54 protein-coding genes and 1 pseudogene (2 of these 55 cut by a window edge) are annotated in these 56,492 nt (G+C 69.8%); 36 read left to right on the plus strand and 19 right to left on the minus strand.

Annotated features, from left to right (window positions below; all coding sequences use genetic code 11):
• The 4 genes in view from ASH01_RS16855 to aqpZ are tightly spaced (at most 51 nt apart) and all read right to left on the minus strand, a layout consistent with a single transcriptional unit that may run on beyond the window.
• Positions 1-855, minus strand: partial view of a rhamnan synthesis F family protein gene (locus tag ASH01_RS16855; RefSeq protein ID WP_082619928.1) — the 5' portion only. Its footprint begins 171 nt before the window's first position; 855 of the gene's 1,026 nt are visible here — the first part of the coding sequence; it begins with the start codon at positions 853-855; its stop codon lies off the left edge, out of view.
• Between the two features lie 41 nt (positions 856-896).
• Positions 897-1,739 (minus strand): hypothetical protein, encoded by an 843-nt coding sequence (locus ASH01_RS16860; protein WP_056778427.1) that lies wholly within the window; start codon positions 1,737-1,739, stop codon positions 897-899.
• On the minus strand, positions 1,736-2,356 hold the full coding sequence (locus ASH01_RS16865) for a SatD family protein (RefSeq protein ID WP_056778430.1): 621 nt from the start codon (positions 2,354-2,356) through the stop codon (positions 1,736-1,738). The genes ASH01_RS16860 and ASH01_RS16865 overlap by 4 nt, the downstream gene beginning before the upstream one ends.
• A 51-nt stretch (positions 2,357-2,407) precedes the next feature.
• Entirely contained in the window at positions 2,408-3,250 is an 843-nt protein-coding gene (gene aqpZ / locus ASH01_RS16870; protein ID WP_056778433.1) for an aquaporin Z, read from the minus strand.
• A gap of 312 nt (positions 3,251-3,562) precedes the next feature.
• Here aqpZ and ASH01_RS16875 point away from each other — a divergent pair, with 312 nt between their 5' ends.
• From ASH01_RS16875 to ASH01_RS16905, 8 genes are all read left to right on the plus strand, one after another.
• Entirely contained in the window at positions 3,563-5,386 is a 1,824-nt protein-coding gene (locus ASH01_RS16875; protein WP_235509642.1) for a polysaccharide biosynthesis protein, read from the plus strand.
• A complete protein-coding gene (locus ASH01_RS16880) occupies positions 5,383-6,516 on the plus strand; it encodes a DegT/DnrJ/EryC1/StrS family aminotransferase (RefSeq protein ID WP_056778435.1) in 1,134 nt (377 codons plus the stop codon). The genes ASH01_RS16875 and ASH01_RS16880 overlap by 4 nt, the downstream gene beginning before the upstream one ends.
• Positions 6,513-7,142, plus strand: a complete 630-nt coding sequence (locus tag ASH01_RS16885; RefSeq protein WP_056778438.1) for a sugar transferase — start codon at positions 6,513-6,515, stop codon at positions 7,140-7,142. The genes ASH01_RS16880 and ASH01_RS16885 overlap by 4 nt, the downstream gene beginning before the upstream one ends.
• Positions 7,139-8,299, plus strand: coding sequence for a glycosyltransferase (locus ASH01_RS16890; RefSeq protein ID WP_056778442.1), 1,161 nt, complete (start codon positions 7,139-7,141; stop codon positions 8,297-8,299). The genes ASH01_RS16885 and ASH01_RS16890 overlap by 4 nt, the downstream gene beginning before the upstream one ends.
• Positions 8,300-8,505: 206 nt before the next feature.
• Positions 8,506-9,333: a glycosyltransferase gene (locus ASH01_RS22635; RefSeq protein ID WP_082619929.1), complete on the plus strand. Its 828-nt coding sequence runs from the start codon at positions 8,506-8,508 to the stop codon at positions 9,331-9,333.
• Positions 9,334-9,338: 5 nt separating this feature from the next.
• Positions 9,339-10,592: a lipopolysaccharide biosynthesis protein gene (locus ASH01_RS16895; protein ID WP_156415632.1), complete on the plus strand. Its 1,254-nt coding sequence runs from the start codon at positions 9,339-9,341 to the stop codon at positions 10,590-10,592.
• Positions 10,593-10,655: 63 nt separating this feature from the next.
• Complete coding sequence (locus tag ASH01_RS16900) at positions 10,656-12,002, plus strand: hypothetical protein (RefSeq protein WP_056778448.1); 1,347 nt, start codon at positions 10,656-10,658, stop codon at positions 12,000-12,002.
• A gap of 833 nt (positions 12,003-12,835) precedes the next feature.
• Positions 12,836-13,423, plus strand: a complete 588-nt coding sequence (locus tag ASH01_RS16905) for a methyltransferase domain-containing protein (RefSeq protein ID WP_056778451.1) — start codon at positions 12,836-12,838, stop codon at positions 13,421-13,423.
• 200 nt (positions 13,424-13,623) lie between these two features.
• Here the strand turns inward: ASH01_RS16905 and ASH01_RS16910 are convergent, their stop codons facing one another.
• The 4 genes from ASH01_RS16910 to rfbB form a co-directional block, all read right to left on the minus strand.
• The gene (locus ASH01_RS16910; RefSeq protein ID WP_056778454.1) at positions 13,624-14,892 is read right to left on the minus strand and encodes a nucleotide sugar dehydrogenase; all 1,269 of its coding nucleotides are present in this window, start codon (positions 14,890-14,892) and stop codon (positions 13,624-13,626) included.
• A complete protein-coding gene (locus ASH01_RS16915; RefSeq protein ID WP_056778458.1) occupies positions 14,889-15,815 on the minus strand; it encodes an NAD-dependent epimerase/dehydratase family protein in 927 nt (308 codons plus the stop codon). The genes ASH01_RS16910 and ASH01_RS16915 overlap by 4 nt, the downstream gene beginning before the upstream one ends.
• 64 nt (positions 15,816-15,879) lie before the next feature.
• Complete coding sequence (gene rfbD / locus ASH01_RS16920; RefSeq protein WP_056778460.1) at positions 15,880-16,749, minus strand: dTDP-4-dehydrorhamnose reductase; 870 nt, start codon at positions 16,747-16,749, stop codon at positions 15,880-15,882.
• A complete protein-coding gene (gene rfbB, locus ASH01_RS16925) occupies positions 16,746-17,759 on the minus strand; it encodes a dTDP-glucose 4,6-dehydratase (RefSeq protein ID WP_056778463.1) in 1,014 nt (337 codons plus the stop codon). Before rfbB ends, rfbD begins: the two co-directional genes overlap by 4 nt.
• 74 nt (positions 17,760-17,833) lie before the next feature.
• Between rfbB and ASH01_RS16930 the strand changes: the two genes are divergently transcribed.
• Both ASH01_RS16930 and ASH01_RS16935 read left to right on the plus strand, forming a co-directional pair.
• Positions 17,834-19,177, plus strand: a complete 1,344-nt coding sequence (locus ASH01_RS16930; RefSeq protein ID WP_056778465.1) for a UDP-glucose dehydrogenase family protein — start codon at positions 17,834-17,836, stop codon at positions 19,175-19,177.
• A 142-nt stretch (positions 19,178-19,319) separates the two neighbouring features.
• The gene (locus tag ASH01_RS16935) at positions 19,320-19,925 is read left to right on the plus strand and encodes an arsenate reductase/protein-tyrosine-phosphatase family protein (RefSeq protein WP_235509647.1); all 606 of its coding nucleotides are present in this window, start codon (positions 19,320-19,322) and stop codon (positions 19,923-19,925) included.
• A gap of 74 nt (positions 19,926-19,999) precedes the next feature.
• Here the strand turns inward: ASH01_RS16935 and ASH01_RS16940 are convergent, their stop codons facing one another.
• Positions 20,000-21,619 carry a polysaccharide biosynthesis tyrosine autokinase gene (locus ASH01_RS16940; protein WP_235509643.1) on the minus strand — a complete coding sequence of 540 codons (1,620 nt, stop codon included), beginning with the start codon at positions 21,617-21,619 and terminating at the stop codon, positions 20,000-20,002.
• 143 nt (positions 21,620-21,762) lie between these two features.
• Between ASH01_RS16940 and ASH01_RS16945 the strand changes: the two genes are divergently transcribed.
• A complete protein-coding gene (locus ASH01_RS16945) occupies positions 21,763-22,686 on the plus strand; it encodes a hypothetical protein (RefSeq protein WP_156415633.1) in 924 nt (307 codons plus the stop codon).
• Positions 22,687-22,725: 39 nt separating this feature from the next.
• Here ASH01_RS16945 and ASH01_RS16950 read toward each other — a convergent pair whose 3' ends face one another.
• Both ASH01_RS16950 and ASH01_RS16955 read right to left on the minus strand, forming a co-directional pair.
• The gene (locus ASH01_RS16950; protein ID WP_056778475.1) at positions 22,726-23,742 is read right to left on the minus strand and encodes a glycosyltransferase family 2 protein; all 1,017 of its coding nucleotides are present in this window, start codon (positions 23,740-23,742) and stop codon (positions 22,726-22,728) included.
• Between the two features lie 8 nt (positions 23,743-23,750).
• Positions 23,751-24,821, minus strand: coding sequence for a glycosyltransferase family 4 protein (locus ASH01_RS16955; protein ID WP_056778478.1), 1,071 nt, complete (start codon positions 24,819-24,821; stop codon positions 23,751-23,753).
• 270 nt (positions 24,822-25,091) lie between these two features.
• Between ASH01_RS16955 and rfbA the strand changes: the two genes are divergently transcribed.
• The 4 genes from rfbA to ASH01_RS16975 all read left to right on the plus strand — a co-directional run bounded on the left by rfbA (position 25,092) and on the right by ASH01_RS16975 (position 28,240).
• Entirely contained in the window at positions 25,092-25,970 is an 879-nt protein-coding gene (gene rfbA / locus ASH01_RS16960) for a glucose-1-phosphate thymidylyltransferase RfbA (RefSeq protein ID WP_056778482.1), read from the plus strand.
• A gap of 13 nt (positions 25,971-25,983) precedes the next feature.
• Positions 25,984-26,589: a dTDP-4-dehydrorhamnose 3,5-epimerase family protein gene (locus ASH01_RS16965; RefSeq protein WP_082619932.1), complete on the plus strand. Its 606-nt coding sequence runs from the start codon at positions 25,984-25,986 to the stop codon at positions 26,587-26,589.
• Positions 26,586-27,179, plus strand: coding sequence for an arsenate reductase/protein-tyrosine-phosphatase family protein (locus tag ASH01_RS16970; protein ID WP_082619933.1), 594 nt, complete (start codon positions 26,586-26,588; stop codon positions 27,177-27,179). Before ASH01_RS16965 ends, ASH01_RS16970 begins: the two co-directional genes overlap by 4 nt.
• 107 nt (positions 27,180-27,286) lie before the next feature.
• Positions 27,287-28,240 carry a hypothetical protein gene (locus ASH01_RS16975; RefSeq protein ID WP_056778488.1) on the plus strand — a complete coding sequence of 318 codons (954 nt, stop codon included), beginning with the start codon at positions 27,287-27,289 and terminating at the stop codon, positions 28,238-28,240.
• A gap of 30 nt (positions 28,241-28,270) precedes the next feature.
• On the opposite strand, the gene ASH01_RS16980 is transcribed toward ASH01_RS16975, so the two are convergent.
• Positions 28,271-29,374: an LCP family protein gene (locus tag ASH01_RS16980; protein ID WP_056778491.1), complete on the minus strand. Its 1,104-nt coding sequence runs from the start codon at positions 29,372-29,374 to the stop codon at positions 28,271-28,273.
• A gap of 53 nt (positions 29,375-29,427) precedes the next feature.
• Here ASH01_RS16980 and ASH01_RS16985 point away from each other — a divergent pair, with 53 nt between their 5' ends.
• The gene (locus ASH01_RS16985; protein ID WP_235508736.1) at positions 29,428-30,021 is read left to right on the plus strand and encodes a hypothetical protein; all 594 of its coding nucleotides are present in this window, start codon (positions 29,428-29,430) and stop codon (positions 30,019-30,021) included.
• On the opposite strand, the gene ASH01_RS16990 is transcribed toward ASH01_RS16985, so the two are convergent.
• The 3 genes from ASH01_RS16990 to ASH01_RS17000 form a co-directional block, all read right to left on the minus strand.
• Positions 30,014-31,147 (minus strand): glycosyltransferase, encoded by a 1,134-nt coding sequence (locus tag ASH01_RS16990; protein ID WP_082619934.1) that lies wholly within the window; start codon positions 31,145-31,147, stop codon positions 30,014-30,016. The two genes, ASH01_RS16985 and ASH01_RS16990, sit on opposite strands and share 8 nt — an antisense overlap.
• Positions 31,144-32,328 carry a glycosyltransferase family 4 protein gene (locus ASH01_RS16995; protein ID WP_082619935.1) on the minus strand — a complete coding sequence of 395 codons (1,185 nt, stop codon included), beginning with the start codon at positions 32,326-32,328 and terminating at the stop codon, positions 31,144-31,146. Before ASH01_RS16995 ends, ASH01_RS16990 begins: the two co-directional genes overlap by 4 nt.
• Positions 32,329-32,455: 127 nt before the next feature.
• Positions 32,456-33,085 (minus strand): phosphatase PAP2 family protein, encoded by a 630-nt coding sequence (locus tag ASH01_RS17000; protein ID WP_056778500.1) that lies wholly within the window; start codon positions 33,083-33,085, stop codon positions 32,456-32,458.
• 68 nt (positions 33,086-33,153) lie between these two features.
• Between ASH01_RS17000 and ASH01_RS17005 the strand changes: the two genes are divergently transcribed.
• Positions 33,154-34,047 carry a nucleotidyltransferase family protein gene (locus ASH01_RS17005; protein ID WP_162263895.1) on the plus strand — a complete coding sequence of 298 codons (894 nt, stop codon included), beginning with the start codon at positions 33,154-33,156 and terminating at the stop codon, positions 34,045-34,047.
• A complete protein-coding gene (locus tag ASH01_RS17010; RefSeq protein ID WP_056778506.1) occupies positions 34,044-34,349 on the plus strand; it encodes a PqqD family protein in 306 nt (101 codons plus the stop codon). The genes ASH01_RS17005 and ASH01_RS17010 overlap by 4 nt, the downstream gene beginning before the upstream one ends.
• A 21-nt stretch (positions 34,350-34,370) precedes the next feature.
• Here the strand turns inward: ASH01_RS17010 and ASH01_RS17015 are convergent, their stop codons facing one another.
• Positions 34,371-35,780: a polysaccharide biosynthesis tyrosine autokinase gene (locus ASH01_RS17015; RefSeq protein WP_056778510.1), complete on the minus strand. Its 1,410-nt coding sequence runs from the start codon at positions 35,778-35,780 to the stop codon at positions 34,371-34,373.
• Between the two features lie 114 nt (positions 35,781-35,894).
• Between ASH01_RS17015 and ASH01_RS17020 the strand changes: the two genes are divergently transcribed.
• The 8 genes from ASH01_RS17020 to ASH01_RS17055 all read left to right on the plus strand — a co-directional run bounded on the left by ASH01_RS17020 (position 35,895) and on the right by ASH01_RS17055 (position 44,445).
• Entirely contained in the window at positions 35,895-37,910 is a 2,016-nt protein-coding gene (locus tag ASH01_RS17020; RefSeq protein WP_235509645.1) for a glycosyltransferase, read from the plus strand.
• A 7-nt stretch (positions 37,911-37,917) separates the two neighbouring features.
• The gene (locus tag ASH01_RS17025; RefSeq protein ID WP_082619947.1) at positions 37,918-39,288 is read left to right on the plus strand and encodes an O-antigen ligase family protein; all 1,371 of its coding nucleotides are present in this window, start codon (positions 37,918-37,920) and stop codon (positions 39,286-39,288) included.
• Entirely contained in the window at positions 39,285-40,427 is a 1,143-nt protein-coding gene (locus ASH01_RS17030) for a glycosyltransferase family 4 protein (RefSeq protein ID WP_056778515.1), read from the plus strand. The genes ASH01_RS17025 and ASH01_RS17030 overlap by 4 nt, the downstream gene beginning before the upstream one ends.
• Positions 40,424-41,443 (plus strand): glycosyltransferase family 4 protein, encoded by a 1,020-nt coding sequence (locus tag ASH01_RS17035; RefSeq protein WP_056778518.1) that lies wholly within the window; start codon positions 40,424-40,426, stop codon positions 41,441-41,443. The genes ASH01_RS17030 and ASH01_RS17035 overlap by 4 nt, the downstream gene beginning before the upstream one ends.
• Positions 41,443-42,594 (plus strand): glycosyltransferase, encoded by a 1,152-nt coding sequence (locus ASH01_RS17040; RefSeq protein WP_056778520.1) that lies wholly within the window; start codon positions 41,443-41,445, stop codon positions 42,592-42,594. Before ASH01_RS17035 ends, ASH01_RS17040 begins: the two co-directional genes overlap by 1 nt.
• Positions 42,591-43,364: a hypothetical protein gene (locus ASH01_RS17045; RefSeq protein WP_056778522.1), complete on the plus strand. Its 774-nt coding sequence runs from the start codon at positions 42,591-42,593 to the stop codon at positions 43,362-43,364. The genes ASH01_RS17040 and ASH01_RS17045 overlap by 4 nt, the downstream gene beginning before the upstream one ends.
• A complete protein-coding gene (locus ASH01_RS17050; protein ID WP_056778526.1) occupies positions 43,361-43,711 on the plus strand; it encodes a hypothetical protein in 351 nt (116 codons plus the stop codon). Before ASH01_RS17045 ends, ASH01_RS17050 begins: the two co-directional genes overlap by 4 nt.
• Positions 43,712-43,821: 110 nt before the next feature.
• A complete protein-coding gene (locus ASH01_RS17055) occupies positions 43,822-44,445 on the plus strand; it encodes a hypothetical protein (RefSeq protein ID WP_056778528.1) in 624 nt (207 codons plus the stop codon).
• Positions 44,446-44,533: 88 nt separating this feature from the next.
• On the opposite strand, the gene ASH01_RS17060 is transcribed toward ASH01_RS17055, so the two are convergent.
• Positions 44,534-45,535: a MauE/DoxX family redox-associated membrane protein gene (locus tag ASH01_RS17060; RefSeq protein WP_056778530.1), complete on the minus strand. Its 1,002-nt coding sequence runs from the start codon at positions 45,533-45,535 to the stop codon at positions 44,534-44,536.
• Positions 45,536-45,635: 100 nt separating this feature from the next.
• Here ASH01_RS17060 and ASH01_RS22640 point away from each other — a divergent pair.
• The 7 genes and pseudogenes from ASH01_RS22640 to ASH01_RS17085 form a co-directional block, all read left to right on the plus strand.
• Positions 45,636-46,136: pseudogene (locus ASH01_RS22640) on the plus strand (exodeoxyribonuclease III); the annotation flags it as partial.
• 53 nt (positions 46,137-46,189) lie between these two features.
• Positions 46,190-46,444 (plus strand): exodeoxyribonuclease III, encoded by a 255-nt coding sequence (locus ASH01_RS24065; protein WP_443081176.1) that lies wholly within the window; start codon positions 46,190-46,192, stop codon positions 46,442-46,444.
• A gap of 55 nt (positions 46,445-46,499) precedes the next feature.
• Positions 46,500-47,555: a tryptophan--tRNA ligase gene (trpS, locus tag ASH01_RS17065; RefSeq protein WP_056778720.1), complete on the plus strand. Its 1,056-nt coding sequence runs from the start codon at positions 46,500-46,502 to the stop codon at positions 47,553-47,555.
• A gap of 37 nt (positions 47,556-47,592) precedes the next feature.
• A complete protein-coding gene (locus ASH01_RS17070; RefSeq protein ID WP_056778533.1) occupies positions 47,593-48,681 on the plus strand; it encodes a glycosyltransferase WbsX family protein in 1,089 nt (362 codons plus the stop codon).
• A complete protein-coding gene (locus ASH01_RS17075; RefSeq protein ID WP_056778535.1) occupies positions 48,678-49,709 on the plus strand; it encodes a glycosyltransferase family 4 protein in 1,032 nt (343 codons plus the stop codon). The genes ASH01_RS17070 and ASH01_RS17075 overlap by 4 nt, the downstream gene beginning before the upstream one ends.
• A gap of 130 nt (positions 49,710-49,839) precedes the next feature.
• Entirely contained in the window at positions 49,840-51,054 is a 1,215-nt protein-coding gene (locus tag ASH01_RS17080) for an ABC transporter ATP-binding protein (protein WP_056778538.1), read from the plus strand.
• A complete protein-coding gene (locus ASH01_RS17085; RefSeq protein ID WP_056778540.1) occupies positions 51,051-51,869 on the plus strand; it encodes an ABC transporter permease in 819 nt (272 codons plus the stop codon). Before ASH01_RS17080 ends, ASH01_RS17085 begins: the two co-directional genes overlap by 4 nt.
• A gap of 280 nt (positions 51,870-52,149) precedes the next feature.
• On the opposite strand, the gene ASH01_RS17090 is transcribed toward ASH01_RS17085, so the two are convergent.
• The gene (locus ASH01_RS17090; RefSeq protein WP_056778543.1) at positions 52,150-53,025 is read right to left on the minus strand and encodes a hypothetical protein; all 876 of its coding nucleotides are present in this window, start codon (positions 53,023-53,025) and stop codon (positions 52,150-52,152) included.
• A gap of 12 nt (positions 53,026-53,037) precedes the next feature.
• On the minus strand, positions 53,038-54,006 hold the full coding sequence (locus ASH01_RS17095) for a glycosyltransferase family 2 protein (protein ID WP_162263896.1): 969 nt from the start codon (positions 54,004-54,006) through the stop codon (positions 53,038-53,040).
• A gap of 189 nt (positions 54,007-54,195) precedes the next feature.
• Here ASH01_RS17095 and ASH01_RS24070 point away from each other — a divergent pair, with 189 nt between their 5' ends.
• The 3 genes from ASH01_RS24070 to ASH01_RS17110 form a co-directional block, all read left to right on the plus strand.
• Positions 54,196-54,807: an acyltransferase gene (locus ASH01_RS24070; RefSeq protein ID WP_162263897.1), complete on the plus strand. Its 612-nt coding sequence runs from the start codon at positions 54,196-54,198 to the stop codon at positions 54,805-54,807.
• A 92-nt stretch (positions 54,808-54,899) separates the two neighbouring features.
• Positions 54,900-55,430, plus strand: coding sequence for a 2'-5' RNA ligase family protein (locus ASH01_RS17105; protein ID WP_056778550.1), 531 nt, complete (start codon positions 54,900-54,902; stop codon positions 55,428-55,430).
• A gap of 24 nt (positions 55,431-55,454) precedes the next feature.
• Positions 55,455-56,492, plus strand: the 5' portion of a protein-coding gene (locus tag ASH01_RS17110) for a YihY/virulence factor BrkB family protein (RefSeq protein WP_056778554.1). 57 nt of this gene lie beyond the right edge of the window; 1,038 of the gene's 1,095 nt are visible here — the first part of the coding sequence; the start codon lies at positions 55,455-55,457; its stop codon lies beyond the right edge, outside the window.

A 56,492-nucleotide genomic window follows, 5' to 3' on the forward strand; every position in this document is an offset into this window, starting at 1 on the left:
ACCCAGCAGCTCGGGCAGCACGGTCATCGCGCGCTCGAGGGCGTGGGCGAGCGTGCCGTCCTTCGGGGTCGGCTCGCGGACGAAGCCGAGGGTGTCCTGGCGCAGCAGCGGACGGATCGCGTCGAGGCGGGTCCAGAACATCGTCCCGGCGAAGAAGCCGAGCTCCCTCGGGTCGTCGAGCCGGGACAACGCCTCGGGCGTCACAGCCGGCTCGACGAGGCGGCGGACGGTGTCGGCGTTTCCGGCCCAGTAGGTGGAGAGGGCGAAGTAGCTGCCTCGGGGGCCGATGACCCCGGTGTCGGGGCGGTGCAGCACCTCGACGAGCTCGGCCAGGATCGCCGGGTCGGTGGGGACGAGCTGCTCGATCATCTGGTCGCGCCAGACGTCGCCGGCGCCGAAGTGGAGCGACTTCTTGGCGTGGATCTTGAGGGCTGCGACGTAGCCGCGGTCGGCGAGGTGCTCGGCCACCACGAGGAAGGGCAGGACGTCGCGGCCCCGGTTGGGCACGGTGACGCACCGTGTGCCCGGCAGGGCTGCCTCGACCTCGGGCGCGAGGTGGGCGTGCTGTCGGGGGAGCGTGACGTAGAGGTCGACTCCCGCGGCGGCGAGGCGCTCGAGTGACGGCACGAGGGCGGGCCACACATCGGCGTAGTAGAGGTGCAGGACGGCGGCCGTGTCGCCGGTCCGGGGTCGGCCCCGGGGGCCGCGACGGTCGAGGCGGTCGAGGCGATCGAGGTGACGACGGGCGGCGCGCACCGCCAGCACGTCCCGCAGGTCGGTGCGCTGCTCGCGGAGGCGAGCGCGCACCGGACGGAGGCGTCGACGGATCCGACGGCCGAGAGTGGGGCGTGGCATGTCTCTCCTGCGCAGGCGTGGTGGGAGGGCGGCGGGACGGCTCAGACGGTGAGGGCGAGCGACCCGAGGGCGATGAGCCAGCTGACGAAGCTGCCGACGAGAAAATACTCGGTGACGTCGTCGATGCCGGCCGGGCCGCCCGGGTAGGAGCCCGTCCCGGTGGGGTCGCCGCTCGCCGAGCGGGCGGCCGCCTGGATCTCGGGGAAACGGAGCAGTCCCTTGGCGGCGATGACGAGACCGGCAGCGCCGAACTCGCCGGCCACGCCGAGGCCGAGGATGACGAGGCGCTCCATGGGCCCGAGCAGGCGCCCGCCCTTGAGGCGGTCGGCGGGCTGGCCGCTGGTCGGCGGAGCAGCACGCCCCGTGAGGGAGGCGGCGGCCGCGGCGGCTGCGTTGGCGTTGGTGACGTCGGACGGGCGCAGGGCCCCGATGGTGAGCAGGACGAGGCGCACGATGACGTTGGCCGTCGCGACGTTGAAGAGGACGAGCCCGGTGAGGAGCAGGACCCGCCCGACAGGGAGCGGACCGGTGCCCGGGAGGTCGGCCCAGCCGAGCCAGGTCTCGAGCGCGCCGCCCGCGGGCGACGCTGCCCCGGAGAAGGCGAGGAGACCGACGACGAGGGCCGCGAAGACGGCCAGCGGCGCGAGGGCGCCCCGACCCGTCATCTGGGTGCGACGCGACAGCTCGGCCCATCCGGCCCCGGCAATGGCGGCGAGGGCGAGGGCGAGCAGGTCAGCCCAACCGTGCATCCCGGCCACGAGCGCGAGGCCGAGGATGACGACCGGGGCGGCCACGTGCCCGACGGCCCGGCCGGGTCGCCATGACGTCGACCGGACGATGTCGCCGACGCCGATGCCGGCGAGGACGATCGACAGCCACGTCACGGCAGGTCGCCGAGCGTCGTCATCGCCTCGAGCGCGACCCCGATGCCGTCACGGCGCACGCGCTGCGAGACCGCGGACGGGCTGATGCCGACCCGGTCGGCGACGTCGTGCTGCGCGTGGCCGTGCATGAGTCCTCCGAGGATCTCGCGTGAGGTGGTCGACATGGAGCCAACCATGAAGTCCAGACAGTCGAGCGCGGCCCGCACCGCTGCGACGGTGGCCGGAGCCTCGTCGGGGGCGACGTAGGCCGTCCGGGACGTGCGCGTCTGGGCGCGCTGCGCCCGGTCCTCCGCCACGGTGATGGCCTCGCGGGCGGCCCAGTAGGCAGGCCCGTCGTGGATGCCGCGCACCGGGTCGAGCGTCGTGACGGCGCCGCGGCCGAGGCCGAAGCGGACGTCCGCCCGGGGGAAGAGCTCGGTGCGGACGACGAAGCTGGCCCGCAGCGCCGCTCCCAGGGTGGGGTAGACGCCTTGGAACTCGTCACCGACGGTGATGACGGCCGGGTCGTCGATCGGCACCTCGGCGTTGGCCCGGGCCACGGCCGCCTCGAAGGCGTCGTGCAGGGCCTGGCGCTCGCGGTGGGTGCGGGACTCGACGATGTCGCCGATGAGTGCCACTGGTGAAGGTTCAACCTTCAGATCTGACATGTGAAGATCATATCTTCATATTCAGGAAATAGAGCCTTGGCCTTCATTCGAGTCGACGTCGAGGACGGGTCGGCCCTCGTCGTCGACCGCGGCGTTCTCGACCATGTCGGTCGAGCCGCTGATGTCCATGTCGTCGCGGCGCTCGCCGGTGATCCAGGCGAAGGTGCTGCCGGCGATGAGGCCACCGAGGATCGGCGCCACCCAGAACGCCCACAGCTGCCCCGGGGCGCCGTTGCCGTTGAAGAAGGCGACGGCGGTCGAGCGGGCCGGGTTGATCGAGGCGTTGCTGATCGGGATGGCGACGAGGTGCGCGAGGAGCAGACCGAAGCCGATGGCGAGCGGGGCGAAGCCCCTGGGGGCGTCGTCCTTCGTCGCGCCGAGGACGATGTAGACGAAGAAGGCGGTGACGAGGGCCTCGACGATGAGCACCCCGCCGAGCGCGAACCCGCCGGGGGAGTGGATGCCGAAGCCGTTGGCCGCGAGGTTGCCGGTGACGGGACGTCCCGTCGAGGAGAGCAGCCCGGCAAGGGCTCCGCCGGCGAGCAGGCCGCCGACGAGCTGGGCGCCGACGTAGGCCGGCACCTCGCGCCACTCGAAACGCTTCGCGACGGCGATGCCGATCGTGACCGCGGGGTTGAAGTGCGCCCCGGAGACGTGCCCCACGGCATACGCCATCGTCGTCACGGCGAGCCCGAAGGCGATGGCGACGCCGAGGTGGCCGATGCCGTAGTCGATCACCTGCCCGTCGAGGGTCCGGGCGACGAACTTCGCGTCGAAGATGGCCGAGCCGCAGCCGATGAAGACGAGCCAGAAGGTCCCGAGCGCCTCGACGGCGAGGCGTGAACTCATCTTGGGGGTGTACATCGGGCTCCTCCAGCACTGACGTCGGGGCCGAACCGCCCGGGAGGCTCCCGGTGCTCGCAGCGTAGTGGACCGTCAGCGCCCGAACAGGGGATGACGTACGCCGTCCGCGGGCTCGGAGGTCGACGTGTCCACGGAATGTGACATGTCCGGGGATATGCCTATTGACGGCTATCATTCGGGTTACGCGTGGTTTGACCGAATTGGTGCACAAAGTCGCCAGTCACGTCGGGTTCGGGACGATGTCGTCAACCGTCGCAGAACCCGTGACGCGTACGTGAACCAAGGCACGTCAGGGATTGTGGTGAGTTCAGGGTGACAGCACAGGTGCGCAGGGCTCGATGGGTCCGCCTCGGCTGGGCTGCCGTCGACGCCTTGATCTGGGTCGTGATGCTCTTCGCGGCGCTCTGGATCCGCCTCGACTTCGGCATCGACGAGACGTTCCTCAGGGGCACGGCCTACTTCGCGCTCGCCGCCATGGTGGGACAGCTCGCCGTCGGCTACCTCGTCGGCCCCTACTCGATCAGTCACGTGCTCGGCTCGTTCGAGGAGATCGTCGAGCTCATGACGACGACCGCGATCGTCGGAGCCATCCTCTTCCTCTGGTCGCTCATGGTGAGCCCGCCCGTCATCCCGCGCGGTGTGCCCCTGACCGCCGGAGCCCTCGCCATCGGGCTCATGTTCGCCCTCCGCTTCGTCGTGCGAACCGTACGGTCACACCGGGCGATGCAGACCGCGGCCGAGCGCCGTGCCATCGTCCTCGGCGCCGGTGAAGCCGGGCGGCGGCTGCTGCGCAGCATGAAGTACGACGGTGCCGGCCCCTTCGTGCCGGTCGCCTTGCTCGATGACGACCCGTCGAAGCACCGACTGCGGCTCGAGGGCCTTCGCGTACGCGGTACGCGTGCCGACCTCGCCGCGGTCGCCGAGCGCTACGAGGCCGACACCCTCGTCCTCGCCCTCCCCAACGCCGAGGCCGCCACCCTGCGTGACCTGGCCGCCCGTGCGGCCGATGCCGGTCTCGACGTCGTCAGTCTCCCGCCCCTCAAGGACATCATCGGCGGGCGCCCCACCCCGAACGACCTGCGGGACCTCGACGTCGCCGACCTGCTCGGACGTCGTCCGGTGCAGCTCGACACGACCGCCATCGCCGATCAGATCTCGGGCCGACGTGTCCTCGTCACTGGCGCCGGCGGCTCCATCGGGTCGGAGCTGTGCCGCCAGATCGCGCGCTTCGGCCCGTCCCGGCTCTACATGCTCGACCGCGACGAGTCCGGCCTGCAGGCAACCGAGATGAGCCTCTCGGGCCACGGGCTGCTCGACTCCGACGACCTCATCCTCGCCGACATCCGCGACCCGAAGGCGCTCGCGGACGCCTTCGACCGGGCCCGGCCCGAGGTTGTCTTCCACGCGGCCGCCCTCAAGCACCTGCCCCTGCTCGAGGCGCACCCGCTCGAGGCCTGGAAGAGCAACGTCATCGGGACCCTCAACGTCCTGACAGCCGCCGAGGCTGCCGGCGTCTCGACGTTCGTCAACATCTCGACGGACAAGGCCGCCAACCCGACGTGCGTCCTCGGCTACAGCAAACGGCTGGCCGAGCGTCTGACCGCCGACTTCGCCCACCGCGCCAACGGCCGCTACGTGTCGGTGCGCTTCGGCAACGTGCTGGGCTCGCGTGGCTCGGTCGTGCACGCCTTCACGGCCCAGATCGAGATGGGCGGCCCGATCACCGTCACCCACCCCGACGTCTGCCGCTACTTCATGCTCATCCCCGAGGCCTGTCAGCTCGTCCTCGAAGCGGCGTCCATCGGTGTCGATGGTGAGGTCATGGTGCTCGAGATGGGCGAGCAGGTGAAGATCCTCGAGGTCGCCCAGACCCTCATCCGGATGAGCGGGCGGCGTGACATCGACATCGTCTTCACCGGCCTGCGCCCCGGCGAGAAGCTCGGCGAGGAGCTCTTCTCACCAGACGAGGACCGGCGTGGCACCGGCCACCCGCTCGTCGACAGCGTCGGCGTGCCCTCGATCCAGCCGGAGGCCGTGCTCGACATCACCTTCGCGGGAGCCGAAGGCGGCCGCGACTGGATGAGGCGCGAGGCCCTGGTCAACGGACACCTCACGGCGGAAGCGATCCAGCGGTGAGCCGCATCCACCTGTCGAAGGCCGACGTCACCGACGTCGAGGAGGCATACGTCCTCGATGCCCTGCGCTCCGGCTGGATCGCGCCTCTCGGACCCCACGTCGACGCCTTCGAGGCCTCGATCGCAGAACGCGTCGGTGTGGCCGGGGCCCTCGCCCTGTCCTCCGGCACGGCGGCCCTCCATCTCGCGCTGCTCGATGCCGGTGTGGGACCGGGGACCCACGTCCCGGTCTCGAGCCTGACGTTCGCGGCGACCGTCAACGCGATCCTCTACACCGGCGCCGAGCCGGTGCTCGTGGACTCCCAGAGCTCGGACGGCAACGTCGACGTCGACCTGCTCGTGCAGGCCGTCGACGTGTTGCGCGAGGAGGGAAGGTCCGTCCCAGCAGTCGTGCCCGTGGACCTCTTCGGTCGCTGTGTCGACTACTCGCGACTGCTCCCTCTCCTCGCCGATCGCGAGGTCGTCGTCGTCGAGGACGCGGCCGAGGCGCTGGGGGCCTCCCACGCGGGGCGAGCCGCCGGGTCGTTCGGTCAGTCGTCCGCCCTGTCGTTCAACGGCAACAAGATCATGACGACCTCGGGCGGCGGCATGCTGCTGAGCGACGACCTGGAGCTCCTGGAACGCGCGCGCTACCTTTCGACCCAGGCGCGCCAGCCGGTGCCGTGGTACGAGCACACCGACGTCGGCTACAACTACCGGATGTCCAACGTCCTCGCGGCGCTGGGCCGGGGTCAGCTCGAACGTCTCGACGCCATGATCGCCCGTCGTCGTGAGATCAGGGACCGCTATGCGAAGGCGCTCGCACCGTACAGCGACGTACGCCTGTTGGGGCGTTCGGGGCCCGACACCGACGACGCGGACAACTGCTGGCTCACGACGATCGTCATCGATCGCGACGGACCGGGCGTCGCCAACTCCGCGGTGTCCGCGCTCAACCGGGCAGACATCGAGGCGCGCCACGTGTGGAAGCCCATGCACCTCCAACCGGTCTACGCGACGCACCGCGCCTTCGGCAACGGGGTCTCCGACGAGCTCTTCCGCACGGGCGTCACCCTTCCGAGCGGGGCGGGCCTCACTGACTACGACATAGACCGGGTCGTCGACTCGCTGACCGCGCACCTGGACTCATGACTGCACGGCTCCCCGACACCAAGCGGGTCCTCGACCTGGCGATCGCCGTGCCCGCCTTCGTAGTTTCGCTTCCCGTCCAGGGACTCGTGGGCCTCCTCGTCAGCCTCAAGCTCGGTCGCCCGGTGCTCTTCGCACAAACAAGGCCGGGGCTGAACGGCGTGCCGTTCACGATGCGCAAGTTTCGAAGCATGCTGCCGGTCGACCAGGCCCTGGGGCAGGTCGACGACGCCTCCCGGATGACGAGCTTCGGACGGGTTCTGCGGTCCACGAGCCTGGATGAGCTGCCGACCCTGTGGAACGTGATCCGCGGAGACATGTCGCTCGTGGGGCCACGGCCCCTGCTCATGCAGTACCTCCCGCTGTACTCCCCGGAGCAGGCGCGGCGACATGACGTGCGTCCGGGCCTCACCGGGCTCGCCCAGGTCTCCGGCCGCAACGCGCTCACGTGGGAGGAGAAGTTCCGTCTCGACGTCGAGTACGTCAAGCGGCGCACCCTGCGCATGGACGTGCGGATCATCCGCGACACGGTGACGGCCGTTCTGCGTCGGGAGGGTGTCTCTGCCGCCGACTCGGTGACCATGCCCGAGTTCCGCGGAAGTGACGTCCCCGGGGACGCCGCCGCGTGAGGCCCGTGCTCAACGGGAGGGCCGTCTTCGCCTCGACCGTTCCGGTCACCATCCTGAAGTTTCACGTCAACACGGTCCGGATGCTCAGGGCGCGGGGCTACGAAGTTGCGCTCGTGTCGTCCGACGGTGCTGACCTGGCGGAGGCAGCCGAACAGAGCGGCTCGGCCGCCCACCCGATCCCCATGTCCCGCTCCATCTCGCCGGTGAGAGATCTCGCAGCCTTGATCCGCTGGCTGGGCCTGCTCGCCAGGATCAGGCCGGGCGTCGTCATCGCTGGCACACCGAAGTGCGCCCTGCTGGCACTCACCGCCGCGCGAGCCACACGGGTTCCGAGACGGGTGTACATGTGCGGGGGCCTGCGGCTTGAAGGTGAGCAGGGTTGGCGCAAGAAGCTGCTCGTGGGTATGGAGCGGGTCGCCATGGGGGCGGCAACGGAAGTCGTCGTGAACTCCCGCTCGCTCTACGACGAGGTGCTCGCCGCCGAGCTGGTCAGGCCCGAGGTCTTGCGCCAGACCCTTCCGGGCAGCAGCCACGGAGTCGACTCAGAGCACTTTGCTCCGCGGCCCCCTGATCGGACACTTGGACTCTCTTTGGGTTTGGACCCTGACGTCCCTGTGGTCGGCTTCGTTGGGCGACTCACTCGGGACAAAGGCATCGACACCCTGATCGAGGCGGCTCTCTTGCTCGAGGGGGAGGGCCGAGCATTCCAGCTCCTCGTCGTGGGTCCTCAGAACGAGCCAGACTCTGCCGCCTACGTACAGCGGATCCGGCACACGACTCTGAGCGCGACCGTGGTCGGTGACGCGGACGATGTTCGGCCCTACTTTGCGCTCATGCAGGTGCACGTCCTACCGTCACTGCGCGAAGGGTTCCCGAACGTGGTGCTCGAAGCGGCGGCCATGGAGATCCCTACAGTGACGACAACAGCTACAGGCTGTCGAGACTCAGTGCTCGACGGGACAACCGGGCTGCTGTTTCCAGCGGAGGACGGACGAGCCTTGGCCCTTGCTCTACGAGAACTTCTTGGAAATGCCGAGGCTCGGCAGGCACTAGGTCGTGCCGCTCGCGTGTGGGTCACGTCTGAGTTCCTGCCAGACCGCATCGCCGAACAGATCGTCAACGGCGCGACCGTTCCCGCGCCCAAGGAGAAGCTGTGACGGTCCATGCCTTTTCTTCGTACAGCCCGGAGGCAGGAAGCACACGCGTCCGGTTGTACGACTGGTTCCGGCACCTGGGCCTGACGGCGGAGAGACACACCTTCATTGGTCAGCGCGACGCGCGAGGTTCCACCCTTGTCCGGAATCTCCCAAACGTTTTCAGTGCCGAGGTGCGTCTTCGGCGAGCGGACGTCCGTGGATCCACCGTGATCATGTCTCGCGAGGCCAGTCCATTGAGTTCGGGTCGAGTCGAGCGCCGGCTGCTGCGTGACGCCGGGCATTCGGTGTACGACTTCGACGATGCCCTGTTTCACGATCTCTCGGCGGTCCGTCGATACCTGGGTCAACATGGCAAGTGCCAGAGTCTGGTGTCAGCTGCGGACGTTGTCATCGCTGGGAATGACTATCTGGCTGAGTGGGCCTCAGCATTCTCGTCGAACGTCACCATGGTGCCCTCCTGTGTCGAACCAGACGACTACCTGCAGAAGTCATCGTGGGAAACTGCAGAGCGGCCCGTCATCGTATGGCTGGGTTCTCCATCGACAGAGCAGTTCGTCGCGGATATCGCAGGTCCTCTCAGAACGGTGCATGAGATGACCGGAGCGCGCCTTCGACTAGTCAGTGGAGCGAGTGACAACCCGGCGCTCGGCTCCATCAACCACATGATTGATCGCATCCCGTGGAGTCCCACGTCCTTCGCGCCTGCACTCGCAAGTAGCGACATCGCTATCGGTCCGCTCACCGACACCCCCTTCGCACGAGGCAAGTGTGCCTACAAACTTCTCCAGTACGCCGCCGCGGCCTTGCCGATGGTCGCTGCCCCCGTGGGCGCGAATGCCCTGGCATTGCAGCGTTTCGATGGGCTCTCAGCATCAACGCCTTCAGATTGGACAGAAGCTTTGACGGAGCTCCTCTCCGAACCGTCATCCGGGCGCAAGAGGCGTGGTGACGCGGCGCGTGATGCTGTCGAGCGCTATTACGCGTTCTCAGCGTGGTCGCGGGAGTGGGCCTCCGCGCTAGGGCTGCGACTGTGAGCACGGTGTCGACGTACATCAAGCTTTCTAGGACTCTGCGCAGTCGCGAGGCCTCGGTTGTGATGGCCATGGGCTTCATGGCCGCCAGCGCCAGCCTTTTCGCTGTGCTTACCTCGCGCTGGCTCGGTCCAGCTGACCGTGGCGTGGTGGTGGTAACGGCGACGACGGGCTCCCTGCTGATGTTGCTCGGCTCGCTTGGCGTCAGCACAGGCGGCCGCGTGCTCCTTGCCCGTACGCCCGCTCTTCCGCTCAGCCGCTACTTGTCCGTAGTGGGGCGGCTAGCAAGCGTGCACATTGCGACAGCCTCGGTCGTGGGGCTGGGCGTGCTCTGGGTCACGAATAGCCTTAATGACCCTGTCATCGGCCTTCTCTTTGTGCCGTACGCCGTACTAATGCTCCTGACCTACTTGCTCCGTGAGTGCCTTCACGGGCTCGGCAGACACACGACCGCCGTTCGGGGGGACATCGCTACTACGTCGGTACAGACCATTCTTGTTCTTTGCTCGGCGCCATTCGGGCTCGTCAGTTTGCGGTTCGTTCTCGGAGCCATGCTTGCTGGTCAGGCTGTTCAAGTCCTGCTCCTTCTCAGGAGTGTCGGGCGAGAGCGGAGAGCACAGTTGGCGCTGAATCAGCGGGGCTTCAAGGACGTACCGACGACGGCCGTCATACGGTTCAGTCTCTCAGCGGTGCCGGTGCTCTTCGGCCAAGCGTTCGTGATCCGTGGCGATCGTCTGCTGCTTGGCGCGATGTCTTCCCCAGCAGCGGTTGGGATCTACGGAGCCGCGGCCACGTTCACTGAGCTACTTTGGCTCATATCCAGCGGCGTGAGTCAGATCGCCTTCAAGCGTTCGACGCAGACCGGTTCAAGTTTAACGAGCGCACGTCACCGTCGCTACGCGCTCGCGCTAACTGCTGGAGGCTGCGTCACATTGGCTGTGGTGGCACCTTTCCTGATCCCCCTGTTGTTGGGTGAGTCATTCAATGACTCGGTGCCCTTGGTGTGGGTACTAAGTGTTGCGGCGCTGCCCATGGCCAGCTACCAGATCGACGTCGCGGTGCTCAACGGTCTTGGCCATATGAGGCGCGCAGCGGTCATCACTGCGGCCGGTTCCGGCACGCTTGGGGGGCTTTGCCTATTGTTGATACCGCGGGTGGGTGCATCGGGTGCCGCCTACGCCAGTTTGGCTGCCTACTCTGTCCTGGCGCTGCTGGCACGAGCCGAGGTCCGGCGCAGGAACGCGGACCTGAGCGGGTCATGATGAGCACTGCCTCGACGGTGCCCCAACACCGTGACTGCGTCGTAGAGGTTTTGTATCGATTCGATGGTCTCGTCCGTGTTGTCTGAATTGCGCGCGTACACTCCGCTGGTGGAACTCGGACTATCAGTCGGCGTGCTCGTCGGGCTCGGCGCGCTCATCGTTGCCGCTCTGGCGCGCTGGGCCGGGCACTCGAAGCCGCTGTGGATCGTCTACGCGGCACACCTCGGGACGGGCCTTCTAGTCCACATCTTTAACCTCGTCCCATCGCCCGACGCAGCCCTCTATGACGACCTCGCGCGCCGGCAGCTTGACTACTGGTCCGGCGTCTCGTTGTTCGAGCCGACGTTCACGGATGGCAAAGAGGGGTGGATGCTGCTTCTCGCGGTCGTGTACTGGCTGCTCACGCCAGACATTGTGCTCGGCGTCACCCTCAACTGCATCGTTGCGACTGCCACCGCTGCCGTCCTGATGCAGATCACCCAGCGCCTTGGCTGGGAAGGGGCCGCCCGCGCGGCCGCCTACCTCACGCTTCTGCCGGGTCTGCTGCTTTGGTCGGTGCTGCCCCTCCGCGAGTCGTTTGTGTGGCTTTTCACTGCCCTCGCGGCGTGGGCAGCGGCTGGATTGCTCCAACCTGCCCGCCGTGTCCGGGCTGCCCTCGTGTTGGTCGTTGCGATCGGCTGCGGACTGTTCTTTCGAGGTTCCGTGATCGCGATCCTCGTCGCCGGTCTCGGAGTGGGGGTGTTCCTCGCACGGCAGCGCGCCTCTAAGTTCGCGGTGGCCCTCTGTGTCGCGCTGCTCGTCGGGATGGCCGGGCCGGGCCTGTCAGTGATCGAACGCACCGGGGTCACCTCGAGCCTCGATCAGGTCAACCGGTCCCGCTCGTCCCTGTCCACGGCAGCGTCAGGTTTCGAGGTCGAGCGATACCAAGGCCTCGGGTCGGTGACGAGCACCCTGCCGAGCACACTCCCGCGAGTTGTCGTCGGCCCGTACCCGCAGGAGCTCATTAACTTGGGGATGTTGGTGTGGGTCGACTGGGCGGCTTGGCTCCTGCTTCTCGTCCTCGCCTCGCGTGGAGCAAGGCGAGCGCCCGGGCGTGGCAGATGGCTGCTGGCATCACCCGCAGCCGCGCTCGCCTTCGCGCTCGCCGCCACCTCCGGGAACTACGGCACGATGATCCGCCTTCGTGAACAGGTCGGTGTCCTGCTGGTCCCGCTCGCGGCAGCCGGCCTCACCTACGCGAAGCGTTCGAAGGTGAACCCTCTACCGACTACGGGGGCCGAGGCAGCCGTGCAGGCCATCCACCAGCCGAAGGTCAGTCTCCCGAGTCGACCAGCTCTCCGACCGGACGACCGTGCTGGACACATCGCGACACTTCATCCCGTCCGACTAGATGGGCTTGAAGAGCGTTGAGCCGTAAAATACTGCAGGCTTGACGACTCTGGTCGCCGGCGAACCTTGCCCAGCGGTAACCAGTCCGGCGCGGATCGCGTGCCTGGCGCCACGGTCCCGGCGGCAACGGGCTCAAAGGCGACGGTGGTCGCCGACGTTCCTGGGGGCTACTGCAGCCAATTGAACGAGAACCGCTCCACCGTGTCGCGCGTAACTCGAGTCGGGAACGTCACGTACAGCGCCCGGCCGGCACTACCCGGCGCGCCATCGCCCGTCACAACTGTCCGCTTCGAATGGCGTTTCGAGCTGCAGGCGCCCTTCGTGTTGCTGGGGTACGCGCATCGACCCCCCCCGGCCAGTTCGTAAGCGTCCGCAGCGCATACCGCTGCTGCCTCCAGCGACGAATTAAGCGTCGCCAGGTTGCTGAGCCCTCGGTACGAGACGTAGGTTGCCTGCGGCCAAGCGAGCGTCGGCCGCCGTCGTGTCCCTCAGGCCAGGATCTTCCACACCGCTGCGATCGTCGGTTGCACCACCTTGCCGCTGCGGCCTATCGCTCGGCCGCATACCTATGTGGCCGTTGCCCCTGCTGTCGATGAGGATGTTCGTGAGCATCGCAGTGGTCTCACCGCGACGAGCGCCGGACTTGTGCTGCTAGCGAATGCCTCAACCCGCACCCGTAAGCTGGGGCCTCAGTGAGGCGTCGCGATCGGGCGGGCATTGATGCTCCGCTCAAGGCAAGGCTTGGCCCTGTCCACTCTGACTGACGAGCGATCGGCTGAAGTCGCGCGCACGAGTGAGTCCCCGCCGACGACTCGGCGCGCGCTCCTCATGTCTCAACGCTAGCGTGCGGAAGCATGGATCTGACTATTCTCGAGAGGCGACCGCTCAGCCTCGAGCTGGGCTGCGCCGGCAACAAGAGGAACCCGGACGCGGTCGGTGTCGACCTGCTGGACATGCCCGGCGTGGATGTGATCGGTGACGCAATGGAAGTTCTCCAGAAGTTGCCGGACGAGAGTGTTCAAGCCGTCTATAGCGAGCACTTTATGGAGCACATAGCCGATGCAGAGGCCTTGGTGCGCGAGGCTGCTCGGGTCTTGATTCGTGGTGGAGAGTTTCGGGCAGTCATACCCCACTTTTCCAACCCGGCGTTCTACTCCGACCCCACTCACAAAAGTCAATTCGGTCTTTACACATTCGGGTATTGGAGTCGCGCAACACCATTCCGCCGCAAGGTGCCGACGTACTCTGAACCGGCACCATTGGTGGTTGAGGAGACCATGTTCAGATTCAAAGCAGCGCGCCCCTTCTACGTGCGCCACGGCATTGTGAAACTACTGTCATCCTGGGTCAATCTCTCGGGATGGACCAAGGAATTCTACGAGGCTCATGTGTGCTGGCTCATGCCCGCATACGAGATCGAGTATGTTTTGCGCAAGGTCTAGCTACTCCACGCTGACGACCATCGCATCTTGAGGAATGACTTCCTGACTACATGTCTGTCGTCCAAGTTGCCCGCTGCCTCGGGTGGCTGCCGACGAGAGTCGGCAGGACGGCGCCTGGCCCGGCGCTCACGCTGTATCCGCCTACAAAGGTCTCTGGCGCGCGATCGGCTGAGTGACCGCCGGCGCCGGCGCGTTTTCCGTCAGAGACGCTGGACGCCGACCTGGGCGTCCAGTGCACCACGGGTGTCCAGGACAGCGGCGCCGCTCGAGCCGATGGCGTCGAGGTCGTACTGGGCGTGCGGCTGTAGCAGCACCACAACGTCCGCGGCGGCCAGCGCCGCGTCGAGGTCCGGGGCGCACGTCAGTACCGCATCGCTTCCACGCGGGCTCCACTGCGGGACGAAGGGGTCGTGGTACGAGACCTTCGCGCCCCACCCCGCGAGCCGGGCGGCGAGCGGGTCAGCCGGGCTCTCGCGACAGTCAGCGATGTTCGGCTTGTACGTGACACCGAGGAGCAGGACGTTCGAGCCGTTGACGGCCCGGCCCTGGTCGTTGAGCAGCGACCAGACGCGCGAGGCGACGTAGTCGGGGGCCGCGTGGTTGATCTCCTCGGCCAGCTCGACCATCCGGAAGGCGTAGCCGAGCTTGGCCTTGACGCGGTGCGAGAGGTACGACGGGTCGACCGGGATGCAGTGGCCGCCGACGCCGGGGCCGGGGCGGAAGGCCATGAAGCCGAAGGGCTTGGTCTCGGCGCAGTCGATGGCGTCCCAGAGATCGATGTCGAGCTCCTGCGAGAAGCGGAGCATCTCGTTGACGAGGGCGATGTTGACGTGCCGGAACGTGTTCTCGAGGAGCTTGGCCATCTCGGCCTCCTTGGCGCCCCGGGCCTCGACGACCGTGTCGATGAAGAGCGCGTAGAACTCCCGCGCACGGTGGGTGCACTCGGGGGTCATGCCGCCGACGACCTTGGGCGTGTTCTGCACGCCGTAGGTCGCGTTGCCGGGGTCGATGCGCTCGGGGGAGAAGGCGATGAAGACGTCGCTGCCGACGTCGAAGCGCCCACGTGTCACGAGCGGGGCGAAGATCTCTTCGGTCGTGCCGGGGTAGGTCGTCGACTCGAGGATGACGAGCGTGTCGGGGGAGAGGTGCTCACCGATGACCCGGGCGGCGCCCTCGACGGGACGCAGGTCCGGGCCGCCCTCGGCCGCGAGCGGTGTGGGCACGCAGACGACGACGACGTCGGCGTTCGCGATGCAGCCGGGGTCGTCGGTCGCCTCGTAGCCGTTGGCGATGCCCGCGGCGAGGTCGTCGTCGCTGACGTCGTCGATGTGGGAGACGCCCGAGTTGAGCGCCGACACGGTGGCGGAGTTCGTGTCGAGGCCGTGGACCTTGAGCCCGACCTCGGCGGCACGCAGGGCCATCGGGAGGCCGACGTAGCCCTGTCCGACGACGACGAGGGTCTTGCTCATGAGATCTCCTTGAACCAGGTGACGGTCTCGGCCAGGCCCTCGTTGAGGGACACGGGTGACACGTCGGGGAAGAGGGTGCGCAGGCTCGTGTTGTCGGCCTGCGAGTGCTTGACGTCTCCGGCTCGCGGCTCGCGGTGGACGACCTCCGCCGTCGTGCCGGCGGCGTGCTCGATGCGCGAGACGAGCTCGAGCAGCGTCGTGTTCGTGCCGAAGGCGAGGTTGACCGGCTCGGGGTGGGTGACCCGACGCTCGGCGGCGTCGAGGAGCACCTTGCAGACCGTGCCGACGTACGTGAAGTCGCGCGAGTTGCTGCCGTCACCGTTGATCGGCAGCGCCTCGCCGCGCATCAGCGCGTCGAGGAAGACCGGGATGACGGCGGCGTAGACGTGCCCCGCCCGCTGACGCGGTCCGTAGACGTTGAAGAAGCGGAACGCGAGGGTGTCCATGCCGTACGCCTGCTGGTAGCAGAGCGTGTACTGCTCGGTCGCGAGCTTGGTGACGGCATAGGGGCTCATCGGGCGGACCCACTCGCGCTCGTGCTTCGGCAGCGCGGGGTTCATCCCGTAGACCGAGCTCGACGAAGCGCAGGAGACGTGGGAGACGCCGGCCGCGCGGGCCGACTCGAGGAGGGTCAGCGTGCCGGTGGCGTTGGCCAGGTGGCTGGCGACGGGGTCGACGATGCTACGGGGGACGCTCCCGAGCGCGCCGAGGTGCACGACGGCGTCGGCACCTGTGACGGCGTCATCCGTGGCGTCGCGGTCGGCGACGGAGCCCTCGACGAGGCGGACGTCGATGTCGTCGACGTTCTCGCGGTAGCCGGTCGAGAAGTCGTCGAGCACCGTCACCTCGTGACCGGACTGGAGGGCAAGTCGTGCGAGGTTCGAGCCGATGAAACCGGCGCCCCCCGTGATGAGCAGTCGCATTTGCGCTTTCCGTAGCAGTCTGACCGACTTGCCCGATTCTAGGGCAGGTCGACGCCTGCTGCCGTCAGGCGTCCAGGTGCGTCCGGAGGCCCCCGCGCCAGTCGGGGACGGGGGTGACGCCCGCGCGCTCGAGGCTCTCGTGCGAGAGGACGCTCCAGGCGGGACGCGGGGCAGGCCGCGGGAAGGCGTCTGTCGTCGTCGGGAGCACCCGCTCGGGGTCGAGCCCGCTCAGCTCGAAGACGGCCCGCGCCAGCCCGAACCACGTCGTCTGCCCGCTCGCCGTGCCGTGGTGGATGCCGTATGCCGTGTCGCCGGCGACCAGACGCACGAGGAGGTCGACGAGGTCGACCGTCCACGTCGGCTGGCCCACCTGGTCGTCGACGACCGAGAGGGTCTCCCGCTCGCCGGCGAGCCGCAGCATCGTCGAGACGAAGTTCGGGCCGCCCGCACCGTAGAGCCACGCCGTGCGCACGACCCACGACTCGGGGCACAAGGCCCGCACGGCCCACTCCCCTGCGGCCTTGGTGCGGCCGTAGGCCGAGCGCGGCGCGACGGGGTGGTCGACGGCATACGGCTCGGTGGCCGTGCCGTCGAAGACGTAATCCGTGGAGACGTGGACGAGGCGTGCGCCTGCGCGCGAGCACGCGCGGGCCACGTTCGCGGCACCGACGGCGTTGACCGCGAAGGCGGCCGCCTCGTCGGTCTCCGCCGCGTCGACGGCGGTGTAGGCGGCCGCGTTGACGACGAGGTCGTGCCCGTCCACCGCCGCCACGCACTGAGCCGGGTCCGTGACGTCGAGGTCACCGCGACCCAGTCCCGTGACGACCCAACCGGCCGCACGCAGCGCCGGGACGAGGTCGTGCCCGAGCATCCCGCCTGCTCCGGTGACGAGGGCGCGCCCGGCGCCCTCCGGACCACCCGCGGTGGCGGTCATCGCCCGAGCCGAGCGTAGGTGCGCTCGGACTCGACCTTGGCGGCCTCCCACCACTCGCGGTGGGCGGCGTACCACTCGATCGTCGCCTCGAGGCCGGCGCGCACGTCGCCGTAGCGCGGCTTCCAGTCCGTCTCGAGGCGCAGCTTCGTCGCGTCGATGGCGTAGCGGAGGTCGTGGCCGGGGCGGTCGTCGACGTGCTCGAACCAGTCGTCGGGCTTGCCGAGCAGCTCGAGGACCATCCCGACGATCTCGAGGTTGTTGCGCTCGCCGTCGGCGCCGATGAGGTAGGTCTCGCCGAGCCGGCCCTGCTCGAGGATCGCGATGACGGCGTCGTTGTGGTCGTCGACGTGGATCCAGTCGCGCACGTTGAGCCCCGACCCGTAGACCTTGGGCCGGATGCCGTTCAGGACGTTCGTGATCTGGCGCGGGATGAACTTCTCGACGTGCTGGCGCGGGCCGTAGTTGTTCGAGCAGTTCGACACCGTCGCCCTGATGCCGAACGACCTGATCCATGCCCGCACGAGCAGGTCGGCCCCGGCCTTGGTGGCCGAGTAGGGCGAGGAGGGGTTGACCGGCGTCTTCTCGGTGAACCGCTCGTGGTCGTCGAGCTTGAGGTCGCCATAGACCTCGTCGGTCGAGATGTGGTGCAGGCGCTTCTCGTGCCGGCGGATCGCCTCGAGGAGGGTGAAGGTGCCGACGACGTTGGACTCGACGAAGGGCCACGGCGAGTCGAGGCTGTTGTCGTTGTGCGACTCGGCGGCGAAGTGCACGACCACGTCGTGGTCAGCGACGAGCCGGTCGACGAGCGGCGCGTCGGCGACCGAGCCCTCGACGAGCTCGACCGAGCCGTCTCCGCCCAGCTCGGCGAGAACCGGCGCGAGCGAACGGCGGTTGGCGGCATACGTCATCGAGTCGATGACGGTCAGGCCCCAGTCGGGCCGCACCTCGCGGGCGCGCAGGACGAAGTTCGATCCGATGAAGCCGGCTCCGCCGGTCACGAGCACGCGCATGGGGCCGAGGGTAACGAAGCGCCGGCAACTTCACGGCCACCAGCAGTTCTCCGGCGCTCGATATGCTGCCCGGCGTGAAGATCTCGGTCATCGGATGCGGTTATCTCGGAGCGGTGCATGCCGCGTGCATGGCCGACTTCGGCCACGACGTCGTCGGCCTCGACATCGACGAGCGCAAGGTGGCCAAGCTCGCCGCCGGCGTGCCGTCGTTCCACGAGCCCGGCCTCGAGCCGCTCCTGCGCCAGGGCGTGGCGGACGGCTCCCTGCGCTTCACGACCGACAAGACCGCCCTCGCCGACGCCCGCGTCCACTTCATCGCCGTGGGGACCCCGCAGCGCGGCGGCAGCTACGCCGCGGACATGAGCTACGTGTGGACCGCCGTCGAGGACATCATCGCCAACGCGAGCCCGTCGCCCGACGGCCCGATCGTCGTCGTCGGCAAGTCGACCGTCCCCGTCGGCACGGCGCAGGCCGTCGCCGACCGGCTCGCCGAGGCCGGCGTGGACGCCGTCGTCGTCTGGAACCCGGAGTTCCTCCGCGAGGGGTATGCCGTCCAGGACACGCAGCGTCCCGACCGCGTCGTCTACGGACTGCCCGACGACCGCGATCGCGGCGAGATCGGTCGCGCCGTCGTCGACGAGGTCTACGCCCCGATCATCGAGGCCGGCATCCCGCGGCTGCTCGTCAACTACCCGACGGCCGAGCTCGTCAAGGTCGCCGCCAACTCCTTCCTCGCCACGAAGATCTCCTTCATCAACTCGATGGCCGAGCTGTGCGACGCGTCCGGGGCGGACGTCTCGCGTCTCGCCGAGGCAATCGGCCACGACGACCGCATCGGCTCGAAGTTCCTCCAGGCCGGCATCGGCTTCGGTGGTGGCTGTCTGCCCAAGGACATCCGCGCCTTCATGGCCCGGGCCGGCGAGCTCGGCGTCGACCAGTCGCTGACCTTCCTCCGCGAGGTCGACTCGATCAACATGCGCCGCCGCGACCACGCCGTCGACCTCGCCTCCGAGATGGCCGGCGGTCGCCTCGTCGGCGTCAAGGTGGCCGTGCTCGGCCTGACCTTCAAGCCCGACAGCGACGACGTGCGCGACTCGCCCGCCCTCGACATCGCCGGCCGCCTCTGGGGCCGCGGCGCCAACGTCGTGGCGACGGACCCCGCGGGCGCCGACGCCGTGCGGCTGGCGCGGCCCGACCTCCAGATCGTCGACTCGGCAGTGGAGGCCCTCACCGGCGCCGACCTCGTCATGCTGCTCACGGCGTGGAAGGACTACGTCGAGCTCGACCCCGCCCAGGCCAAGTCGCTCGTCGCGACGCCGCGGATCATCGACGGGCGCAACGTGCTCGACCCGCGCGCGTGGACCGATGCCGGCTGGGACTACCGCGGTATGGGACGCAGGTCCAGCTCGATCTGGTGAGACGGCTGAGTCGGGATCCCACCGTGACCGCGCAACCGCCTGAGACAAACCACCCAGTTTTACCAAATCTGTACTTGAGTCACAGGCGCCCCACCTAGGATCGAGTTTCACGCGCACCACGCCAAGAAACTCAGGGGGCATGATGCTCGGGGAATCCCCTCGCGCCCGCGGCATCCTTTTCGTCTGCACCGGCAACATCTGTCGGTCTCCTTACGCCGAAAGGCGATTGCGGCAGCTCCTGCCGGATGCCGGCGTCCCGATATCGAGTGCCGGGACGGGCGCCATGGTCGGCTCGGCCATCGAGCCCGAGACGAGCGAGCAGCTGCGGCGTCTCGGCGCGGACGTCACCGCCTTCGCTGCGCGGTCCGTCACCCCGCAAATCATCGACGGGTCGGAGCTGGTCCTGACGATGACCCGGGCCCACCGAGGTGAGGTCGCGCGCCTGCACCCGGCCGCGATGCGGCGGATCTTCGCGCTCGGCGACTTCGCTGACCTGTGCCGCTCGTCCCAGACGTGGCGGCCGATCGTGCCCACCCACCCGTGGCTGCCGCAGGTCGTCGCCGAGGCCTCCGCGGCCCGCGGCACCGTCGCGCCGCAGGAGGCCGTCGACGTCGACGTCGTCGACCCCTACGGGCGCTCCACCAAGACGCACCTCGAGGCCTTCGATCGCATCGAGGACTTCCTCGCCGTCGTCCTCGCCGCGCTCGGCACGGTCGCCGGCTCCTCACGGGCGCAGCCCCGCCGCTGAGACAGACGAAGACCCCGTGACCAGCCTGGTCACGGGGCCTTCGTCTACAAGCGTCAGCGTCTTGGCGTCCGGATCTACCGGAAGATGGAGTCGCCCGCGGGATAGCCGGGCTCGTGCGCGGCAGCTCGCGGGTCGTACGGGGCCGACGGCTGGGCCGGTGCGGCCTGCGGGCTGCTCAGTGGCGCCGCTGCGGCAGCCGCCTCGGGTGCGCCCATGGCGCGGGCCCCCGTCGTGGACGGGCGGGGCGTGACTGGTCCGAGGTCCTCGTCCGAGGCGACCGGTCGACGATGGGCGCGCGGCGACCGGTCCTTGGCGCGCTGACGCTCGCTCTCGGGCCGGTAGTCGTACTCGTAGGTACCGTAGCCCGCACCCAGCTCCTTGGCCTTGACCCGGTTCAGGATGAGGCCAAGCACTGAACCGTTGACGGCCTCGAGCGAATCCAATGCCCGGCGCACGTGCTCGCGCTGCGCCACGCCGGCACCGACGACGACGAGGGCGCTGTCGACGATCGTGCTGAGCACGGCGGCATCGGTGACCGGCAGCAGCGGGGGAGCGTCGATGAGGACGTAGTCGAAACGCTCCGTCAGGTCCTCGATGAGCTGCTCCATGTTGGCCGAGCCGAGCAGCTCGCTCGGGTTGGGCGGGATGGGGCCGGCGCCGAGGAGGCGCAGGCCGGTGCGACCGAAGGGCTGAAGCACGTCGTCGACCTCGACGCGCCCGACGAGCACGTCCGTGAGGCCGACGGAGCCCTCGAAGCCGAGGTAGTCGAGAAGGCGCGGACGGCGCAGGTCGCCCTCGATGACGACGACCTTGAGCCCGGTCTCGGCGAGGCTGAGGGCGAGGTTGGCGGTCGTCGTCGACTTGCCCTCACCCGGCAGCGAGGACGTGACGACGATCGACTTCGGCGGGTTGGCGACGTCGATGAACTGGAGGTTGGTGCGCAGCGACCGAAAGGCCTCCGCGCGCTGCGAGCGGGGGTCGACCTGGACGATGAGCGGGTGGGCCGACGCGTCCTCATCGAAGGCGATTCCGCCGAGGATCGTGCGGTCGGTGACCGCCTCGAGGTCACGCTGGGACTTCACTGACTTGTCGAGCACGTCGCGCAGCAGGGCGACGCCGAAGCCGAGCAGGAGGCCGAGGACGAGTCCCAGGGCGAGGTTGCGCGTCGGCTTCGGGCTCACCGGAGCTGGCTCCAACGTAGCCGGGGACGTCACCCCTACCGCGATGGGAGACTCTTTGCCCGGACGGCTCTCGATCTCGGCGATGTACTTCGGGAACACCTTCGAGATGGCTGACGCGATGCGTTGGGCGCCGGCAGGAGTGCTGTCAGTGACGGTGACGTCGATGAGCACGGTGTCGAGCGGGATTGACGTCGTCACACGCTCCGCCAGCAGCGTGGGCGTTGTCTTTAGGCCCAGGTCGTCGATGACCGGCTGCAGAACGCTCGGATCCTTGAGCACCTGTGCATAGGTCTTGACGCGCGCTTGGCTGAACGTGTTGCCCTGAGCAAGCGACGACGTCGTGTCGTCACTTCCCGGCGTCGACACGAAAAAACGAGTCGTCGCGGCATACGTGCGTGGTGTGAGCGCCGTGTAGGCGGCTGCTAGGCCGAGGGTCACGAGAGCAACGGCGGCGATGATCATCCACCGCTTACGGATCACGTTGAGGTAGTCCTGCAGCTCCACTGTCGCCATCATTTCTCATCGGCCGCGCCCGGTGACACAGCTCCCCGCCGGACAATTCCGACACATCGGTTCACGCGCATCCTAGTCCGAGACGTCCCGAATGCGATGTTCGAGTCCAGCGGGTCCGTAGAGTGAGGCTCGTGATTCGGTGGATGTCGGACAGATCGGTGGGTCGGCTGGCGCTCGTGGGCCTGCTGGCCCTCGTCGTCGGAGACCTCGTCCTTGTCGCGCTCGCCTTCCGGCCCGACGCCGCGGGGGCCGCCGCGCAGTCTCCGACGCCCGTGTCAGCGCCGACCAGCGCCGCCCCGACAACCAGCGCAGCGCCGGCAGCCGGCGCGACACCTGTGCGTGACGTCATCGCCGCTGTCGACGCCGACCGCGCGTGGCGCGGCACGCTCGGCACGTGCCGCGACGGCGGCGCGAGCCTGACGGTCACGGCCGACGGCGGACGCACGTGGACCACGCGAGCCGCCCCGGTCCAGGCCTTGGGGCGCGTCCAGCCCGTACATGCCGACCGTGGCTTCGTCATCGGGGCCAAGGGCGCCGGGTGCTCGTTGGGGGAGTACGCCACCGACGACGACGCCGCGACGTGGCGGGGACCGCGGGCGGTCGAGGGCGGCTGGTCGCGCGTCCCGGGCGGGGACCCGAAGGTCGTCATCACGCCCAAGCGTCCCGACGCCCGCCCCTGCGGCACCACGACCGTCGTCGACCTCGCCCGGGTCAGTGCCACCCGCGCCGTCGTCCTCTGCGCCGACGGCCGCCTGGTCCGCTCCGGCGACGGCGGAGGCACGTGGACCACCATGGCCACCGTCGAGGGCGCGCTGGCCGTCGGGGCCCGGGTCGACGGCAGCACGCCGGCCGTCTTCATCGCCCGCGCCACCGACGACTGCGCCGGGGTCGAGGTCGCCAAGGTCTCCGGCAGCGCGGCCGCCAAGGTCGCCTGCGTCAAGACTTCGCTCGGTGGGGCGGACGGCAAGGTCTCCATCAGCGTCGTCGACGACGCCGGCTGGCTGGCCGTCGCGGACGCGACCTGGCGCTCCGACGCGAGCTTGGAGACGTGGCGAGCAGTCCCGTGACGTAGGGCTCCGGCCTCCGGCCGCTCCGGGCGCGGACTGCTAGGTGTGCCAGCCGTAGCCAACGCGAGGGTCCGAGGGCGCATCAACCGCGCGCCTCAGGCCCGTTCGCATCCAGAACTTGGGCGGACGCCAGAGCAGGAGGTGGCCACAGGACTCAGCCGCGAGGCGAAGCCGAGGCGTTCCGAGCCGGGAGCGCGGCGAGCTCAGAGCCAGGTGCCACTTGGCCTGGGCGAGGTCGCGCTGGCGGGCGCGCCACACCTTGGAGAGGCTTCTCCTTTCAGCTCGGGTGATGTCAGGGGCGTGGTACGTCATGGACCAGTTCCGACGGGCGGCCCGGACGTACCGGACAGGATCGGAAGTGGCGTTCGACGAGTGACGACGGTATGAGACCTGCGGCGCATCCATCACCGCTATCGGACCGAGTCGCGCCAAACGCATGAAGAAGTACCAGTCCTCGGCGCCGGCAAGGTGAGAGGCGAAGCCGCCGACAGTCCTGACGGCTTCTGTACGAATGAGGGCGCAGGCCGGTGGGTAGAGGCGGCTCTGGTCGAACAGCTCGAGGAACGTGATGTCGCGGGAGGGTTCGAGGGGGACGAAACGCCGGCCGTCCAGCACTCGGCGGGTGTTCATGTGCGTCGCGAAATCTGCGGCCTCGATGCGGTGCCCCTCCGCATCGACCAAGACGGCGGTGGTGCGAACAGCAGTCGAATCCGGCCGCGACGCGAGTTGCTCGATCGCTCTGACGAGGAACTCGGGTGGTAGCACGTCGTCACCATCGAGGAAGACAACGAAGGCGGACGCGCCGGACGCACGGGCGAAGCCGGCATTGCGCGCGGCGCCGGCGCCTGCATTCGGCTGCCTCACCAGGCTGACTCGACCGTCGGACAGGAACGGCAGAGCGGCCTCGGCGCTGTCGTCGGTCGACCCGTCGTCCACGAGGATCAGCTCCCAGTCCTGGTGCGACTGCGCCAGCACACTCGAGATCGCGTGACCCAGGAAGTCTCGACAATTGTGGAAAGGCACAATGACGGTGACGAGGTCGCGTGTCTGGGTCATCGGACGGCTCACGTCGCGAAGGCGCTGACCGTGGAGGTGAGCTTCGCCGACGCGGTCGTCCAGCTGAGCAGCTCGGCCCGTTGCCTGCCGCGCACTCCCCACTGCTGACGTAGCGTCTGGTCATCCAGGAGGGCCTCGATGACCTCAGCCAGGCGCGAGCTGTCATTCTTGGGTACGACGAGAGCGCCGTCCCCGGCGCACTCGGGCATCCCCCCTGAGTCGGCGACGATGGTCGCTGCTCCACACGCCATTGCCTCGAGCGTGGTCAGGGGCCAAGGGTCATCCCAACGTGAGGGCAGCGCGACGATGTCAGCCCACCGGTAGTGGGCGGCGACCTCGGAGCGCTCGGTGAAGGGCACGAAGGAAACGGCCCCGGGTAGGTCCGCTGCTGTGCGGCGCAGGATCTGCTCGTAGCTGCTCAAAGCGCCTCCCGGCGAGAAGCCGGCGCTCCCGACGATCCTGACCTCCAGGTCGTGACGGGCCAGAAGCCGGCAGGCCGACAGAACGAGATCAGGACCCTTCTCCCTCACGACACGCCCGAGGAACAACACCCGCACGCGATCCCTGTCACCTCTGCGCTCGCTGGGAGAGAAGGCGGTGGTGTCGACGCCGTTCAGCACGACCTGGACGTTCTGACGCAGACGTGCAGGCATTCGAGGTGCGAGGCGTTCTGCCAACCACGAACTCACCGCCACCACTCCCTCGAAACCGTGACAAGCCCGACTGGCGACCCCGGGGAGCGCACCAGGCAGACCTTCGTTGTGCGCGTAGAGAATCGTCGGAATCTGCTTTGGCGCGTGTCTGGCCAGAAAAGGGCCGTTGTGGATCATGAGCGCGGCCGCATCATCAGGCACGTGGTCCATGGCATCGCCCATGCTGTGCTCGAGGAAGGGTTTGCCCCACCCGGCCCTTGCCGCGACGGCATCGGCGCGTGCAGCGGGCGCTGACACGTACGGTCCCGGCTCGTACTCGAGCGCCCGAGCCGACTCGTAGCGCTCACGGTAGGTGGTGCGGGCGACCAGCACCGCGTGAGACTGCGCTGCTGGTGCGGCAGCGGCCAGACCGTCAATCACGGTCATGACGGCAGAGCCGGTTCTCGGCGAGAAGTGGTCGTGTGGGGTGGGTAGATGCACGATGGGGCGCGACACATGACTCCCTGCGGGAACTCGTCGAGGTCCGCTCATGCTAGACGTCGCCTGACGGGCTGAAGTGGCTATCGGCCGATCCGCAGCCTCTTGAGATCGCGACACGAGGAGCCGTGCGGTGTCAGGACGTCTGCCGGGCTCCAACCCGCCCAGAGAGGCATCGCTGGACGACGTCTCATGCCCGAGCACCTAGGCTGACCGACCATGAAGGGGATCATCCTGGCGGGGGGCACGGGCAGCCGGCTGCACCCGATCACGCGCGGCATCAGCAAGCAGCTGATGCCCGTCTACGACAAGCCGATGGTCTACTACCCGCTGTCGACGCTCATGATGGCCGGCATCCGCGAGGTCCTCGTCATCACGACCCCGGTTGACGTCGAGCAGTTCCAGCGCCTCCTCGGTGACGGCTCCCAGTGGGGCATGACGATCACGTATGCCGTCCAGCCGCGTCCCGAGGGGCTGGCGCAGGCGTTCGTGCTCGGTGCCGACTTCATCGGCGACGACCGGGTGGCGCTCGTCCTCGGTGACAACATCTTCTTCGGCCCGGGGCTCGGCACCCGCCTCGCCGACCACACCGACGTCGAGGGCGGCCACGTCTTCGCCTACCGCGTCGCCGACCCCACGGCCTACGGCGTCGTCGAGTTCGACCCCGACGGCCACGTCATCTCCATCGAGGAGAAGCCCGAGCACCCGAAGTCGAGCTACGCCGTGCCGGGCCTCTACTTCTACGACAACGACGTCGTCGCCATCGCCCGCGGCCTGACCCCGAGTGCGCGCGGCGAGCTCGAGATCACCGCCGTCAATGACGAGTACCTCCGCCGCGGCACCCTGTCGGTCAGCGTCCTGCCGCGCGGGACCGCGTGGTTCGACACCGGCACGTTCGAGGGCCTCATCGAGGCCAGCCAGTACGTCCACGTCGTCGAGGCCCGGCAGGGCCAGAAGATCGGCTGCGTCGAGGAGATCGCCTGGCGCAACGGGTGGCTCGACGACGACGGCATGCGACGGCACGCCGACGACCAGGCCAAGAGCGGTTACGGTCTCTACCTGCACGCCCTCCTCGCCGAGGGCAAGGACACCCCGTGAAGGCAAGGACCTGATGGACATCCGCCCGCTCCGCATCGACGGAGCCTTCGAGATCACGCCGCGCCAGTTCCCCGACGACCGAGGGGTCTTCGCCGAGGGATTCCGCGCCGACCTCCTCGCCGAGGCCATCGGCCACGAGATGCAGGTCCGGCAGACCAACATCTCCGTCTCGTCGGCCGGAGCCCTCCGCGGCATCCACTTCGCCGACGTGCCGCCCTCGCAGGCCAAGTACGTCACGGCCACGAGCGGGGTCTTCGTCGACTTCGTCGTCGACGTCCGGGTCGGGTCGCCGACCTTCGGGCAGTGGGACTCCGTCGTGCTCGACACCGTCGACCGCCGCGCGGTCTACCTCGCGGAAGGCCTTGGCCACGCGCTCGCCTGCGTCGAGGACGGCACGGCCGTCTACCTGTGCTCCGAGGTCTTCACCCCGTCGATCGAGCGCGGCATCAACCCGCTCGACCCGACCGTCGGGCTCGAGCTGCCCGACGGCTTCGTCCCGGTGCTCTCGCCCAAGGACGCCGCCGCCCCGACCCTGGCGGCGGCCGCCGATGCCGGACTGCTGCCCACGCTCGAGGCCTGCCTCGCCCACACCGCCTCGCTCGTCGGCGCGCGCCGATGAGGCCGGTGGGTCGGGTCCTCGTCATCTGCACGGGCAACGTGTGTCGCTCGCCCTACCTCGAGCGTCGTCTGCGTCAGCTCCTCGCCGGGCAGGACGTCCACGTCGAGAGCGCCGGCACGCGCGCCCTCGTCGGCGCCGACATCGAGCCCGGGTCGGTCGCCGCCCTCGAGGCCGTGGGCTCCGACACGGCAGGCTTCGCCTCGCGCCAGCTGACCCCCGCGATGCTCGACGCCGCCGACATCGTCGTCACCGCGACGCAGAAGCACCGGGCCGACGCCGTCGCCCTGCACCCGCGGGCCCTGCGCAAGACCTTCACCCTGGGCGAGCTCGCCGACCTCGTCCGCGATGCCGAACTCGTCGGGGCCGCGGCCGCGCCCGAGTTGTCGGCGGCCGACCACGACACGCCGTGGGCCGCGATCGTGGCCGAGGTCGCTCGTGGTCGTCGAGGACTCCACCCGGCGCGCACCGCGGCCGAATCGGACATACCCGACCCATACGGGCGCGGTTCTGCGGCATATGACCTGATGTCGACCGAGATCGAGGCGCAGCTGCCCGTCGTCGTCGCAGCCCTGACGCCGCCCGCCGGCTGACCCGAGAGCCGATCCGAACGCGGACTGCCGCGTACGACAGGCGGATTCGCCCCTAGCATGTCCCCCGGGGGAAGGGCCATCAGCCGTGTCGAGGGGGATCTGGAGCAATGAACAACCGAGTGGCGACGGCAGGTCTCGTCGCCTTCCTGGCGGTCGACGTCGCGCTCGTCGCGTTCGCGCTGCGGTCGGGCCACAACGCCTCGCAGGCGCTGCCCGCGGTCTCGACGACGCGGACCGCGGCGCTGACCACGAGTCCGCCCGCGACGGCCGCGCCGGGCACGACGGGCACGACCGCCCCCACCACCGGCACGACGCCGCCGGCGGCCAAGGCCGTCCCCGTCACCCGGCTCGTCTCGGCGCTCGACGCAGCGCGGGCCTGGCGAGCCACGACCGGCGCCTGCGTCGCCGGGGGTGCGACCGTCGAGGTCACCGCCGACGGCGGCCGGTCGTGGACGAAGCTGCGGTCGCCGGCCCGCGCCGTCGCGCGTGTGCAGCCGCTCGACGAGGCGCGCGTCTTCGTCATCGGGGCTGGCCCAGACTGCACCCTCGAGCAGTACGCCTCGCGTGACGCGGGTCTGACGTGGCAGACCCCGACCGCCGTCAGCGGCGGCTGGGCCCGCCGTCTCGACGAGCCGACCCAGGTGCTCGCGCCCAAGGAGGCCGCGTCGACCCCCTGCGGCGACGCCGTCGTCGTCGACCTCTCGCGCACGTCCGCGGCCCAGGCGCAGGCGTTGTGCGCCGACGGGTCGGTCGTCGTCACGGACGACGGTGGGACGACGTGGTCCGACTCCGGTGACGCGCCGGGCGGGGTCGCCCTGAGCAACCTGCTCGTCGACAACACCCTGACGACGTATGCCGTCCGCATCGTCGGTGCGTGCAAGGGGGTCCAGCTCGTCGAGGTCGTCAAGGGCCGCACCGCCGCCGTCGTCGCGTGCGTGCCGGTCGCGACCCCTGAGCGGGGGAGCATCGGCCTGTCGGTGACCGACCGTGCCGGCTGGATCATCTCCGGCAACCAGACGTGGCTCTCGCAGGGCGACCTGAACTCGTGGAAGCGGGTCTGACCGCGGCCGACGGGGTCGCCGGGCCGGCTCCTACTTGTAGGCGTTGAGCTCGTCGTTGCGGATGGCGTCGCCGAGGTCGGCCATCTTCACCTCGTCGACGATGTCGATCGACGCACCGGCCGGGCTCGTGCCGAAGCCCGTGAAAGGCGCCGTGATGAAGCGGATGTCGCCGCCCCGCAGGTCGCGCAGCGCCAGGGCCTCCGATCGCATGGTGCCGACGTCGAGCTTCTGGTCGACCGTGAGGTTGGTCGTGGCCGCCTCGGTGAAGTCCTTGAGCTTGATCGGGTTGGTCAGCACGTCCTTGCTCAGGGTCTTGAGCATGAGGGCCTTGATGAAGGCGAGCTGGCGCCGGCCACGGGAGATGTCGCCCTCGCTCAGCTGCTTGCGCTCGCGCACGAAGGCCAGGGCCATCGCGCCGTCCATGTGCTGGACGCCCTGGGTGAAGACGTAGGGCGGCTGGTTGCTCGACTCCTCGACGTTGACGTCGACGCCGCCGACGGCATCGGTCATCGACTTGAACCCCTCGAAACCGACGAGCGCGACGTGGTCGATACGGACGCCGAGCATGTCCTGCATCGTCTTGACGAGCAGCGGCGGCCCGCCGAACGCATACGCCGCGTTGAGCTTGTTCTTGCCCTTGCCCGGGATCGAGACGTAGAGGTCGCGGGGGAAGTGGATCAGGGTGACGGCCGAGTGGTCGGCCGGCACGTGCACGAGCACCATGACGTCGGACCGGCCGCCGACGCGACCCGGACCGGCGTCGCTGCCGACGACGAGGTAGTTCGTGCCGTTGCCCGCCGGCTGCACGACGACGTTGCCGTTCTTGTCGGTCGGCTGGCTGCCCGCCGAGCCGTCGTCGGGCAGGAGCAGCTCCTGCTTCACGTTGTTGGTGACGATGTGGTTGAGCCACGCGAGGTAGCCGCCCACCGCGAGCACGGGCACGAGCAGCAGCACGAGCGCGGCCACGAGCACCTTGCGGTTGCGCTTCTTCTCCCGGCGGCCCGAACCGCCGTCGGCGGGCGAGCCGCCGTCCCAGTCGTCGCCGGAGCCGCCCGAGCCCCCGGAGGAGCCGTCGCCGGCAGCGACCTGCTCGGACTCGAACAGATCGGTGTCGCGCTGTCGGGTGCTGTCCACGGCGCAAGTGTAGGTGTCGGGAGTCGATCGCACTGCTGCTTACACTGTGCGCCATGCCCGAAGCCCGAGGAGTGAGCCGACGTGTGAGCGCCGACCTCCCCGTGGCCGTCGGGGCAGCTCTGGCCTTCGTCGCCTACGTCTGGGTGCTCGTGCACGCGACGGTGCCGCTCGTCACCGTCTTCGGCTTCGCCTCCGACGGGCACCCCAAGCTGTATGCGGCCTTCCTGGCCGGTCTCGCCGGCCTGCCCGGTCTGCTGCTGACCCTGCCTCGCGCGTTCACGCCGCCCGCGTCGGCCGTGCAGCCGTCGGTCCGCAGCCGCCGTCAGGCCTCGGCGCTGAGGCGTTCGTACCTGCGCACGGACGTGCTCGGCCTCGCGGCCCTGCTCCTCGCCCAGGTGCCGCTGCCAGCGCCGTGGGGTCCCGCGGGCAAGGCGGCGACGATCGCCAACATCACGAAGTCCCCCGAGATCGTCGAGCTGAGCGCCACGTTCGCGAACTACTCGATCGCCGTCTTCGCCATCGGCATCCTCGGCGCGGTCGTCGCCAAGGTCTACGGCCACGCGGCGGCGTTGCGGGTCCTCGCGATCATCCTCGTCGTCGGTGCGCCCGTCGTGGCCTGGCTCCTCGTGGTGCGCGCCGTCAGCTGACGGACAGGAGGTTGTCGACCTCCGCCCGGATGCGCTCGTGGAATCTCGCCTCCGAGAAGTGCTCGGCATGGGCGCGGATCGCGGCCTCGTCCCAGACCCGCTCTCGGGCGGCGACGACGGCGGCGCGGACGGCTGGCACGGTCGGCTCCTCGAAGAACGTCCCGTTGACGCTCTCGTCGATGGTGTCGAGATAGCCGCCGGCGTGCAGGGCCAGGGTGGGCACCCCGAACGCCGCCGCCTCGAGGGGGGTGAGCCCGAAGTCCTCGAGGCTCGGCGCGAGCAGGGTGCCGGCGTGGGCGTAGGTCCAGCGCAGCTCCGCGTCCGTCAGGCCCGAGACGATCCGGACGTTGTCCGGTGCCTCGGCTCGCAGCCGCGCCTCGAGCGGTCCCGCACCGACGACGACGAGCCGCTCGGGGAGGTCGCGCACGGCGTCGACCGCGACGTCGACGTTCTTGTAGGGCAGCAGCCGCGACACGAGGAGCAGGTAGCCCTCGTCGGCCCAGTCCGCCAGGGAGGCCACGGCCTCCTGCGGGTCGGCGGGGTCGATGCCGTAGGGCGGGGCGAGCACCTGGGCGTCGATGCCGTATGCCGCCGAGATGCGCTCCCGGACCACCGTCGAGTTCGCGAGGTAGCGGTCCGCGGACGCCGCTGCGCGACGGTCCCAGCGGCGCAGCCACCCGCTGAGCAGACCCAGTGCGCGCGCCTTCGCGGACCGGCCGGCCTCGTCCCCGAGGTAGGCGTCGGCCTGGTAGAGCCAGCGCGCCGGGGCGTGGCAGTAGACGAGCTTGAGCCCGGTCGTCGGCACGCCATGCGCCCAGCCCGAGCTCGACACCACGACGACGTCGGCGTCCACGGGAAGGTGGGACACGGCATACGGGAGCAGGGGGAGCGCGGCCCGGTGGTCGCGGCGCAGCGCCCCGATGCGGTTGATGGGGGAGACGACGACCCGCGCATCGCGGAACTCCGGGTAGGTGCCGGCCGGGTCGTAGAGCGTCGTGTGGATCGTCGCGTCGGGAAAGGCCCGGTGCAGCGCCAGGACGACCCGCTCCGCACCGCCGCGCTGGGTCAGGTAGTCGTGCGCGATGGCGACGCGCGGTCGCCCGACAGGGAGGTCCCGGGTGCTCACAAGGCGGCCTCCTCCCAGACCCCCGTCACGGTCTCGGCGGACCGCTCGATCCCGAAACGGTCGGCGACGTCGGCGAGGGCGCGAGAGGCGCGGGCCAGCGCCTCCGCCGGACGGTCGATGACGTCGAGGACCGCCAGTGCCAGGGCCTGCTCGTCTCCGGCGTCGACGAGGAGCCCCGTCTCGGAGCCCCTCGGCGACGTGCGCACGATCTCGTCGACCCCACCGCCGCGGGTGGCGACGACCGGCACGCCCCATCCCATCGCCTCCGTGACCACCTGGCCGAAGGGCTCGGGGACCGTCGACGCGTGCACGCAGACGGACATGGCCTCGAGCTCGCCTCGCGGGTCGTCGACGAAGCCGACGAGGTCGATGTCGGCCTCGAGCCCGAGACGACCGATCTCCGAGCGCAGCTCCCGTTCGTAGTCCGCGGCGCCGAAGGCGGCGGAACCGACCAGCCTGAAGCGGGTCGTCGGACGTACGTCCACGACGTGTCGCGCGGCCCGAACGAGGACGAGCTGGCCCTTGGTGGGGCTGAGCCGTCCCACCATGCCAACGACGGGGCCACCCTCCGGCTGGAGACGTCGGCCGGAGTGCGCGACCTGCTCCGAGGACAGCCCCGGGTAGGCAACCGTCGGACGGCGCGCGCCGGGCAGGGTGGCGGCCGTCGCCTCGGAGTTGACGACGACGGCGTGCGGCACGCGGCGGGCGAGGAACCGCAGCAGGCGCACCGTCCGAAACGGCAGGTAGTCCTCGGCGATGCGGTCGTGGACGTGCCACACGAGGGGCTTGCGCAGCAGGAGAGCCACGGGGATCGCGAGGAGGTCCGCCTTGAGCGAGGTCGAGTGGACGACGTCGACGTCGAGAGCACGGAGGGAGGCGGCGAGGCGGTGCAGGAAGGCCGCGCCGCTCGCAGCGCGACGCAGTGCGCTGAGCGGGCCGACGGCACGGCCCATGTCCCGGACCCTCGGGTCCAGGGGAACGACGACGACCCGCTGGCCGACCCGTTGGAGCCGTTCCTCGAGAGGGCCCGAGGAGAAGAGGACGACGACGGGCTCGACGCGCTCCCGGTCGACGACCTCCAACAGCCTCAGCAGTGCGAGCTCGGCGCCACCCAGCTCGGCCGTGTGGTCGAGGATCGCCACGCGCACGGGGCGGGGCGAAGACGGAGCGGCTGGTGGCACGCCCTGAGGCTACCCACGCACGTCGTCGATCGGCTCCGATGGCGAGCAGACCCGCGCGTCGTCCCGCCAGGTGGCCCGCGAAGGTGGCACACGCGGCGGCACCCGCGTGCGACAAGCGCCCCGGGGGTCACGACGGCTCGGGCGGCGAGGCGGGCTGGGCTGCTCTCGAGAGGTTCGGCGAGCTGCCGCCGAGGACGGCGAAGGTCGCGGCGGCGACGGCGACCACGAGGAAGAGGCTTCCGACGACGTCGCGCGGGTCGTGGGCGTACCACGCGACGTTGCCGAGGCCGATGCAGGTGCCGGCCACGGCGAGCGCGACGAGCCCACGTCGCGTCACGCGCCGGGGCCACACGACGGCGAGTCCCACGAGCAGGCCGAGGCCCGCCGCGGCGTGGTTGGACGGGAAGGCGTCCCCGCCGATGCCGAAGACGTCGCGCACCCGGGCCTCGAGAGCGGCCAGGGTGGCCGCGAGGGGGATGACGAGGCCGGCGAGGGCACGACGCCAGTCCCGGCGGACGAGGGCGAGCAGTGCCAGCACGAGGACCGCCGGGGCTAGCACGACGATGACGAGGGGCCGCGCCAGGCGGTCGAGGGCCTGGCGCAGCGGTCCCGGCAGGCCGTTGAGGATCCAGCCGCGCACGGCCCCGTCGACCGACGTGCCGATCCCGGTGCGCGTGGAGACGAGGGCCGTGAGCACGAAGGCAGCCGCGGCGCCCAGCGCCAGGGCGGCCCACCGGAGGCGATCGCGATGCGACACGTACGCCTCCTGCTGGGCTGTTAGGGTGCGATCGACCAGTCGGCTTGCAGTCTATGGGGGTTCGCTCGATGGCAACCCAGGAGGCAACGGAGACCCCCGCTGCGGGCGCCACCGTGCCCCTCGAGGTGCGTATCGGCTTCGCCCACGCCTCCGTTCAGTGGGTCGCCGACCGGTGCGGCGCGGACCTCCTGCACGTCAAGGGCGCCGCTCTCGACCCGACCCTGGTGCCCGGGCGCGGCTACTCCGACGCCGACGTGCTCGCCCGTCCCGAGCACGTCCGTCGGCTGCTCGACGAGCTGCCACGACACGGCTGGGAGCTCATCAACACCTTCGTCTACGGCTCGTCCTTCGAGCACTCGGCCACCTTGCGCCACGAGGACTTCGGCCTGCTCGACCTGCACCGCATCTACCCCGGCACCGGCCCGACCCCCGCGCAGGCCTTCGAGACCCTCTGGGCCGAGCGGACCACGACGGTGCTCGGCGGGATCGACTGCACGGTGCCCTCGCGAGACGCCCAGGCCGTGGTGCTGCTGCTCCACGCCGCTCGAGGCGGCAGCGACCCCAAGGCCGCCCACGACGTCGAGTGGCTGTGGCGGTCGGTCGACGACGCAGCTCGGGCACGGGTGCTCGACTGGGTCGAGCGACTCGATGCCGGGCTCGCCTTCTCGGTTATCACCGACACCCTCGACGAGCACCGGGACGACCCCGCCTACGACCTCTGGCGCGTCGCGGCGCGCGGAGGCACGCGGATGGAGGAGTGGCAGGCTCGGGTCCGGGCGGCCCAGGGCCCGCGGGCCAAGCTGGCCGTGGCGTCACGCTCGGTGCTCGTCAACGTCGAGCACCTGACGATCGTGCGCGGGCGCCCCGTGTCGCGCGCGGAGATCGTCGCCGAGTTCTTCGGCCGGCCGGCGCGCGGGGTCCGCGAGCAGGTCACCCGCCTCGTCCGGGCGAGGCGCCGGTGAACGCCGCCTACCGCCCGGGACCCGACACCGGGGTCACGGTCAGTGACGACGGGCTGTCGGTCTACGTCGCGCGCCTCCCGGGGGGTCCGCTCGTCGTCCTCGACGGTGCCGCCGCGCTGATCTGGGTCGAGGCGACGACGGGTCCGGCGACGGGCTGGGTGTCGCGGGTCGCCGATGCCGTGGGCCAGGCCGAGGACGCGATCGCGGCCGATGTCACCGCCTTCGTCGCAGACCTGCGCGCCCGGGAGCTGCTCCAGCCGCTGGCCCAGGACGAGTCCGCCCGGGGGACCGAGCCCGCCTGAGGTGAGGGTCGACCGGCCGGGTCAGGCGTGGTGCTTGGACCGTGAGCGCTTCTCGCGTCGGCTCGGCTTGGCGTCGGCGTCGCGGTTGTAGCCGTAGTAGCCGTAGCGGTGGGTGGTCGACGAGCCGGACGACACCATGTTGAGGGCGAAGCCCGCGACAGGAGCGTCCACCGTCTCGAGCGACTGGACGGCGCTCGCGAGGTCGCGCTTCTTCGTCCGCTCGGCGCCGACGACCATGATGAGGCCGTGCGTCAGCTTGTTGATGAGCACGGCGTCGATGACGGGGACGACGGGCGGGCTGTCGACGAGGATGAAGTCGTAGTCGTGGCTCAGCTTGCCGAAGAGGACCTCCATCGGCTCCGACCCGAGCAGCTCGCTCGGGTTCGGCGGCACCGGCCCGGCGGGCAGCACGTGGAGGGTCGTCTCGCGCCAGCGCTGGACGACGTCGTCGGTGTCCGCCTGTCCGAGCAGCAGGGTCGTCAGACCGAACGACCCGTCGAGGCCCATGGTGCTCGCGACGGAGGGGTTGCGCAGGTCACCGTCGATGAGCAGCACCCTCGACCCCGCGTCGGCCATGGCGATGGCGAGGTTGACGGTCGTGGTCGTCTTGCCCTCGCCTGGCACCGAGGAGGTGATGACGAAGGAGTGACCGGCGGTCGTGACGTCGACGAAGAGGATGTTGGTGCGCAGCCTCCGGATCGACTCGGCGTGCCGGCCGTGCGGGTCGCTCTCGAGCGAGAGGAGGCCGTTCTTGACCGACTTGACCATCGGGATGTCGCCGAGGATCGGCCGGTCGGACAGCGCCTTGATGTCGTCCTCGGTGCGCACCTTCGTGTCGAGGGTGTGCCGCAGCAGGGCGAGGCCGATGCCCAGCGCCAGACCGAGCAGGCCGCTGAGCAGCAGGTTGCGCTTCGCGTTGGGCGACACGGGCTCGGTGGGCACCGTGGCCGGAGCGATCGGGGTCGCCTCGACGGACTGCCCGTTGGCAGCCAGGAGCGGCGAGAACTTCTTCGTCGCGACGTCGGCCAGGACCGGGCCGGCCTCGTTGGCGATGCGGGCCAGCAGCACCGGGTCGCCGCCGGTGGCGGTGATCGTCATGATGTTGGACGTCTGGGCCACCTCGCCGGACACCGACAAGGGTGCGTCGGGGGCGAGCCCCAGCCGCTCACGCAGCGGCTCGATCACCGACGGTGCGTTGAGCACGTCGAGGTAGCGGGCGAGGTCGTCGGCGCTCACGGCATACGTCGTCACCTGGTTGTTGGTGGACGCGGCCGCAGGCTGGGTCGCCGACAGGAAGATCTTGGCCGTGGACGTGTAGACGGCAGGCGTCAGCATCGTCTGGACGGCGGCTGCGGCCACCACGGCGAGCAGGCTCACCGCGATGATCCTCCACCGTGCCCCCAGAACGCCCAGGAACTCCCGGAACGTCACTTTGCCCCCCTGGCCCAACTCGACGGTATGTGCGGCGATCCTCCCATATCATCCAAGGGGTTGTGCCGAGTCGGAGACATCCGGGGGACGGCACGGGGAGAGGGGTGAGTGGTCATGTGGGCACTGCGTGTGTCCCACAGCGCCGTCGTCGACGCCTGGCGTGAGCGGGAGCGGGCCCTGCGCCGCCGCGGCCACCGCGTCGACGTCGTGTCTGCGGGGGAGTGGTCCGAGGGCGGACGCCGGGTTGCGCTGTCCGTGCGCCCCGGCGAGCCCGTCGAGGCCGCGCGCACCCTCGGCTCCCACCCCGCCCTCTTCCTCTTCGACCCCCGGCCCCTGTGGCGGGCCCTCGGCCGCCCGGTCGAGGTCATCGACGTCCACGAGGAGCCTTTCGCCCTGGCCACCGCCGAGGTGCTGCTGCTGCGCCGGCTCCGTCGCCAGCGCGCGCCCTACCTGCTCTACTCCGCCCAGAACCTCGACAAGCGCTACCCGATCCCGTTCCGCTGGCTCGAGCGAGCCGCCCTGCGTCACGCGGCAGGGGTCAACGTCTGCAACGACGCTGCCGGCCGCATCGTGGAGCGCAAGGGCTTCCCGGGGCGGGCCCGCACCATCGACCTCGGCACGGATCTCGGCCTCTTCACCCCGCCTGCGTATGCCGTCACGCCGGCTCCCGTGCGGGTCGTCGGGTTCGCGGGTCGCCTCGAGGCAGCCAAGGGTGCCGACGTGCTGCTCCGCGCCGTCGCGCTCGAGCCGGACGTCCGCGTCCGTCTCGCCGGAGACGGACCGCAGCGGGCCGAGCTCGAGGCACTCGCGGTCTCGCTCGACATCGCCGACCGGGCCGAGCTCCTCGGAGCCCTCGCGCCCGAGGGGCTGCCCGACTTCTACCGCTCTCTCGACGTGCTGGCGGTCCCGTCGCTCACGACACCCTCCTGGGCCGAGCAGTTCGGTCGGGTCGCCGTCGAGGCCATGGCGTGCGGGGTCCCGGTCGTCGTCAGCGACAGCGGCGCCCTGCCGGAGGTCGTCGGCGACGCCGCGCTCGTCGTGCCCGAGGGTGATGCCGTCGAGCTGGCCAAGGCGCTGTCCACCGTGGCTCACGACGCCGATGTCGCGGCGGGACTGCGCACGGCGGGCCTCGCGCGGGCGGCGGCGACCTCGTGGGACCGGATCGCCCTCGAGCACGAGGCGATGTATCGCGCGGCGACGAAGCAGTGGTCGAGCGAGACCGACCCCGACGACAGGCCGCTCGAGGTCGTCGTCGTGGCGTACGGCGAGCCCGACCTGCTCGCCGGGGCCCTCGCGCCGCTGCGCGGGCTGTCGGTCATCGTCGTCGACAACTCCTCGTCGGCCGAGGTGCGCGCCGCGGCCGAGGCGGCCGGTGCCCGCTACGTCGACCCGGGTCGCAACGGCGGCTTCGGTGCGGGGGTCAACGAAGCCCTGCGCCGGATCGACCCGCGCGCCGACGTGCTGCTCGTCAACCCTGACGCGGTGGTGCAGCCGCGGGACGTCGAACGGCTCCGGGCCGCCCTGCTCGCCGAGCCAGACCTCGCGAGCGTCGGCCCCTCGCAGGTCGACGCGACCGGTGCCGCGGCGCGGGTCGAGTGGCCCTTCCCGTCGCCGCTCGCGACGTGGGTCGAGGCGGCCGGACTCGGTGGCCTTCGGCGCAACCGCTACGTCATCGGCTCGGTGCTGATGCTGCGTCGCGAGGCCCTCGAGCACGTCGGTCCGTTCGACGACGAGCGCTTCTTCCTCTACGCCGAGGAGACCGACTGGGCCCACCGCGCGGCCCTGCTCGGCTGGCGCCACGCCCTCGTGCCCACGGCGCGAGCCACCCACGTGGGGGCCGCGACGAGCACCGACCCCGTGCGACGGGAGGGTCACTTCCACGCAGCCCAGGAGATCTACCTGCGCAAGCACTTCGGCGCCGTGGGCTGGCAGGTCGGACGCGCCGGTCAGGTCGTCGGCTCGGCCGTGCGCGGCGTCGTGCTGCGGGGTGGCCGTCGACGGGCGGCGCGGGCACGCGTACGCCTCTACCTCGCGGGACCCGCACGGTCGGAGGTGCGGCCGGACGACGCCCGCGACCGCGGCGACCGCGGCACCGCGGACCGACCGCTCGCGACGAGCCGGAGCAGGTGACCGCCTCGTGAGCATCGTCCCCGAAGGTCTGCTCCGTCCGGGCTGGACCGACCGGCTCGTCCGAATCGGTCTCGTCCTCGCCGGTCTCGTGCTCGTCGCGGTCGTCGGGCGTCTCGCCGTGACGATGCCCGAGGCTGCCGTCATCGTCTCCGTCGCGGTGCTCGCCGTCGGTGTGACGGCCGTGCAGCCCGGCCTCATCCCGCTCGCCGTGCTGCCCCTGCTGCTCGTGGTGCTGCGCGTCGGCAGTGGCGGGGTCGACCTCTCCCTCTCCGACTTCGCCCTGGCGGCGGCCACCATCCCGGCCCTCTTCCTCGCGAGGCGGCCCTTCTCCGCGGGACTGCGAGCCGTCCTCTGGGCCTCGGTCGTCTACCAGTTCGCCACCCTCATCACCGTCGTCAACAACCCCTACACGGCCAACGCGGTGGAGTGGGCGCACGCCTGGATGCTCGTGTCCGGCTCCCTTCTCGTCGGCTGGGCCATCGGGGCCAACGGCCTGGCCCGTGTCGGGCTCCGCCTGCTCATCGGCACCATCGCCGTCCTCGCGGCCATCACGGTGGTGGAGGGGCTCGTCCACGTCGCCCAGGGTGACCTGACCCCGGTCTACCCGAGCTTCCCGTATGCCATGCACAAGAACTTCGCGGGCACCGTCTGTGCCTTGGGGGCGGTCATGGTCTACGCCCGGCCGGCGTGGGTCGGGATCAACCGCCGATGGGCTTTCGTCCTCATGGGGCTGATGCTAACGGCGGTGCTGCTCACCCAGTCGAGACAGGCGGTGATCGGCCTCGTCGCGGCGGTCTTCGTCCTGGTCCTGCGCTCGCGCAGCGACCGCCGCCGCTCCAAGCTCGTCCTGCTGCTCGTCGCTCCGCTCGTGCTCTTCGTGACCAACCTCGTCCAGGACCAGGTGCAGTCCGGCAACCAGTTCAACTCGGTCTTCCAGCGCCTCACGTGGTTCCAGGACTCGATGACCGTCTGGTCCTCGGACCCGTGGTTCGGCGTCGGGCTGCGCTGGTGGTACACCGACCGCTTCCCCTTCCAGTTCCAGCCACCGAATGCCGAGATCGAGGTGCTGACCTCGGCCGGGGTGGTGGGCCTGGCAGCCTTCGTCCTGCTCATGGTGGTGTCGCTCAGGGTGGCGTGGCGGATGGACCCGGCCTTCGGCTCCCTCGCGGTGGCCGTCCTCGTGTCCCGGATCGTCCAGGGCCAGTTCGACCTCTTCTGGTCGGCCGTGCAGGGCTCGCTGCCGTTCCTCGTCCTCGGGCTGTGTCTCGGCGCGCAGTGGTGCTCCGAGCAGCGTGAGCGCGGCGCGGCCCGCGAGCTGTCGTCCCCGACCGGGTCGCGCGCCGTCGCGCGCCTGCAGGCCTCCGGGGCGGCTCGGTGACGACGATCGTGCAGATCGTGCCGGAGATCGGGCCCGGCACGGGGGTGGGCTCCGTGGCGCACCACCTCGAGCAGGAATGGCTCCGGACGGGCGTCACCGTCGAGCGTCTCACTCTCGCGGAGTCGGGTGGCGCGTGGCTGCCGACCCCCCGAGGGGGCATCCAGGGCAAGCTCGCCGTCCTGGCCCGCGTGGTGTGGTTCTCGACGGCGGGGACCCGCCGCGCCCGACGCCATCTCGCCGACCACCCCGACACCTTGTCCGTGTGCCACAACGACGCCCTCGCCGGTGACGTCTACGTCAACCACGGGCTCGTCCAGGCGTCGATGCGGTCGAGGGGGGTTTACTGGTACCGCATCCTGCGCAACCCGCTGCACCTGTTCACCACCGTCCGGGACCGACGGCGCTACCGCTCCGACGTCCACCGGCTCGTCGTCAACCTGTCCGACCAGGACGAGCGCCTGCTGCGCGAGCTGCATCCGTCGCTGCGCCCGCGCACCGCGGTCGTCACCAACGGTGTGGACACGACGGAGTTCGCGCCACCGTCCGCCGCCGAGAGGGAGGCCGCGCGGACGGCGCTCGACCTGACGGAGGCCGACGTGCTCGCCGTCTTCATCGGGCACGAGTACGCGCGCAAGGGGCTCGACCTCGTCGTCGACGCGCTGGACCACTGTCCCGACCGCGTGCGCCTCCTCGTCGTGGGCGGGTCGCCCGACCTCGTCGCCGCGATGCAGTCGCGGGACGCGGCCGTGCGCCACCGGTCCCGCATCACGTTCGTCGGTCCGAGCCGCGACCCCAGGCCGTTCCTGCGCGCCGCCGATGTCCTGTGCCTGCCCAGCGCCTACGAGGCGTCACCCCTCGTCGTGCTCGAGGCGCTCGCCATGGGTGTCCCGGTCATCGGCACCCGCACCGGTTCGATCCCCGACGTCGTCGAGGACGGAGTCAACGGCTACCTCGTCGACCGGTCGGTGACCAGCGTGGCCGAGGCGCTCACCACGGTCGACGGAGCCGACCGGCCGGCTCTGCGACGCGCGGCCCGCTTGACCGCGGAGCAGCACACGTGGGCCCACGTCGCCGCCCGCTACCTCGAGCTGCTCCAGGGCCTGCGCGCCGAGCCGGGTCGAGGCCGAGAGGTCTCATGAGGATCCTGCACGCGATTCGCTCGGACGGGTTCGCCGGGGTCGAGAGCCACGTCGCCCTGCTCTCCCGGGCCCAGGCTGCGGCCGGTGACGAGGTCGTCGTCATCGGTGGTGACCACCGCCGTATGCCGGATGCCGCAGGTCCTGGCGTGCGCACCCTTCCAGCCGCGACCGTCACCGACGTCCTCGTCGCCGTGCGTCACTGGGCGGGCGACGCCGACGTGGTGCACGCCCACATGACTGCCGCCGAGATCGCTTGCGCGACAGCGATGCTGGGCGTGAAGGTGCCGTTGGTCGTGACCCGTCACTTCGCGCGGACCCGGGGGAGCAACCCCGTCTCGAGCGTGGCGGCCGCCCTCGCCGCCCGTCGCGTCGACGCCCAGATCGCGATCAGCCACTACGTCGCCGACAGCATCGCCGGCCCGAGCGTCGTCATCCACCCGGGTGTCGAGGTCAGCCGCGAGACCCCTCCGTCGACCGATCGGTCGAGCGTGGTCCTGCTCGTGCAGCGGCTCGAGCCCGAGAAGGACTCCGACGTCGCGCTCCGCGCCTTCGCCGCGTCCGGCGTCGCGGCGCAGGGGTGGCGTCTCGACGTCGCCGGCGACGGCGCCGAGCGGCCGCGGCTGGCCGCCCTGGCAGCCGAGCTCGGCGTCGCCGACTCGACGCGCTTCCTCGGTCACCGCAGCGACGTGCCGGACCTGATGGCGCGCGCCGGCGTGCTCCTGGCCCCCTGCCGCGTCGAGGGCCTCGGTCTTACCGTCCTCGAGGCGATGGCGGCCGCCCTCCCCGTCGTCGCCGTCGGCGCCGGCGGGCACCTCGAGACGGTCGGGGCGGTCGACGGCGCGGCGCTGCACCCACCGGGCGACCACGACGCCGCGGGTCGGCAGCTGGCCGCTCTCGTCGCCGACCCCCACCGCCGCGACGCGTACGGGGCCGACCTCCAGCGGGCCCAGCGCGCGCGCTTCAGTCCCGACCACCAGGCGCGAGAGACCCGGGCCGTCTACGAAGGAGTGCTCTGATGGATGTCGTCGTGACCTCCCTCGAGGCGTGGGACACGGTGTGGCGACGCAACCAGCACCTCGTCGCGGGGTTGCTGCGCCGCGACCCCACCCTCCGGGTGCTCTTCGTCGAGCCGGCCACCGACCCGCTGCACGCGGCCCTCGGTGCGAGCCAGCCGAGGCTGGGCCGCGGCCTGCGCGCCGGTCCGGCGCTCGACGGCATACGGCCTGAGGCGCTGTGGCTCCTCGAACCCACGAAGTGGCTGCCCCGACGGGTCGACCGCCGGGTCGACGAGCGCTGGGCGCGGCAGGTGCTCCGGACCGCCCGTTCGCTCGAGATGGCCGACCCGGTCCTGTGGGTCAACGACCCGACCGGCTCGCTGCTCGTCGAGGCGACGACGTGGCGGTCGCTCTACGACGTCACCGACGACTGGACGTTGGCCGAGCGGTCGACCGCCGAGACCGAGCGGGTCATCGCCCAGGAGCAGGTGCTGCTGGCTCGATGCGACGAGGTCGTCGTGTGCTCGCCGGCCCTCGCCGTGAGCAAGGGTGCCGTGCGGGAGGTGACGCTCGTGCCCAACGGTGTCGACACGGCGGCCTACCTCGTGGCGCACGACCGACCTGCGGACCTTCCTGACGGCGCCGTCGCCGTCTACGCCGGCACCCTCCACGGCGACCGGCTCGACGTCGACCTCTGCGCTGCGACCGCGCGGGCTCTCGGGGGTCGCGGTCACCTCATCCTCGTGGGACCGAATGCGCTTGCGACAGAGCAGCGTTCGCGGCTCGAGTCCGCGGGAGTCGTCGTCCTCGGCGCCCGTCCGAGCGCTGAGGTGCCGGCCTATCTCCAGCACGCGGACGTGCTCGTCGTGCCTCACGTCGTCACGCCCTTCACGGACAGCCTCGACCCGATCAAGCTGTACGAGTACCAAGCGGCCGGAGGCCCCGTCGTCTCGACGCCCGTCGCGGGATTCCGCGACGTCGTCGACGAACGGGTCGTCGTGGCGAGCCGCGAGACGTTCGCGTCGGCCGTTGCCGACGCGCTGACGCACGCGGGCGAGGCCGGGTTGCCGCTCACGGACCCCGACCGCGTGGCGGGGGCCGACTGGTCGCGTCGTGTCGACCAGATCGTCCAGGTGCTCGCGAGCGTGCACGCCCGAGGAGTCAACTCGTGAGGGCGAGCTCCGACGAGCACCTTCACGTCGAAGCCCTGGGGGTCACCTTTGCGGTCTCCGCCGAGGACCCGCGACTGCGCAGGCTGGCCGGTCGAGCCTGGGCGGCGGCGTCGACGGAGCCGCGAGACGGCTGTCCCGTCGTGAAGGCTCCCGATCTCGACGCCGACGCGGACGACGACGACGTCGCGACGGCGCTCCAGCTGCTGACGCAGCTCATCACCTACCGCGCCATCGCCGCGAGGGCCGGCCACCTGACGATGTTCCACGCCGGTGGACTGTGCGACCAGGTCACTGGTGCGACCGTCGCGCTGGTTGCGCCCGGAGGCACCGGCAAGACGACGGCAATCCGGACCCTCGGCCACGGCCGCGGCTACGTCACCGACGAGACGGTCGGTCTGGCCTCCGACGGATCCATCGTGCCCTACTGCAAACCGCTGTCGATCCGTCGCCCCGACGACCCGGGACTCAAGGACGAGGTGAGCCCACTGGCACTCGGTCTCAGTCCACCTTCGGTGCCCCCGTGGCTCGCCGGCATCGTCCTGCTGAGGCGTGATCGCGAGCCGGGTCGGGGAGTCCTGATCGAGGACGTGGACATCCTCGACGCGCTGGTGCTCCTCGCGCCGGAGACGTCGTCGCTGTATCGCTTCGACCGACCGCTGCACCACCTCGCTGCGATCGTCCAGAGCGTCGGCGGCCTGCGCCGAGTGCGCTACCACGACGCGCAAGACCTCGAGCCCCTGGTCGACGAGATCGTCGGGAGGTCGAGATGAAGCGCCGACCGGACCCCGATGCAGATCTCGATGACGCCATCGTGTTGCGGCCCGCCCCCGCGCTCGACGTGTACTCCACCACCGACGGGACCGTCGTCATGGTGGGCCGTGCGCCGGCGCACCAGGTCATCCGACTCTCCAGGCTCGGGTCCGAGATCCTGACCTGCGTCGCTGGTGGGACGACCATGGGCCGGCTGGCGGAGGATCTGCGGGAGTCACTGGGCGAGCCTCCCGAGGGACGGTTGCACGATCTGGTCCGGACCGCGGTCATCCAGCTGCGCCACCAGCGCGTCATCGTCGCAGGTCACAGCCACAAAACAGACAATTGGAACGACATCGGATCGTGACGAGCACGCATCGGTGCAAGGTGTGGGTTTTCCGGCATCAGAGCCCCATCGCTCAGGTATGTTGGCGTCTGACTCGGGGGGGTCACAGTCATCGAGTGGGGGATTCATTCATGTCACACAACATCGGCGCCGACTCGGCGCCGCCGAGCCGTCGCTCGGTCGTCAAGGGTGCCGCCTGGGCCGTACCCGCAGTCGTGGTCGCGGGGGCAGCGCCGACGGTTGCAGCGTCGTCTGGTCCGTTGGCGTTCACCGGAGGGGCCTGCAAGCTCCCGGGTAACTCCACCGACATCCTCAAGGGCTACGTCTTCGAGCTCACCGCAGTGAACTCGCCGGGTCCGCAGCCGACCACCGGCATCACGGTCATCACCAACGTCAGGATCAACGGCACGCTCGTCAGCGGTTTCTCGGCGTCGGTCCGCAGCGGGAACAGCTGCTCCGGCTCCTGCGCGACGCTGACGTGTGGCGCCGACCCGGACCACGTGTTCTGCACGCCGGACGCCACGACCCAGCAGGTCCTCATCTACACGGCCGACAAGCCGACCGGCAACAGCCAGAACGCCGAGATGTCACTGTCGTACCAGCGGTTCGACTGCCTCAACGGCGTCACCTGCAGCCCGGTCGACCTCGCACCGGTCTCGATCTCCAGCGGTGTGCGCAGCACCGACTCGGCGCCCGGACCCAACCAGGGAAGCTGCAACGTGCAGAACATCTTCCCGATTCCGACCGGGACCTGACCGGTCGGTCTCAAGGCAGACGCAGAGGGTGACGAGCCGCGGCTCGTCACCCTCTGCGTCTGCCCCTCACCGGGTCCGATGGTGTCGGTCAGGCGCGAGCTGCCGCCCGGAGCTCGGACAGGACGTCCGCCACGAACTCCGGCACGGCGTCCGACCCGATGACTGGTCCACCCGCGAGCAGCCCGTCGGCGCCGAGCAGCAGGGCCGCCGGAGTGCCTCGGAAGCCGAAGCTGTCCGGCAGTCGCATCAGCGGATCGTGGACTGAGAGCGGCGTCGCCGTCGATGTCATCGAGCCCACGCCGGGCTCGAGCGTCACCACGTGCCGGATGTCGATCTCGGGCAGCTGCTCGCGCCATCCGGGGGTCGCTGCGATGACGTCCGTGCACGGTCCGCACGTCTCGGAGACGAAGAGCAGCAGCTGCGCTCGTTCTGCGCTGAGGCTCCGCAGGTCCGTCTCGCTCCCGTCGCCCAGGACGACCGGAAGCGCCGGGGTGCGGTAGCGCAGGTAGTCGCCCTCCTCCTCCTGGATGGTGTTGGGCTCGTTATGTGCCCCGGGGGTCTCTGCGATCGGCGCAGAGCGCCCCAGGACTAGGACGCAGGAGACGGCGACAGCCAGGGCGCCGAGCAGCCACCACCACGGCAGTCGCCCGTCGGCGACGCGAGCCACCACCGAGGCCCCTTGTGCGGCAACGACGGTCGTCAGCACGGCCATCAGCACGAGCCACGCGTTGCGGACGACTGTCCGCGTCGTGATGCGGCCGGGCGCGAACTCCCCGAAGCACGCGCAGTCGACGTCCTCGTCGAAGCCGAGGGCTCGCACGACGAGCCCGAGGTATGCCGTGAAGAGCAGGAGCGCCGCCACCGCGGCGAGGGTGCCCACCGGGCCACCGACGAGCAGGAGCAGGGCGGCGAGCAGCAGCTCGCCCCACGGCAGTCCCTCGACGACCACGCGGTTGCGCAGGGGTGCCGGCACGCGCAGGTCGCGGAAGGCCTCCTTGGAGGCGCTCGGCGACCGCAGCTTGCCGACCGCGCTCACGACGAGGACGACCGCGAGGATGACGGGCGCGAGGGCGAGGGCATCGGTGGGCACGTCGCATTCTAGGCAGGCGACGGCATACCACCGGGGGTGATCGGGCGATCCCACGGGGCCCACACTCCGGGCGTCGGTCACCTCCTGCACAATCGGGCCCATGCGCGTCGTCACGGCCAACGTCAACGGGATCCGAGCTGCTGCGAGGCGCGGCATCGTGCCGTGGCTCGAGCAGGCCCGACCGGACGTCCTGTGCCTCCAAGAGGTCCGCGCCGACGACGTCGAGCTCGCCAAGGTGCTCGCCGACGCCGGCCTGGCGCACTGGTCGGTGGCGCACACCGAGGGCAGCGCCAAGGGGCGGGCCGGCGTGGCCGTCGTGACCCGTGAGCCCCAGGTCGCCGTCCGGGTCGGCATCGACGGCGCGTACGCCGACGAGGGCCGCTGGGTCGAGGCCGACGTCGTCACGCCCGCGGGGCCGCTGACGGTCGCCTCCGCCTACGTCCACACCGGCGAGGCGGGCACCGAGCGGCAGGACGTCAAGATGGCCTTCCTCGCCGCCATGACCGAGCGGATGCGCCGCGCCGCCGAGGCCGACGAGCTCGTCCTCGTCACGGGCGACCTCAACGTCGCCCACCGCGAGGCCGACCTCAAGAACTGGAAGGGCAACCTCAAGAAGGCCGGCTTCCTGCCCGAGGAGCGCAGCGTGCTCGACTGGTGGTTCGCCGACGGTGCGTGGGGGTCGACGTCCAGCGGCGCCACGTCGGTGACGTCGCGGGTCCGTACTCCTGGTGGTCCTGGCGCGGCAAGGCGTTCGACAACGACGCCGGGTGGCGCATCGACTACCAGCTGGCGACCCGGAGGCTGGCCGCGACCGTCACCGACGTCTTCGTCGGGCGCGCGCCGACCTACGCCGAGCGCTGGAGCGACCACGCCCCGGTCGTCGCCGACTACGCCCTCGAGCCCGCCTGACGGCGCGTCGCCGGAGCCGGTGCGAGGCGGACCGGGTTGGGGGCCGTGGACGCCCATGGGCCAGAATGCACCCATGTCCTCGACGCCCTCCCTCCCGACCACGACGCCGCGCAGCCTCTCGGGCATGCAGCCGACGAGCGACTCGCTCCACCTCGGCAACTACATCGGTGCACTGGTCGAGTGGGTGCGCCTGCAGGAGACCCACGACGCCTTCTACTTCGTCGCCGACCTGCACGCCCTGACGGTCGCCCCCGACCCCGAGGTGCTGCGCGAGCGCACCCGCATCACCGCGGCCCAGTTCATCGCCGGCGGCGTCGACCCGACCCGCTCGACGCTCTTCGTCCAGAGCCACATCGCCCAGCACACCGAGCTCTACTGGGTGCTCGGCACGCTCACCGGCTTCGGCGAGGCGAGCCGGATGACGCAGTTCAAGGACAAGTCGGCCAAGGGGACCAACACCAACGTCGGTCTCTTCGCCTACCCCGTGCTCCAGGCCGCCGACATCCTCATCTACGACGCGAACGTCGTCCCCGTCGGCGAGGACCAGCGCCAGCACCTCGAGCTCTCGCGCGATCTCGCAGGCCGCTTCAACCAGCGTTTCGGCGACACGCTCGTCGTGCCCGAGCCGCATATCATGAAGGCGACGGCCAAGATCCAGGACCTCCAGGAGCCGTCCGCCAAGATGAGCAAGTCGGCAGCCTCCGACGCGGGCCTCGTCAGCCTGCTCGACGAGCCGGCCCGCATCGCCAAGAAGATCCGCTCGGCCGTCACGGACGCCGAGCGCGAGATCCGTTTCGACGAGGAGCACAAGCCCGGCATCTCCAACCTGCTCTCGATCCACTCGGCCCTGTCGGGGACACCGGTGGCCGTCCTCGAGGAGCAGTACGCCGGCAAGGGCTACGGCGACCTCAAGAAGGACGTCGCCGAGGTCGTCGTCGAGGCCGTGACGCCTTTCCGCACCCGCACCCTGGAGCTCATGGCCGACCGTGCCGAGCTCGACCGCATCCTCGCCGACGGCGCCGAGCGGGCTCGCGTGATCGCCGAGGCCACCGTGCGCCGCGTCTACGACAAGGTCGGTCTCCTCCCCGTCCTAGGTCGGAACCTGGGATAACGACGCTGCGCCCGCCTGCGCTGGGTAGGGTGCCAGCGTGACGCAGACAGGGGAGCTCAAGGCGCGAGCCATCGCGTTCTACCTACCCCAGTACTTCCCCATCCCGGAGAACGACGAGTGGTGGGGGCGTGGGTTCACCGAGTGGACCAACACGGCGAAGGCTCGTCCTCTGTTCCCCGGTCACCGGCAGCCCAGCCTCCCGGCCGACCTCGGCTTCTACGACCTCAGGGTCCCGGAGACCCGCGCCGCTCAGGCCGACCTCGCCCGGGCGCACGGCGTGGAGGCCTTCGCCTACTGGCACTACTGGTTCGGCGACGGTGACCGGATCCTCGAGCGCCCGTTCACGGAGGTCCTGGCGTCTCGGGAGCCCGACTTCCCGTTCTGCCTCGCCTGGGCCAACCAGACGTGGACGGGCATCTGGCACGGGGCCGCCGACCGCGTCCTGAAGCAGCAGCGCTACCTCGGCGAGGAGGATGACCGCCGGCACTTCGAGACGGTCCTGCCTGCCTTCCGCGACGACCGCTACCTGCGGGTCGACGGACGTCCCGTCTTCTACGTCTTCCGCCCCGAGGAGCTCCCGGACGCCCGCGCCTTCGTGGACCGCTGGCAGCGGTTCGCCGCCGACGCGGGGCTCGGCGGTCTCTACCTCGTGGCGGAGGCCAGCGATCTCCTCGGCGCCGGCCCTCGCTTCTCGCCGGAGCAGGCGGTGGCTGCGGGCTTCGACGCGAGCGTCTACATGCGCCTACCGGCCGTCCTCTCGAGGTCGTCGCACCTCGCGATGCGCGTGGCCCGCAAGGCGCTGCGTGGCGGGCCTGAGATCTACGCCTACTCCGACCAGGCCGTGGCGAGCTCGCCGACCGGGCCGGCGATCCAGCCGTGCGTCTATCCGAACTGGGACAACACGCCGCGTTCGGGACGAGGCGGTCTGGTGCTGCGAGGAGCCACTCCGACCAAGTTCGCTCGAAACGTGGCAGCCGCAGCAGCCACGCTGGCCACGCGCCCGACGGATGAGCGGCTGTTGTGGGTGAAATCGTGGAACGAGTGGGCAGAGGGCAACCATCTCGAGCCCGATCTCGTGCACGGCAAGGCCTGGCTCGAGGCGCTGCACCGAGGCCTGGTTCAGTGACCCGACCGCTTCGGGTCGCGATGATCTCCTACTACCTGCCCAGTGGCTCGAAGATCGGCGTCGGCTACCAGGTCCACGAGCTGGCCACCGAGCTGACACGGCGGGGTCACGCGGTCACGGTCTTCAGTGAGTGCCCGCCCGTGGAGGGCGCCGTCTACGGGCACCGGCACATCCGCATCTCCGGCTCCCTGCGAACGTTCCGTTTCGCCACGAGGCTCAGGCGCGAGGACTTCAGCTCGTACGACGTCCTGCACGCGCACGGGGACGACTACTGGCTGTGGCGGCGGCGCGTGCCACGGCACGTACGCACGCTGCACGGGTCGTGCTTCGAGGAGGCCCTGCACATCCACGGCGTCAAGGAGCGCGCGCGCATGGTGCTGCTCGGTCTGTCCGAGGTGCTCGCCAGCGTCGTCGCGGACGAGACCGTCGTGGTGTCTCCCCGTACCCGACGGTGGACACCGTGGGTGCGCACCGTCATCCCGAACGGGGTCGACGCACGCCGCTTCCACCCGGACGACTCCCGGCGAGCAGACCGTCCTGTGGTGCTCTTCGTCGGGACGTGGGGAGGCCGCAAGCGAGGAGCCCAGCTGGCCCGACTGTTCCAGGCCGAGGTGCGACCGCGCGTCCCGGATGCCGAGCTGTGGATGGTGACTCAGGACGCGCCCACCGGGTTGGGCGACGGGATCCGCGTCCTCGGACGGCTCAGCGATCGCGAGCTTGCGGTGGCTTACCGACAGGCGTGGCTGTTCTGCCTTCCATCGACGTACGAGGGATTCGGCATCCCCTACGCGGAGGCGATGCTGTCAGGTCTACCTGTCGTCAGCACCCCGAACATCGGTGCTGAGTACGTCACGGAGGGCGGGCGTGTGGGAGCGGTCGTCGAGCTGACGGACCTCGGGGCCCGGCTCGCCGACCTGCTGTTGTCGGCCGAGAAGCGCCGAGACCTGGCCGATCGCGGGGCCGTGCGCGCCCGGGAGTTCTCGCTGGCCCACGTCGTCGACGCCTACGAAGAGGTGTATCGACGATGATCGTCACGACCACGTGCTCAGGGGCGAGCACTGAACGCGGGGCCCAGCGCGGCCGCTCACACAGGGGTCACGCGGGCCTGACAGATAGCCACGCACGACGAAAGCGCCAGCGGAGGATTGGGGGCCCAGGATGAGCACGGAGATGGCGATCCGTGCGGTAGGTCTGTCCAAGTCCTACCGCATCGCGCATCGAGCAGAACCGGTCACGCGGGTCACCGAGGCCGTCGCGCAGCGACTGCGTCACCCTTTTCGACGTGGGGACTACGAGGACTTCACCGCCCTGTCTGACGTGTCCTTCGACATCCCGTGGGGTGAGGCCGTCGGCATCGTCGGGCGTAACGGCGCCGGCAAGTCGACGCTCCTCAAGCTTCTGACGCGGATCACGGCACCGACAGCCGGGAGGATCGAGCTGTCCGGTCGCATGGGCAGCCTGCTCGAGGTGGGCACGGGCTTCCATCCCGAACTGACGGGTCGCGAGAACATCTTCCTCAACGGGGCGCTGCTGGGGATGCGGCGCAACGAGATCCGCCGGCGTTTCGACGAGATCGTCGACTTCTCGGGGGTGGAGCGCTTCCTCGACACGCCGGTCAAGCGATACTCCTCCGGCATGTACGTCCGGCTGGCGTTCTCGGTGGCTGCACACCTCGACACGGAGCTCTTGGCGATCGACGAGGTGCTGGCCGTCGGGGATGCGGAGTTCCAGCGAAAGTCCCTCGCCAAGATGCGTGACGTCGCCAACGACGGACGCACCGTGCTCTACGTCAGTCACCAGATGCAGACCGTGGAGTCGCTGTGCACGTCGGCGATCTTCCTCCAGCACGGCACGCTCCAGCTGCAGGGCGGGGTCTCCGACGTCATCGAGCGCTATCGCGGCAGCTACGAGGAGTACGCCGCTCGTGAGGCGCAGACGCGGCAGGGGCTGGATGACGACGTGCCTCGCATCCTCGAGGTCGTGCCGACGAGTCAGACCTTCTCCGTCGACGACGACAAGTGTGTCGACATTCGCATCGGGCCGACCGACGACTTCATCGGTACCTACTTCGTGTCGGCTCACCTCACGGATGCGAACGGGAACGTCGTGGGTCAGTGCGACTCGCGCCTCGTCGGGCGCTACCTGGACGCGGACCGTGAGCAGCGTCTTCGGCTGTCGGTTCGGAATCTGTGGATGAAACCCGGCCGTTACTCGATCGACGTCTTCGTGTGTTCGTCGGGCATCTTGGATTCATGGGAGGGCTCGGCCACGTTCGACGTCCTGCCGTCGTTGCCCTACCCGGAGCTGACCTCACCCGAGGCCACCGGCCACGGTTCGGTCCTGCTGGACTTCGACTACGAGGTGCACAGATGAGCAAGGTCGTCATCACACCACCCGGGAGCCTGAGTCTCCCGCACTGGCAGGAGCTCTGGGGTGCCAGAGAGGTCTTCCTACGCTTCGGTCAGCGCGATGTCCTCCTGCGCTACCGCCAGACCGCAGTGGGCGTCACCTGGGTGATCCTGCAGCCTTTGGTTGCGGCGGGGATCTTCTCCATCGTCTTCGGCCGGATCGCGGGCCTCTCGACCGACGGGGTGCCGTACTTTCTGTTCTCGTACATCAGCATGCTGGGCTGGAATCTCTTCTCCGGCGTGCTGAACCGGGCCTCCCCTTCGCTGGTCGCCAACCAGGCGCTGGTCTCCAAGGTGTTCTTCCCACGCATCCTCGTCCCCGCGTCGACGATCCTGTCGGTCATCATCGACTTCGTCGTGGCTCTCGTCCTCGGAGTCGTCCTGCTGGCCGCCTTCCGGGTCAACCCGGGGTTCGCAGCTCTCACCCTTCCGTTCTGGGTCGTGTGCACCCTCTGCCTGAGCCTGGGGTTGGGACTGGCAGCCTCCGCGATCATGGTGCGCTACCGGGACGTGGCGTATGTGCTGCCCTGGCTGGTTCAGATCGGGCTGTATGCGACGCCCGTGGCGTATTCGCTTGACGCCGTTCCCGAGCAGTACCGCATCTTCTTCGATCTCAACCCGATGAGCTGGTTGCTCTCGGGGCTGCGTTGGTCACTCCTCGGGACGGCGCCGCCGCCCCTGTGGCAGCTGGTGGCCTCAGTCCTCGCCAGCGCTGTGGTCCTTCTCGGCGGGCTGCTCGTCTTCCAGCGGTTCGAGCGGTCGTTTGCGGACGTGATCTGAGGCCAGTGTCGGAGAGCAGAGGGTGAGGCGCCCAGGTCGCCTCAACTTCCTCTGGTGACGGCGTCAGGTGAGTATCGGTTGGCCCCGGCCGACCGGTGACCCTGAGTACCGGTGCAAGGACCGACTCTGAGCATCGTCCAGCCGAGTCAGAGCCGACGCCATTCTCGTCGAGGAAGAGGCCGATCCGATGATCGCTGGCATCATCAACGATCGGGTGCTCATGGTCTCGGACCCGGGCTCAGGGGAGGGGCCTCTCCTGAGTCTTGTCGCCACGCGCAGTTCACAGATGAAACCGCTCGTCCTCGCTGAGCAGGTCACCCGGACCGTCCGACCGTCTGAGCCGCGGCCAGAGTGGCCGCGACAGTGGGTGGAAATTCCGAAGGAGCGGCCAGGTGGCGGGAGCGGGGAGCCAGACCGCGGCGTAGTAGCCCACCTTGCTGAAGCCGGTCGCATGTCCCCAGCTCTGCACCTTGCTCCACACCGACGCCGGGGATCTGGCCCATGAGTTGTGGATGATCGCGTCCTCAAGACGAAGAGTCATCAGCCGTTCCTCACGCTCCTCAGGGGGGCGTGTGAGCTGGAGGGAGCTGTCGTCACCGTGAACTCCCAGCCGAAGGAACGAGCCGTCGATCCGCCGGGCCTCGACGAGAGTCACGTCAGAACGGATGGCGATGGGGCCGGGATACTCGTAGTGCGGGGACATGTCGGACGAGCACACCTCGAGATACGACCCCGAGCTGCGCCGGAACAGCACGCGCATGGGCCATTCCACGGCGGCTAGTCCGGCACCGTGCGCCTGTTCGATGTAGCTGCGAAGAATAGGCATGGACGGAAGCAGCTCGTCGTTGTCGATCTGGAGGATCCAGTCCATGTCGGCGAGCGCCGCCACGGCCGCTCGGCGTTGGGCCGTGTCCTGCGACAGGGGATCCCGGCTGTCGGTCCACTGTCCGGTGACCACACTGATGATCCCGCGCACGTCGACCTCACGGACGACGGAGAGACACTCCTGCACCCGGATGGGACGTCCGTTCCAACCCAGACCGTTGTCGGGAACGGGCACGACGAGCCTGTCGACGAACGGGTAGTAGCGCTCGAGGGACGACCTGAGCCAGACCGGGTCGCCGGGCAGAACGTACGCTCCGAGCGCGAGTGGCATTGCGAAAGTATGTCATCCGTTCTTTCCGGGCTCGCTCTGCTCGCTCGGAGTGGCGCGGTGACCTGCGAACCTCTCGAGCCACCTCGGCGCGCGACCTCCGCGGTGCAGCGACGCGTCAGCCAGAGCCGTCGCCACGAACACCGAGCGTCTGACCCACGGGGCGAGTGCCTGCGAGCGCGGCCGGCCCAGTAGGGGGAGCACATGACGCCGCACGAACCGCAACCGCAACTCGAGAGAGCCGGGGACCGCGGTTCGCAGGAAGTGCAGGCCATTTCTCGAGTAGTAGTAGAGACCCAACGCATGCATCGGCCCCACGAACGACGCGGACACGGCATGCAAGATCGTCACCTCGGGGAGCACCAGAAGGCGCACGCCGTTCTCCGCGGCCCTCACGCTCAGGTCAGAGTCCTCGAACATGAGGAAGTAGAGGGGGTCGAAGCCACCGAGCTGCTGCCAGACGGAGGCCGTTGCCGTGACGCAGCAGCCGGAGATGAGCTCGACCTCGCGCGGCGACCGGTCACCGAACCGATCGGCGATCTCGTCCTCCCCCAGATGACGGGGCAGTGCGAGCTCTCGGTCCAGCACCGCACCTCCGAACCAGACCGAGGAGGGGTCGTCCAGGTAGCGCACCTCGGGGCTGACCAGGACGTGCCCAGCTGCGGCCACGGCACACAAGGCGTCGATGGCGCCGGGACTGACGACCGTGTCGTTGTTGAGAACGGTGATGGTGCGGGCGTGTCGCTCGAAGGCCCACGCCAGCCCAGCATTCATCCCGCCCGTGAATCCCGTGTTGGACGTCAGTCTCACGTGCTCGGTGCGGCCAGGGCACGTCTCCTCGATGCGCTCGCGGATCGAGTCGCCAGAGCCGTTGTCCACCACGAGGATGCGGGCCGACGACCGCTCGCCGGCCAAGGACTGAACGCAGCGCACCGTGTCCTCGACACCGCTGTAGTGCAGGACCACCACGACATCGTGTGACACGGCTGCTTCTCCGATCGGTTGACTGGCCCCAGGACGACGGCGAGGCCCGTCGCGAGATCTTCCGGAGTGACCGACCTCGGTACAGCGGTCGTCCGTGTCGAGCCGAAACAATACGTGCTCCGCATGACCGTAGTAGTTTCCAGCCAGACGTGAACCCCGGACGTGGTTGGCGGCGAGGGAGGTCAGAGTGTGGGGAAGGACAAGCGAGTGAGCAGGCTGAGGGAGCGGGTCAAGCAGGTCAGCCCGCCGGCGGTGCGACACCTCAACAAGCACCGTCGCGATGTCTGGTCTGATCTTCGACTCCGCCTGCTCGCCGACCTCGGCCACGTTCCGTCGCACGGCCTGCGGAACTTCTTCTATCGCAGGGCAGGACTGGTGCTGCCCCCGTCGTCGAGCATCCACTGGCGGGCCGAGTTCTATTCACCCGAGGCCATCGTGATCGGTACGCACTGCACCATCGGCGACTCAGCCTTTCTCGACGGACGCTCTGGACTGACGATCGGTGACAACGTCAATCTCGGGAGCCACGTGTCGATCTACACCCGGCAGCACGACGTGGACTCACCGACGTTCGCCGAGGTCGGCGCCCCAGTGGTCATCGGGGACCACGCGTGGGTCGCCAGTCACGCCGTGGTGCTTCCCGGAGTGACGATCGGTAAGGGGGCGGTCGTGGCGGCCGGTGCCATCGTGAGCCGGGACGTCGAGCCCTTCACGTTGGTCGGTGGAAACCCGGCCCGCTTCATCCGCGCGCGAAACCCCGAGCTCACCTATGAGCTCGGTTACGCCAAACGATTCGTCTAGGACGCCAACTCCGCCGGAGGCGTCGTCGAACTCGCGTACGTGCGGCAGGCCCGCGGCCGCACTGGTCGAGGAGATTGGGTACGGTCGGGTGCGTGAGTGTTGCGCGCCCCACGACGATCGGCGTCTCGATCCCGATCCCGGCCCCGCACGGCGACTATCTCCAACGTCGCCGGGCCGACTTCGGTGACCCCCAGGCCTGGCAGATCCCCGCGCACATCACCCTGCTGCCGCCGACCGAGGTCGACGCGGAGGCGTATGCCGCCTTCCGGAGCCACTGCGCCGAGGTGGCCGCCGCGCACGCCGCGTTCGACGTCGTCCTGCGTGGCACGGGCACGTTCCGTCCGCTGTCCGACGTCGTCTTCATCCAGGTGGCCCAGGGCGTCTCGAACTGCGAGGCGCTCGAGGTGTCGCTGCGCTCGGGGCCGGTGAGCCGCGCCCTCGAGTTCTACTACCACCCGCACGTCACCGTCGCGCACAACGTGCCGGCCGAGTCGCTCGACCTCGCCTTCACCGACCTCGCCGACTACTCCGTCGCCTTTACTGTCGGCGCGTACCACCTCTACGAGCTGGGCGAGGACGACGTGTGGCGTCCCGTGCACGAGTTCACCCTCACCGGGGGCTGACGGGTGCCGGCGCTGGGGCCCCTCATGGATCGGCTCAAGGCCCTGTCTCCGTACCGGGCGTGGACCCGATTCAGCACGTCGAGCGGCAACCTGCTCGCGGCGGGGGTCAGCTACTACGCCTTCTTCTCCATCTTCCCGGCGCTCGCGCTCGCCTTCGCGATCTTCGGCTTCGTCCTGCAGGACCGCCCCGATCTCGTCCTCGCGATCGCCGACTCGCTCAACAACGCCCTCCCCGGGATGGTCAAGACGCCGAGCAACCCCGACGGCATCATCAGCATCGAGGCACCGGCGAGCCTGACGCTGACCCTGACCGGCATCATCTCGTTCGTGACGCTGCTGTTCGCCGGCATGGGGTGGGTTCGGGCCCTGCGCACCGGCATCCGCGGCGTCTTCGGCCTCGAGGTCGCGCCACACGCCATGGTGCGGACGATGGCCCGTGACCTGCTGGTCCTCGTGACCGTCGGCACGGCCGTCGCGGTCTCGGCGATCCTCACGAGCAGCATCGGGGGTCTCGCCGAGCAGGTTGCCGGGTGGGTCGGTCTCGAGGGCAACGGACTCCTCGTCGGCCTGCTGGGACTTCTCATCGGCGTCGTCTTCGACACCTTCATCCTCGTCGTCCTGCTGCGGACCCTCTCGGGAGCACCGCTGCCGCTGCGCGACATCCGTCAGGGAGCGGTGATCGGTGCCGTCATCCTCACCCTGCTCAAGCTGTTCGGCGGCTTCCTCGTCAGCCATGCCACGGCCAACCCGCTGCTCGGGGCCGTCGCGCTCTCGGTCGGACTGCTCTTCTGGCTCGACCTCATGTCCAAGGTCATCCTCCTCTCGGCCGCGTGGGCCGCGAACGACGTCGACCTCGACGCCCTGGGCGACGACACCGGCCGCTCGACGCTGTCGAGGGCCGCCCGCCCCGTGTTCATCGCCCCGCTCGCCTCCGGCGCCGACACCAGCCTCGTGCCGTATGCGGCAGCCCCCCTCGAGGTGGCGCCCGGGCACGCTGACGTGGCTGGGCGGGACGTCGCCGGTTCCCGCGCGGTCGACCGGGTCAGCCTCGCCGCGGGTGCG

This window comes from Terrabacter sp. Soil811 (assembly GCF_001429655.1).
GTDB lineage: Bacteria > Actinomycetota > Actinomycetes > Actinomycetales > Dermatophilaceae > Terrabacter.

What these genes read in the sequence shown, in the direction of transcription:
- ASH01_RS16910 (WP_056778454.1), bottom strand. Translation starts at nt 14,892, where the DNA reads ATGAGCAAGACCCTCGTCGTCGTCGGACAGGGCTACGTCGGCCTCCCG.
- ASH01_RS16885 (WP_056778438.1), top strand. Translation starts at nt 6,513, where the DNA reads ATGACTGCACGGCTCCCCGACACCAAGCGGGTCCTCGACCTGGCGATC.
- rfbB (WP_056778463.1), bottom strand. Translation starts at nt 17,759, where the DNA reads ATGCGCGTGCTCGTGACCGGCGGAGCCGGCTTCATCGGATCGAACTTC.
- ASH01_RS16970 (WP_082619933.1), top strand. Translation starts at nt 26,586, where the DNA reads ATGAGGCCGGTGGGTCGGGTCCTCGTCATCTGCACGGGCAACGTGTGT.
- ASH01_RS17035 (WP_056778518.1), top strand. Translation starts at nt 40,424, where the DNA reads ATGAGGATCCTGCACGCGATTCGCTCGGACGGGTTCGCCGGGGTCGAG.
- ASH01_RS16935 (WP_235509647.1), top strand. Translation starts at nt 19,320, where the DNA reads ATGCTCGGGGAATCCCCTCGCGCCCGCGGCATCCTTTTCGTCTGCACC.
- ASH01_RS16905 (WP_056778451.1), top strand. Translation starts at nt 12,836, where the DNA reads ATGGATCTGACTATTCTCGAGAGGCGACCGCTCAGCCTCGAGCTGGGC.
- ASH01_RS16940 (WP_235509643.1), bottom strand. Translation starts at nt 21,619, where the DNA reads ATGGCGACAGTGGAGCTGCAGGACTACCTCAACGTGATCCGTAAGCGG.
- ASH01_RS16945 (WP_156415633.1), top strand. Translation starts at nt 21,763, where the DNA reads ATGTCGGACAGATCGGTGGGTCGGCTGGCGCTCGTGGGCCTGCTGGCC.
- rfbA (WP_056778482.1), top strand. Translation starts at nt 25,092, where the DNA reads ATGAAGGGGATCATCCTGGCGGGGGGCACGGGCAGCCGGCTGCACCCG.
- ASH01_RS17005 (WP_162263895.1), top strand. Translation starts at nt 33,154, where the DNA reads ATGGCAACCCAGGAGGCAACGGAGACCCCCGCTGCGGGCGCCACCGTG.
- ASH01_RS17040 (WP_056778520.1), top strand. Translation starts at nt 41,443, where the DNA reads ATGGATGTCGTCGTGACCTCCCTCGAGGCGTGGGACACGGTGTGGCGA.
- ASH01_RS17050 (WP_056778526.1), top strand. Translation starts at nt 43,361, where the DNA reads ATGAAGCGCCGACCGGACCCCGATGCAGATCTCGATGACGCCATCGTG.
- ASH01_RS16975 (WP_056778488.1), top strand. Translation starts at nt 27,287, where the DNA reads ATGAACAACCGAGTGGCGACGGCAGGTCTCGTCGCCTTCCTGGCGGTC.
- ASH01_RS17085 (WP_056778540.1), top strand. Translation starts at nt 51,051, where the DNA reads ATGAGCAAGGTCGTCATCACACCACCCGGGAGCCTGAGTCTCCCGCAC.
- ASH01_RS16915 (WP_056778458.1), bottom strand. Translation starts at nt 15,815, where the DNA reads ATGCGACTGCTCATCACGGGGGGCGCCGGTTTCATCGGCTCGAACCTC.
- ASH01_RS17080 (WP_056778538.1), top strand. Translation starts at nt 49,840, where the DNA reads ATGAGCACGGAGATGGCGATCCGTGCGGTAGGTCTGTCCAAGTCCTAC.
- aqpZ (WP_056778433.1), bottom strand. Translation starts at nt 3,250, where the DNA reads ATGTACACCCCCAAGATGAGTTCACGCCTCGCCGTCGAGGCGCTCGGG.
- trpS (WP_056778720.1), top strand. Translation starts at nt 46,500, where the DNA reads ATGGGCCAGAATGCACCCATGTCCTCGACGCCCTCCCTCCCGACCACG.
- ASH01_RS16955 (WP_056778478.1), bottom strand. Translation starts at nt 24,821, where the DNA reads ATGACCGTGATTGACGGTCTGGCCGCTGCCGCACCAGCAGCGCAGTCT.
- rfbD (WP_056778460.1), bottom strand. Translation starts at nt 16,749, where the DNA reads ATGACCGCCACCGCGGGTGGTCCGGAGGGCGCCGGGCGCGCCCTCGTC.
- ASH01_RS17055 (WP_056778528.1), top strand. Translation starts at nt 43,822, where the DNA reads ATGTCACACAACATCGGCGCCGACTCGGCGCCGCCGAGCCGTCGCTCG.
- ASH01_RS17090 (WP_056778543.1), bottom strand. Translation starts at nt 53,025, where the DNA reads ATGCCACTCGCGCTCGGAGCGTACGTTCTGCCCGGCGACCCGGTCTGG.
- ASH01_RS16965 (WP_082619932.1), top strand. Translation starts at nt 25,984, where the DNA reads ATGGACATCCGCCCGCTCCGCATCGACGGAGCCTTCGAGATCACGCCG.
- ASH01_RS16900 (WP_056778448.1), top strand. Translation starts at nt 10,656, where the DNA reads ATGGTCTCGTCCGTGTTGTCTGAATTGCGCGCGTACACTCCGCTGGTG.
- ASH01_RS16985 (WP_235508736.1), top strand. Translation starts at nt 29,428, where the DNA reads ATGCCCGAAGCCCGAGGAGTGAGCCGACGTGTGAGCGCCGACCTCCCC.
- ASH01_RS17020 (WP_235509645.1), top strand. Translation starts at nt 35,895, where the DNA reads ATGTGGGCACTGCGTGTGTCCCACAGCGCCGTCGTCGACGCCTGGCGT.
- ASH01_RS16950 (WP_056778475.1), bottom strand. Translation starts at nt 23,742, where the DNA reads ATGACCCAGACACGCGACCTCGTCACCGTCATTGTGCCTTTCCACAAT.